The organism is Celerinatantimonas diazotrophica, assembly GCF_004339545.1.
GTDB classification, from domain to species: domain Bacteria; phylum Pseudomonadota; class Gammaproteobacteria; order Enterobacterales; family Celerinatantimonadaceae; genus Celerinatantimonas; species Celerinatantimonas diazotrophica.
In genome coordinates this window covers 634,387-692,057 of the sequence record NZ_SMGD01000011.1, presented here as the reverse complement: position 1 = coordinate 692,057, position 57,671 = coordinate 634,387, and the positions used below count along the sequence as shown (strand labels likewise).

Here is a 57,671-nt window from a genome sequence, read left to right as displayed (position 1 = left end):
CGTGGGGCTGGATCATCAGTCTAATGGTCGTTCTCGTCCTGCGTCGCGTTCTTGGAATCGCCTATATGCTGAGATGGTTTTTGAATCGGAGCATAACGTGGTCAGTATCAAACCATGGTATCGGTTTCCCGAAAGTGCTAGCAGCGATGATAATCCCAATATCGAAAAATATTATGGGTATGGTGAGTTGAATGTTGTCCATGTTTGGCATGATTTAAGTATTGATATGATGTTGCGTAATAACTTGCGTCGGGAGAATAAAGGAGCAGTTCAATTAGGCGTTAGTTTCCCATTATGGGGGCGGTTACGTGGTTATGTTCAGTATTTTAATGGCTATGGCGAATCCTTAATTGACTATAACCAAAGCACCGAGTCATTAGGGGTCGGTGTCATGCTGACAAACTGGTTATGAGTGTTTTGTGATGTATTGACTGGTATTGACTAGATTTTCATTATAAAATGATTTTTAGTGCTAAAAAATGTATATTTTTTAGCACCATTGTTTAATAGGTTTCCATTATCAGAAGTATTTTAGTTTCGTAGATGGATCATCAGGCAGATAAGTTTCATTGATCTGACTCATGAGTTTTTAATATTTGTTGGATTATTTATTTACGTTTGTATTTAACCTATCGGCTCATTAGTATGTGAGACGATTTTGAATATGGGGTATAAGACCCCGTGAAGCTAAGGATTAACAATGGTCATGCTTAAGTTGGATAGAACGGATCGTTTAATTCTGGAGGTCATGCAGCAAAATGGTCGAATTAGTAATCTGGAGCTAGCAGAACGGGTCGGATTGTCTCCGTCTCCTTGTTCTCGTCGGGTTAAACAGCTGGAAGATGCGGGTTTTATCCGCCGCCATGTCACATTACTCAATGCCAACAAATTGAATTTATCTCTGACAGCGTATATTCATATTTCGATGGATCTTCATACGCCGGAGCGTTTTGAACACTTTGAAGAAGAAGTGGCGAAATATGATGAAGTGATGGAATGTATGCTGGTGACTGGCAACGATTCAGACTATCAGCTTAAAGTAACCGTTCCTGATATGGAACATTTTCAGAATTTTCTATTAGGTAAGTTAACCCGCATCCCTGGGGTGACTGGCGTTCGTTCAAGTTTTATTTTACGCACAGTGATTGATCACACTGAGCTGCCATTAACCCACATCCAAGACTGGATGGAAGGTTAGAGCGATAAATTTCAGTACCCGCGTTTTTCTCGGGGTTCGTTTTATTCCACCTGGGCTACTAGATTATTGGTCTTATTGTAGCCCGGCAGAAACGCAGTGGATGCCGGGGAATCATCCCCATTCAACACACGTGCATCAACCCGAATCAATCCCGGGTTCCATTTCATTCCACCCGGGCTACAGTTGTTATCGCATCACCACCAAATCATGTAGCCCGGCAGGAGCGCAGCGGATGCCGGGAATCATCCCCATTCAACACACGTGCAACAACCCGAATTAACCCCAGTTTCCATTTCATTCCACCCGGGCTACGGTTGTTATCGAATTACCAAATAATGTAGCCCTGCAGTAGCGCAGCGGATGCCGGGGAATTATCCCCATTCAACACCCGTGCATCAACCCGAATTAACCCCGGGTTCCATTTCATTCCACCCGGGCTACGAATACACTTTCCTATTCATGTAGCCCGACAGGAACGTAGTGGATGCTGGGGTATCATCCCTATTCAACACACGTGCATCAACCCGAATCAACCCCGGGTTCCATTTCATGCCACCTGGGCTATGGGATTGTGGGTTTTATTGTCGCCCGGCAGGAACGCAGTGGATGCCGGGGAATCATCCCCATTCAACACCCGTGCATCAACCCGAATCAATCCCGGGTTCCATTACATTCCATCTGGGCTACGGGATTGTTGGACTTATTGTCGCCCGGCAGGAGCGCAGCGGATGCCGGGGGAATAATCGAAAGAACGATAGATGAGAGGCCGTGCTATCTATTCAGGCTCATATCATTGACTAGACTTTCGGTTGCGGCATTAAAAAACCTGACATAAAAAACCTTTTAAGTAAAACCCTTCAGGATAAGGTCCGGCAACAGGATGATCTTCAGCTTGTTCGAGGGTTTTAATAAAGACCACTTGTCGCCCAGCATCTAAGGCGGCATCAGCCACAATTTTCTGAAACAATTCTTGAGGCATTAATCCGGAACATGAAAATGTAGCCAATAATCCGCCTGATTCTAAAAGGCCCATCGCCAGACGGTTGATGTCCTGATAACCGCGACAGCCTCGTTTTAAATGCGCTTTACTGTCTACAAATTTAGGTGGATCGAGCACAATCAGATCAAAACTCTGATGGCCTTGGTAATCGCGCAGTGCTTGAAAAACATCTTGGCGAATATGACTGACTTTATTAGCATCGAGTTGATTGAGTGCGACATTTTGCTCGGCAATCGCTAAAGCACTTTGGGACACATCAAGGTTGACTACCGACTGTGCTCCCCCGGCTAAAGCATAGGTGCCAAATCCACCCGTATAGCTAAAGCAGTTCAGCACGCGTTTATCTTGAGCCAGTTTACCGATTAATTGCCGGTTATTACGTTGATCGAGGTAATATCCGGTTTTATGCCCTGTTTCGACATTAATCCACAGTTTTAAGCCATTTTCCTCAATTTGCATGGGTTGCTGGGGCAGTTTGCCATGTAGCAACGCTTTGGTTGGTTCTAGGCCTTCTTTTTTACGGATATCGACATCGGAGCGCTCATAAATACAGCATTGCGGGTACTGGGTTTTGAGTGCTTCAATCAGCATATCTTTGCAATATTGAGCACCTGCACTTAAGAGCTGAACCACCAATACATCTGCGTAGCGATCGATAGTGATCCCGGGCAGACCGTCGTTCTCGCCAGCGACTAAACGATAGGCGTTGGTTTGCGTAAACTGATTCAGTAATAACCGTGACTTGGCGGCACGTTGTAATTTTTGCGCAAAAAACTCGGTATCGACTTTCACGCGTTTGTCAAAGCTCCAAACTCTGGCGCGAATTTGTGAGTTCGGGGAGTAGCTGGCGTATGCTAACCATTGTCCAGCGGCTGAGTAAATAGAGACGGTTTCACCCAGTACCATTTCGCCATCTAGGCGATCAACTGCTTGTGAAAAAATCCAGGGATGGCGACGAAAAAGTGATTTTTCCCGTTTAGGGTGTAGATACAGAGCCGGTTTCATGACTGATTACCGTGGTGAACATTTAAGAGCGCGCAATTATATACCTTTTTATCGGTATTCACACCCGTGCGCTATGTGTCATTGAAAGGAAAAAACATAGAAAAATTGGCTTTAAAGTAGCCAAAACAGATGAGAAAAACGACGTTTTGATGGGAAAATGCGCTGTCAGATCGTTTTTGTAAAAAAAATCTTGATTTCGACACGTTTAAAACGTTTAATAGCCGCCGTTGCCCAGATAGCTCAGTCGGTAGAGCAGAGGATTGAAAATCCTCGTGTCGGTGGTTCGATTCCGCCTCTGGGCACCACAAATAATTCCTCCTTAGCTCAGTTGGTAGAGCGACGGACTGTTAATCCGCAGGTCGCTGGTTCGAGCCCAGCAGGAGGAGCCAAATTTAGAAAGTCCGCTTTTAAAGCGGGCTTTCGTCGTTTTTATCTCTAGCAAAAACTTCAACTGCAATGACATCCCAAAGAACCCCGGCATCCACTACGTTCCTACCGGGCTACATGGCTGGTGGTGATATTATTGTGACTTTTCCCCGGCATCCGCTGCGCTTCTGTCGGGCTACAATAAAACCAGCAACCGTAGCCCGGGTGGAATGCAATGGAACCCGGGATTGATTCGGGTTGATGCAGGTGTGTTGAATGGGGATGATTCCCCGGCATCCACTACGTTCCTACCGGGCTACATGGCTGGTGGTGATACTATCGTGACTTTTCCCGGCATCCACTGCGCTCCTGTCGGGCTACATGAATAGGAAGGTTTATTCGTAGCCCGGGTGGCGCGAAGCAGAACCCGGGGTAAACTCAGACTCGACTCACTCCCGGCATTTGCAACGCATCTGCCGGGATGAATAACGAGACAGACTGCCTATTTATTTGCACTCGTTTTTTCTTGGCCTTTTGCTTTGGCTTTTACCGGATGAAACAGGTTATTCGCGGTTATCTTCAGCAACTGAGTATACTGCCCTTGATTGATCACAAAGCGCTGCTTGTAGTCATTCCGACTAATCTGATAACGCTTACCCTGATGATAAAGCTGATAGCGATAATGATGCTTGCCAGAGCTAACATTCAATACTCGCTCTGGGGAAGCTTTAATCGGTATTTTCGCCACAGTTTGAACATTTAAATTAGACAACGCGTCCGCAAGTTCGGCTGCTTTGATTTGATCGACAACCTCTTTCAAATGGCTGTTCTTAGAACCATTTTGCCAAATCTGTTTATGCTTAATTAAGCTAAATGACGGACCTTTAATGGCATCACTGCTCGTTGCCAGTAAAGTTTTATCAAACCACTGCGGTGCATCAATAGGCAGCGACGAGGTTGCTAAATGAACCTGATAAATGGCTTGATCACCAGCGCGGCGCAAATTACGTTGGTGGTAATTTGGCTCACTGCCCAGATAAAAATCAGCCACTGTTTTCGTTTTCGTTTTAATGATGATGTGCCGTTTGAAGTCATCTTTGGCGACTTTAAAACGTTTTTGTGCATTCTGACTAGTCGCGATTGGCCAGTCTACTTTGATTTGATGAAGCTGACTTAATAGATTCGTTATTCGCGAACGATCAGCCGGTAAGTTATCCAGCTCTGGTAGTTGCCATTTGCCATTGACTTGAGTGAGTGTCAGCTGTTTTTTAGCCGATTGCACACTGAGACTCACCACCTTTTCATTATCAAATTTAAATAGTGAGCGGGTCTGCGCCTGTTGGCGCAGATGATTCGCGTGGATCCAAAAACCCGCACAGACGGCTCCCTGAATAACCAGCAAGGCCACCAAGGATATTGTGATTTTTCTGAACATGATTACTCCTGAATATCCAGTAACTGCTGATAACGATGCATGATAGAACGGCGACGTATTTTACGAATAATGGCAATAATAATGAGTAAAATAGCGGCTAATGCATAGTTGAGATATTCCCAGAACAGTTGTGCCTGGTGCCCCATCGGAACGAGTGTGCGATCAAAGTGCGAGCGTGAACGAATCGACAACAACGCCGTATCATCCAACGCATAATGAGCAGCATTATTAATCAGTTTCAGGCTATTGATATAACGACTGCGATTGGCGCTCCCAGTTAATTGCAGAATTTCGTCTCGTAACATTGCCGAAGAGCTAACCACAATTAACCGAGCGGATGACGGCGATTGATTGAGCTGACTTGTTACTGTTGGCTTGCTTGGATGCGCACCGGCCTTACCTGCTTTAGATTGATCTGCATGTTTCGGCGTCGTTGCTTTGCTCGATGTCAGCAGCGGCGATGGTTTCCCGGCAAAATACGATTTAAATTGCCCTTTAACGATCACCCCTAGCAATTGCGATGAGGTTTTGCCCTGCTGAGTAAATGGCAAGATCTGATTTCCCCGGATCTGTGGCATGACATCGGTATTATCGCTGAGCCAGCTCCCTTTAGAACTTTGAATGAGTTTCACCACTTTCATTCCTTTTGGTTCTTTGACCGAGATTGGCGATGCCCAAGGCACTGTGAGCTGACCGAGGTTCTCGGTAATCGGATTATGTCGATTTAATCCATGAGAACGAATGTCGGCAAAATAGGGATAATCGATCATATCGAACTGACGAATTGGAACACCACCAATATTGCGGGTGACCGGAATAGGGAGCGCGCTGTTTTGCGGATCCATCACCAATTTTTGTTGAATATTGATGCCTTGCGCTTTCAACCATTTTAATAACAGGCCTGAGTGCGGATTCATCTGAATGCCGGATTGGTCGAACTTAAGCTGATAAGGCGATACTGCAGTGATGACTGTTCCCCCTTGCATCAGATACTGATCGATAGCAAATAACTGTTTACGATTAAGTTTATTTTCACCGGCAACCACTAATAGATCGGTATCACCGCTAACATGCCCACTGTCGAGAGTTTCTTTACGCACATCAAAATCTTGGCTCAGATAACGAGTCAATTGCTCGTAACGCGGACCTCGGTAATAGGGTGAAGCCTGTCCCGGTGTAACCAGTGCAATCGTTTTGGTGAATCCATGAGCAAAGTGTTTGATTGCTGCCTGGAGGTTGCGTTTAAAATCGTGGCCTTTGATATTGCCCAACGGGATTTGTACATTGTGCTTGCCGTCGCTCAGCGTCATGTAGAAGTAGAAGTGATTTTGACTGAGCAGATTGGTGGCCATTGGTTTAAAACCAAACTTATTCGCTATTTGATGAGCCAGCTTAGTAGAGGCTGAAGGGTCTTTAAATACAACCGAGAGTTTCCCTTCGGATTGTTTCACAATGGGTTTAAGCACCTGTTGGATCGTTTGCCGATAGGTTACCAGTTGCTTAGGTAATGCACTTGAATCGGAAATATAACCGGTAAAGGTTAAATGCTTCGTGACGGTGTCAAACAGATTGCCTGAAGATTGATAGTCTTTAATCACATGATCAATGGCCGCAGTAATATCACGTTCAGGGTTGCGCAGTTGCACATTGAGTTGGCCATTTTCTCCCATACGGGCGGCAATCAGGTCTCTAAAGTTCAAAACTTTGTATTGATCGCCATAAGAGACCACCACATCAAAGTAAGAATTGACCACCGATGACTGATAGCGGTTATCAACCTGGAATGGTACCGGGCGAATCCCATATTCACTCACAGCCTGTTTTTGGGCAGCTTGATTGGTTGTCGGATCGCTAAATTTAACACGCACTTTACCATGCCCGTAGACTGCATATTCACGCAGTAAATTTTTCAATTGTGGTACTAACGGGGCCAGTAATGGGTGAGTTTTGCGGCTGAAATAGCCGTGAATTATCAGCGGTTCGCGCAGATGATCTAAAATCTGATGGGTTGGATTCGATAGCGTATAAATTTTGCCTTGGGTCGTATCGATGCGCAGGCCAGTTAACTGGCTGAGCCAGACGTTGGCTAGTAAGGCATTGATGACAACCAGTGCTGTTGCCCATTTTACCCAGCGATGGCGAGGTGTTTTGATCTCGTTAGCCCAGCGCTCTTTTTCCAGCATAAAACCATTTAGGCATAAAAAAACGATGATAATACTGATGTAGTAATACAGATCGCGCAGATCTAATACACCTCGGGTAATCGAGCTAAAACGAGAGCCACTGCCCAGCAGACGCATAAAATCAGCACTTTGGGTGCTCAATAAATTGGTGATCAGCGGTGAGCCTAATAGATAAAAAATACCGCACAATGCGCAGGCGCAGATTAAGCTGACAATTTGATTGTCACAACGTGATGAGACAAACAGACCAATGGCTAAATAACTGCCGCCCAATAAAATAGTGGCCAAATAAGCAGACCACACAGGGCCCCAATCGAGTTGTCCTAAGCAACTGACTGTAATTGGCAGTGGCAATGTGATAATGAGCGCGATAATAAGTAGGACTAAGCAACCTAAAAACTTCCCCACGACAAATTTGCTGAGTGGCACTGGCCGAGTCAGCAGATATTCTAAGGTACCGCTGCGGCGCTCTTCACTCCACATCCGCATGCTTAAGGTACTGCATAAAAATATCAGAAGGACCGGCATCCACTCAAACAGCGGTTTGACATCGGCAATGTTGCGCTCAAAGAATGCTTCGGCCCAAAAGAAAATAAATAAGGTAATGGCGGCAAATGCACCCAAAAAAAGATAAGCAATAGGGGAGGTAAAAAATAACTGAATCTCTTTGCCCGCAATTTGGCTCACCGAAGCGGAACCAGAATGGTTATGCGACATCTTTTGTTCTCTCCATCGATTGTTCATTCACCTGTTTAAATAGCGCTTCAAGGTCAAGCTGACGAGGTTCGATCGCCAGTAGTTGACCTTGTTGGCAGATGGCTTGAGCAATGGCTGGACTTACACTCTGCCAGGCGGTTTGTTCACTCAATTCAATGTGGAAATTGTTTGGGGTATGTTTATTGGCACACCGCACCTCTACAATGCCGTCGATGTTAGAGAGTGCATCATTCAGTTGGGAGAGGCTGAGCGTAGTCTGCACAATTAACTGATGGGTTTGTTTGAGCTCTTCGAGACATGAATCTACCGCCAGTTCTCCGGCGCGGATGATCAAAACTCGGTCACAGAGCGCTTCTACCTCTTGCATGATGTGAGTGGAGAGGATGACAGTGGCGTGTTTGGCGACGTCTTTAATGAGATTGCGCATCTGAAAGGTTTGGGTTGGATCCAATCCGTTAGTAGGCTCATCCAAAATCAAAAAACGAGGATCCCCGAGCAACGCTTGGGCCACGCCAACCCGTTGTTTATAGCCTCGAGAAAGGGTATCTACCCGGTTTAATGCCTTGTCCTTAATATCTGTTGCGAGGATGACTCGTTTAATCTCACTCGTTCGGTGGGCATGGTCTATGCCTTTAATCGTTGCCGCATAATTTAAGTATTCGGCAACCGACATTTCGCCGTATAAAGGTAAATTTTCTGGCAGGTAGCCGATGAGCGTTTGCGCCTGTTTAGGGGTTTGAATAACATCAATGCCATCGAGTTCGATTGAACCCTGATGAGGCTCCAAATACCCACTGAGCATCTTTAAAATAGTGGTTTTACCTGCGCCATTGTGGCCGAGTAGACCAACAATTTCGCCTTGTTCAATTGTGAATGTGGCATCCTTGACCGCGGTGAATCGTCCATATTTGCGCATCAACTTGCTGACTTTAAGCATGTTGAATCCTCCAGAGCAGTTGGGTGATTCGGGGATTGATCACTAATAATGCTGACAAACAGGCAGCGGCGAGAGGAATCCGTCCATCTCGTTTCAACAAGGAGAACGAGGCGTGTTGGATGTTGACCTGCCTGTTTTGCGGTTTTACCTTTCCAAAAGTAAGAGGAAACAACCAGAATATTTACGTAAATTTGAGTTTATATAAATTAATTGATAATTATTAAATTGTTATTAGGTTTATTCATTATGAAATAAGCATCGGTATTTATCGTCGCCCGGATGAGATGAAATGGAATCCGAGGAATGCCCGGTTTGACAATCGTGTTTTGAATTGGGGATGATTCCCGGCATCCACTACGTTCCTGCCGGGCTACATGATTTGATGGTGATGCGATAACAATCGTAGCCTGGATGAAATGAAATCCGGGGAATGCCCGGTTGGATGCGTGTGTGCTAAATTGGGGATATTCCCGGCATCCACTGCGCTCTTGCTGGGCTACACCATTTGATGGTGATGCGATAACAATCGTAGCCCGGATGGAGCGAAGCGGAATCCGGGGACTGCTTGGTTTGATGTGTGGGTGTTGAATTTGGGAAGATTCCCCGGCATCCACTGCGTTCCTGCCGGGCTACAATATTTGATGATGATGCGATAACAACCGTAGCCCGGATGGAATGAAATGGAATCCGAGGAATGCTCGGTTTGATGTGTGGGGGTTGAATTTGGGAAGATTCTCCGGCATCCACTGCGTTCCTGCCGGGCTACAATATTTGATGATGATGCGATAATAACCGTAGCCCGGATGGAATGAAATGGAATCCGAGGAATGCTCGGTTTGATGCGTGTGTGTTGAATTGGGAAGATTCCCCGGCATCCACTGCGTTCCTGCCGGGCTACATAATTTGATGGTGATGCGATACAACCGTAGCCCGGATGAAATGGAATCCGAGGAATGCTCGGTTTGATGCGTGTGTGTTGAATGGGGAAGATTCCCCGGCATCCACTGCGCTCTTGCTGGGCTACAATATTTGATGGTGATGTGATAACAACCGTAGCCCGGATGAAATGAAATCCGGGGGCAACTTGGATCGATGCGGGTGTGTTGGAACCGAACGATCAAGGTATTTATCTTTTATAGATTTTTGTTAAATTATTAAAAATAATATTTATCAATAAATTCAGAAAAGATGGTCAACTATAGGCGAGTCATTATCACGGGCGGATGCTATTTTTTCACTCTCACACTTAAAAATCGCCGACTAAAATTGTTAACAGAGCAAATAGATTTATTGAGAGACTCCTTTCATTATGCTCTGAGCCGATACCCATGCCATATTCAGGCAATATCAGTTATGCCTGATCATATACACCTGCTGGTGCAGCTGCCGAACGATACAACTTATTTCCCTAAATTGATTCAATCAATTAAAAGTCGATTTTCTCTATTGTTCCACCAGAGAATCGATAAACATCTTAGATTTATCTGGCAATCTCGCTATTGGGAACACTGCATTCGCAATGAACAAGATTGGTTAATGCATGTTAATTATATTCATCGCAATCCCTATAAACATCATTTGGTAAAATGTGTTAAAGATTGGCCATATTCAAGCTTTCACCAATATGTCCAGCGAGGAATTTTAACGGATTCTTGGCAAGGTGAAGAGTTAGATGGCTATTTCGGTGAATAGGAATATTTCTATCCCGGCATCCGCTTTGCTCCTGCCGAGCTACATGGGTTGGTGGTTATCTTCTTGTGGCTTTTCCCCGGCATCCGCCACGCTCCTGCCGGGCTACACCATTTGATGGTGATGCGATAACGACTGTAGCCCGGATGAAATGAAATGGAATCCGGGGGTTTTATGTGAACGTATTTGGCTCTCGTATGTTGAAAGGGATTTCCCGGCATCCACTGCGTTTCTGCCGGGCTACAATATTTGTGGTGATGCGATAACAACCGTAGCCCGGATGGATCGAAGCGGAATCCGGGGATAGACTCGAATCGAAGATTGAAAAAATTTATTGATTTTCCCCCCGGATAATGACCAAAATGGCCCAACGTTTATCCTTGTGCGACTTGAGATGGGCTCAAGTTATAATAACTATGATGAAACCCCAAATTCGACGGGTCACGATTAATGATCTAAACGCATTGATCGACATTGAACAGAGTTGTTTTTTTATTGGGCAAATTAAACGTCGCCAACTGCGTTACCTATTAACCAGAGCTAAAGCGCAGGTATGGGGAGCATTTTTAGATGATGTGTTAGTCGGGTATGCCATTTACTTAACGCCTAATGCTCGGCGCCGAGCAAGGTTATATGCATTAGCCGTTTTACCGGCTTTTCGTCGTCAGAAGGTTGCCTCATCACTCCTCTCGCATGGCCAGCAGTTAATCGCATCATTAGGATATCAAGCCCTTGCACTTGAAGTGCGTTGCAGTAATCGCGCTGCATTGGCTTTATACCAGCAAAATGGATTTCGTTGGACTCATCTGTTATGTGAATATTATCCTGATGGTGAAGATGGTTGGAAAATGGTTTGCCCGCTGCCTGTGCCGCTTTGGGTTGAATCGTTTAATTCGACCGCCGCATAGAAAAATATAGGGGAAAGCATGAAGAAATTGCTCATTGTATTAATGACGATGTCTGCTCTTGTTGCGCTCGTCGGTTGCAGCTCTGTACCGAGTAAACCGGTTCAATATCGAGTGATGACCATGAAATGGGGGCAAAATCAGCAAGCTGCTCCTGATCCGCGTTGCCAGAGCTTTCGTTTTTCCCCTGCCGACGTAGTGAACTTTTTCGAACATGCTCAAGGTGTTTCGCCCAAACTATTTCGTAAAGTGGCACAAAATTCATCTTGTAATTACCATGGCTTATTAATGGTTGATGGTGATATCCAACAGTGGATGGTTACCGCCGCTGGGGTAGGCTATTTAAGTCGCGGGATTAAAGGTACCGAAAATCGCCACTTTATCTGCAGCGATTCGTGCGCCAAAGTCTTTGGTAATCGGCTCCATCATTATCAGCTGCCATAAGTTTTATCTGAGTTTTGAGATGAATCTGTTTAATTATGCTCTGTATGAATTGAAGTGACATTTTTATGAGTGGTTTTAAATAGTTTGGATCACTGTTACAGGGGATATTTTCCGGCATTCGCTATGCTAAGAGGAGTGGCTTTATAATATTTTTCCAAGCTGCGGGGTTGATGGTGATGCGATAACAATCGTAGCCCGAGTGGATTGAAATGGAACCCGGGGACTGCTCGGTTTAATGTACGTGTGTTGAATTGGGATTGATTCCCGGCATCCGCTGCGCTACTGCCAGGCTACATGATTTGATGGTGATATGATAACAACTGTAGCCCGGGTGGAATGAAATGGAACCCGGGGACTGCTCGGTTTGATGTACGTGTGTTGAATGGGATTGTTCCCGGTATCCACTGCGCTACTGCCGGGCTAAATGGACGGTGGTGATGTTCTCGTGGCTTTTCCCCGGCATCCGCTACGCTTCTGCCAGGCTACATGGATGAAAATGGTGTATCTGTAGCCCGAATGCAGCGAAGCGGAATCCGGGAGTCCAATATAAACCAACCCTCGTTAGCTAATCCGTTTATATTTAATGCGATGCGGCTCAATTGCTTCAGCGCCTAAGGTTTTCTTCAACCACGCCTCATAATCGGTAAAGTTCCCCTCATAAAAGTTCACTTGCCCTTCATCGCGATAATCCAAAATATGGGTTGCGATACGGTCTAAGAACCAGCGGTCATGCGAGATCACCAACGCACAACCAGCAAAGTCGAGTAGGGCATTTTCTAACGCTCGCAGTGTTTCAACATCTAAATCGTTGGTTGGTTCATCGAGTAATAGAACATTCCCGCCGGTTTGCAATAATTTCGCTAAATGTAAGCGGCCACGTTCACCACCAGAGAGCTCGCCAACCCGTTTTTGTTGGTCCGAACCTTTAAAGTTGAAACGTCCTACATAGGCGCGGCTGGGAATATCAATATTGCCGACTTTGAGAATATCGCGGCCACCAGAGACTTCTTCCCAAACTGTTTTGTTATTGTCCATCGCATCCCGGAACTGATCGACCGCTGCAATTTGCACGGTTTCACCAAGGGTTACTTCACCGCTATCGGGTTGCTCTGCGCCTGTAAGCATTTTGAAAAGCGTTGATTTACCCGCACCGTTCGGACCGATAATCCCAACAATTGCACCTTTAGGAATGCTAAATGACAAGTCGTTAATCAATACCCGGCCATCAAATGCTTTGCTTAGATGCTCAACATCAATCACTTTATCGCCTAAGCGCTGCGCTGTGGGGATAAATAGCTCATTGGTTTCATTACGTTTGGTATAGTCTTGGTTATTAAGCTCTTCAAAGCGCGCCATACGGGCTTTGCTCTTGGCCTGCCGTCCTTTAGGGTTACTGCGCACCCAGTCTAGTTCTTTCTGAATCGATTTCATCCGGGCTTTCTCTGAAGCGGCTTCATGCTCTAAGCGCGCTTCTTTTTGTTCCAGCCATGATGAATAGTTTCCTTCCCATGGGATCCCTTCACCACGGTCGAGCTCTAAAATCCAGCCAGCAACATTATCAAGAAAATATCGATCATGGGTCACTGCAACAACGGTGCCTTCGTAATCTTTTAAGAATCGCTCCAACCAGGCGACGGACTCAGCATCTAAGTGGTTAGTTGGTTCGTCTAGCAGCAGCATATCGGGTTTTTCTAGCAATAATCGGCATAAAGCGACGCGACGACGTTCCCCACCGGAGAGATGTTTGATCTGAGCATCCCATGCTGGCAAGCGAAGTGCATCGGCAGCTCGTTCTAACTGATTATCGAGGTTGTGGCCATCGGCGGTGGCGACAATGGCTTCAAGTTCTTGTTGGCGCTGCGCGAGCTTGTCAAAATCAGCATCGGGGTTGGCATAGGCCGCATAGACTTCATCGAGTTCCTGCTGCGCATTGATAACGCCTGCAAGTGCTTCTTCAACTGTGGCGCGAACCGTTTTTTCTAAATCTAGTTGTGGCTCTTGCGGGAGATAGCCAACCCGAGTGCCGGGGTTTGCCCGTGCTTCTCCTTCGTATTCAGTATCAACCCCTGCCATGATCCGTAGCAAAGTCGATTTACCGGCACCATTAAGCCCAAGCACACCAATTTTGGCGCCAGGGAAAAAACTTAACGAAATATTTTTTAAAATGTGCCGCTTAGGTGGGACGATTTTACCGACACGGTTCATGGTGTAGATAAATTGAGCCATATGAGTCAGTCCTTCTTTATTAAGGTGAGTGGGCAAAAATACCGCCCTGGCAATTATACATAGAAATAACAGCCACATCATGCCAGCTAATGAGGCTCATTATTGATAACGCTATTTTATGTCAGAAATCATCCCGGATGAAGGTGATTGATAGCCGTATTTGTTATCAGCACGTTCTCTATCAATGTCGCTTTAGAATCAGAAGCTTCCGTCGGTACTAAGGTATTCAATTGAAGGGCAGAGTTAGCGGGTGGCTTGCTGAGGCATGATTGCTGTGTTTTTATCGTAAATTGGGGTGAGTTGGCTCTTTTTTGATTGAACTATAAATACTATACTTACATTTCTTTAAATATTGTTACATGCAAGTCCAGTAAAATCTTAAAGTGACGGAAATGACCCTAAATTGGGACTGATATGACACCTCATTAGGAATAGAGAGAAAGGCTTAGAACTAAGCAACTAAATCATTTTCAAAGAGTTTTTTTAGACTTTTCTTTACTTTAGTAACTGTGTAAGATGTTCGTCAATTATTGTATAGGTATTTGAAGTATTACAGTACTTCAGGTCGTTTTTCTTACCTAGATCAACTTTGTATACAACTATTATGGGCTATTCGGCGGTTCTTGCCGGCTTTTCTGAGCACTCTGGGAGCTATAACCTAGGGGCGGTAGCGTACCTTTTGGCCTGATGAGTAGTAGCTATTATAGCGCATTTGGATAAATGGTTATATTCCTCAGCTTTGCCTAAATTGACCCTTTGAACAAAGCTTAAAGACAATCACATTGATTGTGGAATCTTCTTAAATATGAAAAAGAATAAATTCTTGCGGGGCACTCTGACTGCTGGATTGCAGTTACTAGCCCTTTCGGCACTGACTGTTAGCTTGGCCGCAAAGTCATCGCCTTGGCTCGAACCCAATAACACTTATCTTCGCTCTGACCTTCAGGTTTTAGCCGATGCCGGGTTGATTAACTCTCCTATCAATACCTACCCTCTGCGTTGGTCGCATATTTATGATCAGTTAAATAGCATCGATGCCTCGCAACTTTCTCCTGTCCTAGCCCAAGCCTATGCTCATGTAAATTATGCCATTCAAGGGGCATTAACAGATCGTGGCAATCGCCGGTTTGAGATTGGTTATGCGAAAGATCCACGTAATGATTCAAGTTTTGCCGCTCCCATGACTGCGCATTGGCAGACGCAATCAAGCTATGAGTTAACAGCGTCGCATTATGCGTTTCGGTTAGCGGCTAATTATGAGCGCCGTCCTGATAAATCAGGAAATGAGCAGGATAAATTGACCCTCGATAATAGCTATATCGCCTTTAATGTGGATCATGCGAGTATTGAGTTCGGTTCGCGCCAGCGCTGGTGGGGGCCGACTTGGATTTATAACTTAGCGTGGGGACATACTCGCGGGACGATTCCAGGGATAGACCTTGCATACGACGGCTATAACTGGCCCGTGCTTGGCAGTTGGCATGTGGAAACGTTTATTGGTCATCTGGAAACACTGAATAATGATGCCAAGCAGTGGTCGAGCCGCTTTGAATTTAGCCCGGTGAGTTGGCTTGACTTAGGCTTTGGTTATCAGCGTTGGTATGCCAAAGATGGATTTACGGGGTATTTTACCGGGCTTAACTCCAGTGATAGCTCGGTCGATCAATACCATGGGGATGTCCGCATTAGCTTGCCAAAATTAAACCTTGGCAGTGATACGCTAACTCAAAGCATTTATGCGCAAGCCGCGACATTGACCGATGATCACTCCATTGGGGCTGTTGTATATGGTTGGCAAAGCCAGTTTAACGTGGGGCAACAATATCTGCGCTGGGTACTTGAAGCTAAAACACTCTCTAGCGATGGCAAAGCGCAATGGCAGCAGGGGATGTTGAATAAGACCACGATGGTTGGACTGAATAATAATTTAGCATTGAATAATGCCGATGTAGGCGAGTCAAAAACGGTTAAGCTACTGTGGGTAACCCCCAACGATTGGGAATGGACAATGCAATTGCAGCGTTACCAGAATACCAGTGAAGAAGATAAAGATAAGCTGACTGCATCGATTCAACTGCCGTTAGCCAATAGCCTCGTCAGATTGGGGGGGGATTATAACAAAAACCCGGATGCCGGCGTTGACCAGTGGAATTACTGGGGAAGTTGGGATTTTCGTTTTTAATTAATTTTTAGGTTTATGTCGCGAATGAGAAAACTACAAGCATATTTTATTGCCGCATCTGCGGTTTTTTTCAGTTTAACCTCTTATGCTGCGAATTTTTCAGCGGCACAAATAGCACAATTTAAGCAACTTTCTCCATCCCAACAACAAACACTGGCCAAAGAGTATGGGGTTGACTTGAGTACACTGGTGGGAGATGGCAGTGGCTCTGGTTCATCGGATGACGTACATCCGCAAACTATTACACCGCGTAATGTGAATTCACCATCGCATAAGCAAAGTGCTCAAAGAAAAAAGCCAGGTCAGCTTATTGATTTTGGTTATGACCTATTTGCCGGCCAACCCTCTAGTTATACACCCGTAGATGACTTACCTGTCCCAAATAACTATTTGATTGCCCCCGGCGATGAGATTGATATTCAACTGTTTGGTGCCAAAAACGTCAGCTATCAGCTTGATGTGCAGCGTAATGGCAGCATTCAGTTCCCTGAATTGGGACCGATTCATGTCGCGGGCTTAACCTTTAGAGAATTAAAAAATAACTTAAATAATCGCATTAAAAAGCAAATTCTTGGTGTGGATACGGCAATTTCACTTGGCTCATTGCGTACCATGCAGGTTTATGTTTCGGGGGATGTCTATCAACCGGGCGCCTATAATATTCCAAGTTTAGCTACTGTGACGCAGGCATTGATAGCCGCAGGCGGCTTTAGAAAAACCGGCTCACTGCGACATATTATAGTACGTCGTAACCATAAAATAATTGACCGACTTGATCTGTATAACCTGCTATTAAAAGGTGAAACAAAACACGATATTCGCTTGCAATCTGGGGATACGGTTTTTGTTGAAGCGAAAGGCCCAGAGGTAAGTATAAGTGGGCAGATCCGGCGTCCGGCGGTTTATGAAATCAAAGCCGGTGAAACACTCGGCGAGTTAATCAAAAGTGCCGGCGGCAGTAAAGCCGATGCTTATCTGCAACAAGTGGAGATTAAACGCTTTGCTGAAGATGGTGTGCACGTTTTAACCGCTAATGCAGAAAATGCTCAAGGGTTAGATCTAAAACTGCATCCTGGCGACAAAGTGCGGCTAAAAAAAGTGAGTGACCAGCTACAAAATGCGGTGATTGTTCGTGGGGCGGTTACACGCCAAGGCGCTTATGAGTTTCATCAAGGGATGCGGATTAGCGACCTGTTTACCAGTGGGGCTGATGATCTACTTGAAAATACCGATCAGTCATACGCATTAGTTGTACGAGAAATTGATGCCCAGCATCATATAAAAGTTTTGCAGTTTAACTTAGGCGATGCGCTTAAGGGGGCACAAAACCCTCAAGATCTGACATTGGATAATCGAGACCAGATTTTTGTCTTCTCAAATAATTTAAACACCAAGGCATGGCGAGAAACGAAAGCCTCAGCTGCCTCAGATAAACAAAATGGCTCGAACCAATCAAATCATCAAACGCATCAGATAGATCCAACAACGGGCGTACAACTTGTCAAAGATAATGGTCCACAAGCGAACTTATTTACGCCAAATGGTGATGACCAGCAAGATTCGGGTCCTTTTTCTCGCCAAGTATTACTCAAACCGATTATTCAAAGGCTAAGAGAACAAGCTGTTAACGGGCACGCGGTTCAGCTTTATGAGATTTCTGGTTCGGTACCCTATCCTGGCACCTATCCATTAGTAGAAGGAGCAACGGCACGTGATGCCATCGCCGCAGCGGGTGGGTTGCTAGAGTCGGCTGCAAAAGATCAGGCCGAATTAACTCGCGCTGTCGTGATGCCCGGTAAGGTATCGCTGAATCATGCACGATTTGATCTGGCTAAAATTATGAATGGCACAGGGAGTAATTTTGCGCTGCAGTCCAAAGATAGTATTGATATTCAGCGTAAAACGAATTGGACCATTGATAATACGGTGCAAATTCAGGGCGAAGTCAGGCATCCGGGGACGTATACGATTGGTCAAGGTGAAACCATTGCCGACTTAGTGGCGCGAGCTGGGGGCTTAACGCAATATGCTTACCCTCAGGGAGCGGTTTTTAGCCGTGCAGTATTACGCGCCCAAGAGCAGCAACATATGAAGATGTTAGCGGCTAATTTGCGCCAAGAAATTGCGTCTTTAGCACTACGTCGGCAGACCACTGATGCTCAGTATACAACTAGCCCGACGGAAGCACTTAAAGTGGTTAATGATCTCAATTCAACTTCTGCTATTGGGCGTTTGGTGATCAATCTGCCACAGATATTACGCGGGCGTGAAGATAGTGATGTTATGCTGGAAAATGGTGACAAGTTATATATTCCACCACGACGCAATACCATTTCAGTCATGGGACAAGTGCAGATGCCGAGCAATTTTACCTTTAACCCGAGTAAATCGGTACAACAGTATATTGATATGGCCGGTGGTGAGAAAAAACAAGCCGATGATGAGCGGGTTTATGTGATTCGAGCCAATGGCTCAGTGATGCTGCCGAATCAATCCTATTGGTTTATGCGCTCCAGTCACCCGCTTGAGTCAGGGGATACCATCGTTGTACCAATTGATACAGATTATCTGGATGGCTTGAGTACCTTAAGTACTGCCACACGGATTTTGTATCAAATGGGCATTGCTTGGAAAGCTGTGAACTAATATCACCTAACGCTTTGTAGCCCGGGAAAAGCGCAGCGGAACCCGGGATCTTTTTCTTCTTAGTGTAGCCTGAATGAAACAACGTTGAATCCAGGTTCCCCTTAAAACAGTGACATACCAATGACCGAAACACAGAATCAACAACAAACTCCTCAATATCCCCCGCCTCCATATTACTATCCGATGCCTCAACATAGTGATGATGAAATCGACTTAAGAGAACTATTTTCAGTCATTTGGAAAGGCAAATGGTGGATTATTGCTTGTGCCATTGTATTTGGCCTCGCTGGGGGAATTTATGCATTTTTACAACCAAATGTTTACCAGTCTAGTGTGCTGATTGCTCCGGCAGACAATAATGAAGCAGGGCAGATGGCTGGATTAGCTAGCCAATTTGGTGGTTTAGCTTCATTGGCTGGGATTAATTTAAACAGTGGGAGCAACAAAACTACTTTAGCTTTGCAAGTTTTACAATCGCGTAAATTTATCGGAGACTTTATCACTCGCCATCATCTATTAGCAGAACTGATGGCCACCAAAGGCTGGGATAAAAAAACTGAACACCTTAAGTACGATTCAAGTTTATATAATTCTAAAACTAAGCAATGGCTGATTGATGATGGTAAAAGTTTAAAACCAACTCTATTAGAAGCTATAAAATATTTTCTTAAAAAAATATTAGCTGTGAATACTGATACCAAGACAAACATGACAACAGTCAGTGTAGATTATTATTCACCTAATATAGCCCAGCAATGGGGAACTTGGCTCATTGCTGATTTGAATGAAGAGATGCGCCAACAGGACATGATGAATGCGCAAAATAGTATCCACTATCTTAATGATCAGCTAAATAAAACTAGTTTAGCAGAAAATAGAACAATGCTTTATCAGTTAATTGAGCAACAAACAAAGACGTTGATGCTGGCAAATGTTAGAAAAGAATATGCGTTTAAAACTATAGATCCAGGAATAATTCCTGAGTATGCTTATAAGCCTAATTATTTAATAATAGTAATAATATCCATTATAATTGGGTTAATTGTAGGGATTTGTTATATTTTATTTATTTCTAATAAATCGGATTAAAACTATACTACTAACTTTAAGTTAGTATTCAGCCCATTTTTTAGAATAAAACCTATAGAGATATATAATAATTTTTTCCATGTCGATATTATTAATATTCTTTAGTAAGAGTACCAATAATATAATGAAAAGAGAATTTTAATTTTGGGGAAATCAAAGGTACTAAAAAATACTTTGATGCTATATATAAGGCAAATACTTATTGTAATTGTTAATTTATATAGTATTAGAATTCTTTTAAATGTATTAAATGTTGAAGATTATGGAATATATACGGTTATTTCTGGAGTCGTTGCATTGTTTTCTTTTTTGCAAGGCACAATGATCTCAGCCACGCAGCGTTTTTTTTCTTTTGCATTAGGTACAAAAAATAATACAAAAATAAATAGTACATTTTCTGTAAATTTACTTATATATATAGTTATTGCTATTATAGCCGTAGCATTACTTGAAACTATCGGTTTGTGGTTTGTAAGCAATCATTTAAATATCCCAAGTGATCGAGTTAAGGCAGCGGTTTGGGTATATCATTTTGCTACCTTTACATTTTTTTCCTCATTGCTTTCGACCCCATTTATGGCGATTATTATTGCTCATGAAGATATGCAAATCTATGCATATACATCTATTGTTGAAGTTTGTTTAAAACTTATAGTCGTAATTATTTTGCCTTTTATTATATTAGATAAATTAATATTATATTCTTTATTACTCTTTGTTATTTCAATAATTGTAGCATTTATATATATAGTTACCTGTTTTATTAAATATGACGAATGTCAACTTAAAATAATTTACTGGGATGTGGACTTATTAAAACAAATAACAAACTTTACAAGTTGGACCTTATTTGGCCAAATTAGTGTGGTTATTCGTAGACAAGGGCTCACCATCTTACTCAATCAAAGATTTGACCCCGTAACTGTAGCAGCTAGAGGTATTGCGATGAGTGTAGCTAATCAAGTTAATATGTTTTCGAATAATTTCAATATGGGGTTATATCCGGCAATTATAAAATCATATGCATTTAAAAAATATGATGAAATGTTTGACCTGATTTTTTTAGGTTCTAAGGGAACTTTTTTCTTAATGTGGTTTTTTTTTCTACCTCTTTTCATTGAGTTAAATACTATATTAAAAATATGGCTTAATATTGTTCCAGAAAACACACTCTTATTTACCCGATTGGTGCTTATTGAAACGTTAATTAACTCTACTTGTTTACCGCTAATTTCTGCCGCTAGAGCTCCTGGGCGAATGAGACTATATGAATTAACAATGGGAACGGTTAATTTTTTAATTCTACCATGTTCATGGGGATTTCTAGTTTTAGGTTTCAAAGCATATATTGTATTTATTATCGCTATATTAGCTAATCTTATTATGTTCGTCATTCGCTTAGTGATTGTAGAAAAATTAATTAATCTTTCAGTTAGAAGTTATTTGATAAATGTAATTAAACCAACCATATTAGTAATGGTTTTTTCATCAATTTTACCAATTATATTTTACCTATCATTCAATAATAAGGTGTTATCATCGATATTGGTTTTTGTAAGCAGTGTTGTATCAGTTTTAATATCTATGTATTTTATAGGTCTCAATAATGTTGAGAGAGAGATGGTTAAAATAAAAACATCTTACTTTATTAATAAATTCAAAAAGAGTTGAACATATGCATCGAATTCTAAAAAAATTAAAAAAAATATCTTTTAGATTATATATAACAATATATAATTTGTTTAAAGTAATTAAGTACGGTGGATACTCAACTGTTAATATCTCGCAGATTAATTATGGTGGTTTGTTAAAAGGAAAAAAAATATTAATTACAGGGGGCAGTTCTGGGATAGGGTTTAGTATCGCACAGAAATGTATATCAGAAGGGGCTCAAGTTATAATTACAGGAAGAAATGAAGAATCCCTAAGAACAGCTTCTAATAAGATAAATAGCCCTCTATTAAAATATATTAATTGGGATGTTTCAGATATTTCTAAAGTGGAAAGTAGACTAGCCACCTGCAAGGAATTATTAAATGGCAAAGATATAGATATCTTAATTAATAATGCGGGGGTGGTTAATGGTGTTACTTATCCAAATGTTACAGAAGATATATGGAATGAGATTTATTCAATAAATTTAAAAGGACTATTTTTTTTAACTCAGAATTTATGTCATTATTGGGAAAAAAATAATGATAAGAATAATATAAAAAAAGTTATAAATATTTCCTCTCAAGGAGGATTTGTAGGAGCATTATATCCCTATCGCATGACTAAATGGGATATAGTCGGATTAACTCAAGGCCTAGGAATGAAATTAGCGCCGAAAGGTATAATTATAAATGGAATTGCTCCCGGGATTACAGCTACTTCAGCAGTAAATACTCAATTTTACTCGGGAGATAAAAATACTTACTGCCCTAACAATCCTCTAAAAAGAGTCGCTCTCCCGGAAGAGATTGCTGAACTGGCTGTCTTTTTAATGAATGATGCAACGAATTTTATAGTTGGCCACACTATAGTATGTGATGGTGGTTATTCATTAAAATGATCAACGTTAATATTATGGTAATGATATGAGACAATTATATACAGATGAAAAAAATGCACAAGTTGTGGTTGCGTTGCTCAAAAAACACAATATAAAACAAATTATAGCTTCTCCAGGGACAACGAATGTAGCTCTTGTTCGCTGTCTTCAAATTGACCCATTCTTCAAAATTTATTCTGCGGTGGATGAAAGGTCCGCTGCATATATGGCCTGCGGTTTAGCAGCAGAAAGTAACAACCCTGTTGTTTTAAGTTGTACCGGCGCTACTGCTTCAAGAAATTACCTTCCAGGTTTGACAGAAGCATTTTATCGAAAACTACCTATTTTAGCTATTACATCTACTCGAGATAGAGCATTATATGGGCATCACGAAGACCAAGTTATTGATAGAACTTCGATGCCAAAAGATGTTGCTAAATTATCAGTTCATCTACCAACAGTAAAAGATAGAAATGACATCTGGGAGTGCCGAATTAAAACTAACCAAGCTATTTTAGAGTTGTATCGTAATGGAGGGGGGCCTGTCCATATAAATTTAACAACGGTATATACTAGAAGTTATACTACAAAAAAATTACCAGATATTGAGCCAATTTATAGGTTCACTACTGAGGATAAATTTCCAACATTATCAGCTAATAAAATAGGGATCTTCATAGGGTCACATAAGCTTTTTACAGAAGATGAAAATAATATCATAGATAGATTCTGTGAGTCTAATAATGCCGTCGTTTTTTGCGATCACACTAGTGGGTATAGAGGAAATTATGGAGTAAAATATTTACTACCTCTAACTCAATTTGAAATGAATAATTCTCATTTACTACCAGAACTTCTAATTCATATTGGTGAAATCTCTGGCTTTTATCATCCTTTTGTATCTCGCTGTCAAGTATGGCGAATTAACGAGGATGGGGAAATACGTGATACATTTAAAAAACTAAAGTATATATTTGAGATGTCAGAGTTTTCCTTTTTTAAAAAATATACAAGTGAAAGTGGTAAAAACTTAACTTACTATAATTTATGGCAAGATACTGTAAGTGACTTATATAAAAAAATGCCTAATTTAGTGTTTTCAAATTTATGGGTTGCAGAGCAATTATCACCAAAAATACCAAAAAATTCTAATATTCATTTTGGTATATTAAATTCTTTAACTTCTTGGAATTATTTTGATGTTGATCGAACTATTAACTGTAATTCTAATGTCGGTGGTTTTGGCATAGATGGTGGAGTTTCTGCTCTTCTTGGGGCATCTCTATATGATAAAAATAAGATTTATTTTGGTATCTTTGGTGACCTAGCTTTTTTTTATGACATGAATGCAATAGGTAATAGATATTTATCTAACAACTTGAGGATATTGATTATTAATAATGGCATGGGAATAGAGTTTAAAATAAAGAATAATCCAGCTGTCCAGTTTGGCGATGAAACAGATTTATATGTGGCTGGTGCAGGGCATTTTGGAAATAAATCTCCGAACTTGATTAAGGATTATGCCATTAACCTAGGATTTGACTATATTACAGCATCTAATAAGGATGAATTTAATGATGTCTTTGAAAAATTTATCACTCCTGACGTAAGTGAAAAACCAATTTTATTTGAAGTATTCACTGACGATGTTAATGAGCAATTAGCAGAAAAGCAGATAAGACAAATAGAAAGGAATTTTAAAGGAAGCATGAAAAGTATTGTAAAACATGCAGTAGGTGATAAACAACTTGCTAGAATTAAAAAAATTGTGAAATAGGGAACTAATGAGAGTATTACTTTTAAATCAACATACGCTTAATCACGGTGACGAGTCAGCTGGTAGAGCATTAGTAAATAAATTGTATAGCACTAAGTATCATATTGATGATATCGAAATCTTATATAACTCCGTCTATGTTAAGGAAGATGAATATTTTGATTTTGAAAATAAACAAATTAAGCATAATAAAATAGATGTTCTAACAAAATTGGAAAAAATATTTATTTTTTTATCTTTTATATTACCCTTTTCTCTCGTTAAAGTTATATGTAAGTTAACTCCAGGATTAAATAAAGAGTTCGAGCTAATAAATAATTCTCAGTTAATTATTAGTGCTCCTGGAGGGGTTAATATAGGCCCTTACAAAAGATGGCGTTATTTATGGAGACTATATGTTGCTATTAAGTTACGCAAGAAGCTAGCTATATATTCCATTTCCTTTGGCCCTTTACCTGCTAATGTTGTATTTAGGCGATATAGTAAATTTGTCTTAAAAAATGCAAATTTTTTATCTTTAAGGGATGCCAAAAGTCAGCGCTTTGCTGATGAATTAAAAATTCAATATACTAAAGCAATCGATACAGCATTTTTAGCTGTACCATGTATAACTCTTCCTGATGAATTAACATATTTATATAATGAAGATTATATAGTGTTTGTCCCGAATGAGTTAACTAGATGGCATCCTTATTTCAAACGCTATAAAAAGGGCCAGTTAGATAATTTATATTTATCTATTTTAAATGAGTTCTTAGATAAAAAGATAAATGTATTGTTATTACCACAGTTATTTGGATTTGAAAATGATACAAACTACTTTGAATCACTAAAAAAACAATCAATTTGTCCAGAGCTAGTTAGTGTGATAAATACAGATTATTCTTCTGATATTCAGCAATGTATTATGAGAAATTCTAAATTTGTGGTTGGTGCTCGATATCATTCAATTATTTTTGCAATCAATAACCAAATACCATTTTTCTCTTTATCATATGAACATAAAATGGCAAATACACTAGAATTATTAGATCTTGGTTATTGCTGTCAAGATCTATTGACTATGTTAGATAATAAAAATGTTCTTTCAAAAACATTAGTTGCTATACAAGATAAATTTGATTCTAGAAACAAATTAAAGGAGTCTGTTATAAGTGCTAAAAACAAAGCATCAGAAATGGCGAATTCTACGTTTCAGCAGTTTATAAAAAAGGTATTTTAGGTTGTTATATAACAAGTTTAATGTGTGTGCAGTAATTGTCACATATTCAAATCGCTTTGGTCTTTTAAAGCAAGTAATTAAAAGTTGTATAGAAAACGAGATTTCAACTATTATTGTGGTTGATAATAATTCAACTTCTGAGAGTAAAGAGCAGTTAGTATTATTTGAACAGAAATATTCTAAAGTGTTACAAGTCATCTATCTTGATAAAAATTTTGGTTCTGCTGGAGGATACAAAATTGGGCTTCAGAGGGCTCTAGAACAGAAATGCGATTATATTTATCTGTTGGATGATGATAATAAACTAAAACATAATGCCGTTTCTAAATTAGTAGATGAATGGACTAAATTGGTAGATATAGATAATAAAGAGGAACAGCTAGCATTATTGTCATATCGTTCTGATCGAACAATTTATAAGGAGGCCATTATTAAAAATAATCCTAGCTATATTTTAGGAATGAAAAATAGTTTTTTGGGGTTTCATATTTTAGATATCCCTTTTAAGATTATAAAATTTATTAAGAAGAAGTTTATAAAAGTAGCTTATAGAAAAGATTGTGGAATTAATTCGGGAAAGGTGCTGGTAGCACCCTATGGAGGTATGTTTTTTCATAAGCAATTGATAAAAAAAATTGGACTTCCAAATGAATTATTTTTTGTTTATGCAGATGATTATGAATGGAGTTATAGAATACCTAATATTTATCTTGTTTTGGACAGTCAAATAGAAGATATAGATATATCTTGGAACTTAAAAAAAATTAGTAGCCCTTTTTATACATATCTTAATAATGGTTCTGATTTCCGGGTTTATTATAGTGTTAGGAATAGAGTTTACTTTGAGCAAAGTATTGTTAATAACAGATATAGTTATAGTATAAATAAGGCTGTATTTTTATTTTTTCTATTTTTTTATCGGAATTGTAGTAATAAATCTCGCTATGAAATATTTAAAAAGGCTGTTATAGATGGATTATCTGGTAATCTTGGTGAGACATTTGATATGGGTATATAATGTATGAAACTATCAGTTATTATGCCTACTTATAATAGAGTTGAATATCTGAAGCGCGCTATAGATAGTGTTTTTAATCAGACTTGGAAAGAAGGTGATATTGAACTAGTCATAGTTGATGATGCATCAACAGATGCAACTCAGGAATATGTTCTTTCTCTAGAAAATACTAACATAAAATATGTTAAAAATTTGGAAAACAGAGGAGGGGCAGAGTCAAGGAATATTGGCTTCAAATATTCTTCGGGCAACTATATAGCATTTATTGATAGTGACGTGATCTGGTATAGGAATAAGTTAGAAAGACAAATGCCAGTAGTTATTAGTAACCCTGATAAAATTATTTATTGTCAATATAGAAAGCAGAAGAAACGTAGCTGGACTACTCAGCCATCTTTTGTTAAAAATGGTTATATTTTTGATGACTTACTGTATCAAAACTTTGTTGATACTCCGTCAGTAATCATGAAACGGGAGTTTTTTATAAAAATTGATGGCTTTGATAAAGAACTGCCTCGTTTTCAAGATTGGGATTTATTTTTAAGGTTATCTAGAGAACATGAATTTTTGTGTATTAAGGAGCTGTTATATGATTCACTTACATTATCCAATTCTATATCGGCAGATCATATAGCTAGACTACGAGCTTTAACTATAATTTTTAAAAAAAATGAAAATTATATTATTTCTAATAAGACTCTTTTGGAACGTTTCATTGTCAAATTAGTTAATGCAAATTTGATTTGTGATAAATTTGAAAATTGTTGCTTAATTATCAATGAGTTTAATATAAGTAGTACGAAAAAAATAATTTTAAATATTTTGATTAAAATTTTTTATTTTCTACCCAAGGGGTTCTATAAACTACTTTATGGTTTAAAATGAAATATATTTATTTTACAATTAATACAACATCATTGCTAAGTTTAAACTTTATTGTTTGGGGAAGTGTTTCAATATTATATGCATTTCACTTGTCTGATTTATTGGGTAAAGTGAATGGCGAAGATGTATATTTCGCAGGTTTACTTATCCCGCTAACTTTTTTCATTGGTTATTTATCTTCTTTATTAATGTTGAATAAAACAAAAAAAATAAAGTTGAGAAAAAATATTGTGATAAATATCGATAAATTACAAAGAAAAACAAAGATGTTGTCATTTGTTTTTTTTATATCACTTATATTAGAAATAGCTTATTCTGGTTATATTCCACTTTTGTCTATGGTGCGTGGTGCAAACTTATCTCAATTTACTTTTGGTATACATGGTTTGCATGGTATGTTAATGAGCTTTGGTGCATTGCTCTCATTAACTTGGTTTCTTATTTTTTATGTAACAAAACATAAAAGTGCTTTAGTCTGGGTTTTTTTTATTTTTCTCCTATTTGCTTTAGTTGTTACTCGGAAAATGATAATTGTTTCTTTTCTCCAAATCGTTATTTTAATGTTTTTTTTAAGAAGAAATAATAAAATTGTATTGAAATTTATAATTTATGGTTTTTTGTTATTGCTAGTATTTGGTTTCATAGGAGATATTCGAACTGGACGAGAGTTATTCCTTTCATTATCTCATTTTAATGTACCATATCCAAATTGGCTCCCTACAGGGTTCGGATGGGTATATATTTATGTAACCACACCAATTGCAAATTTCATAAATGGTATAAGTATGATACATACTTGTTCATATGATCTGTCTTTCTTGAAGGGACTACTTCCAAGCTTTATTAGAATGTTTTTTTTCAAAATTGATAGTAATAAATTTGACAACGATTGGCAAATCTCTGGCGCATTTAATGTCGCAACCGGTTTTTTAGGCATTTATAAGTCATTTGGAATATCGGGGGTGATTGTATTTAATTTTCTATTAGGCTGGATATATAATATGATAATTTGCAGTGCAAAGAATTTAAATAACTTAATAACCGTCGTTGTTTTTTCAAATATTACAATTCTTCTACTTTTCACTAATAATTTTTTCAATTTAAATACTGTCTCTCAGATTGTTTTTGCTTATATGCTATTTGGGTTTAAATATAGATTTTCAAATGCTCAAAAATATTTTCAAGCTAGTGAATTTAGTGGTGTTTCAAAAGTTTTTGATAAGAGTTGATAATATTTTTATATTAATCAAGGGTTGAAAAATTATAAATTTATGAAATTTGCTATTATTATACCTACATATAATGCAGGTCAGTTTTTATCTAATTCTATTTGCACATTAACAAAACAGACAATATTTCCTTCTTGTTCCCAAGTGTATATCATTGATTCTTCTTCAAGAGATAACACTATTGATATAGCTAAAGAGGCCGGGCTAGATATATCAATAATTCCTTCTAGGGATTTCAATCATGGAGGAACTCGGAATATAGCTGTTGACTTAGTTGGGGAAGTAGATGTTATTGTGTTTTTAACTCAAGATGCATTCTTGAGTAATACTAGTTCTCTATATTCTATGATAAAGAAATTTGATGATCAGGACATAGGGGCTGTATGTGGTCGGCAAATTCCACATGATAATGCTAACCCCATAGCTGCACATGCTAGGTTTTTTAATTATCCAGATCAAAGCCGAGTTATGGGAAAAAATGATATCGCTGTTTACGGAATTAAAGCGGCATTTGTATCAAATTCCTTTACCGCATATCGTTCTTCTGTATTTAAATTCTTAGGGGGATTTCCTGAAGATGTGATTTTATCAGAAGATATGTATTTAGCTGCTCATATGATCCTATCTGGTTATAAGATCGCGTACGAAGCAGATGCTTGCGTTAAGCATTCCCATAATTATACTCCCTGGCAAGAATTTAAACGTTATTTCGATATAGGTGTTTTCCATAGCACTGAGTCTTGGATTCAAGAGAAATTTGGTGGGGCAGGGGGCGAAGGAAAGCGTTTTTTAATTTCGGAATTTAAATATTTGCTTAAACATGCGCCTATGTGGATTCCTCGAGCTTGTATTACTAATTTTTGTAAAATTCTCGGTTATAAATTGGGTAAAAATTATAAAAGGCTCCCCAAATCACTTCGGCCCAAGTTAAGTATGCATAAAGCATATTGGTCACAAAAAGAACGTTAAGAGGTTTCAGTGAAATTTTTAGTTACAGGTGGTGCAGGATTTATCGGAAGTGCTGTTGTTCGCCTTATTCTTGAACAGACAGAGCACTCTGTTTTTAATATTGATAAATTGACTTATGCGGGTAATTTGGAATCTATTCCTGATTCGCAGCGCTCAGAGCGATACTCTTTTGCTCGTGTAGATATATGCGATGGTAAGCAGTTGAAAGATATTTTTAGGGCTTTCCAACCTGATATTGTTATGCACCTAGCAGCGGAAAGTCACGTTGATCGCTCTATTGAGGGGCCGGGGGAGTTTATTCAAACTAATATCGTTGGTACTTATCAGCTTTTGGAAGTCGCTCGAGAGTATTGGTCGAGTCTTCCATCAGATCGCCAGTCGGTGTTTCGATTCCATCATATTTCAACCGATGAGGTATACGGTGATTTAGATGGACCGGATGATTATTTTACCGAACAAACTTCTTATGCGCCAAGTTCTCCGTATTCTGCGAGTAAAGCAAGCTCCGATCATTTGGTTAGGGCTTGGGGGCGAACTTATGGTTTGCCTGTTATCGTGACGAATTGCTCTAATAATTATGGCCCTTATCATTTCCCTGAGAAATTAATTCCACATATTATTCTTAACGCTTTGGCTGGTAAGCCTTTACCTATTTATGGACAAGGCAAACAAATTCGTGATTGGCTTTTCGTTGAAGATCATGCTCGTGCTTTATATAAGGTTGCAACAGAGGGAAAAGTTGGACAAACCTATAATATTGGTGGACATAACGAAAAGCAAAATATCGAAGTTGTTCATGCAATTTGTAAGTTATTAGAAGAGTTGGTTCCTGAAAAGCCTAAAGGCTTGAAGAACTATAAAGATCTGATTACTTTTGTTGCGGATAGGCCCGGCCATGATATTCGTTATGCGATTGATCCTTCAAAAATAGCCAGTGAGTTAGGGTGGATCCCACAAGAGACGTTTGAGTCAGGTCTTCGTAAGACAGTGCAATGGTATCTCGATAATAAGCAATGGTGGCAGCGAGTTCTGTCTGGGGAATATAAGTTGGCTCGCATAGGAGAACACCATGCCTAATTATAAAGGTATTATTTTAGCTGGCGGTTCAGGAACTCGCCTGCACCCTATTACGATGGGCGTTTCCAAACAGTTACTCCCTATCTACGACAAGCCAATGATCTATTATCCGCTTTCTGTGTTGATGCTTAGTGGAATTCGCGAGACCCTTATTATATCAACTCCGGATGATTTATCGAGCTTTCAGCGCCTTTTAGGCGACGGCTCTCAATTCGGTGTGCAAATTAGCTATGCTACACAACCGAAGCCTGAGGGTTTAGCTCAAGCTTTTACGATTGGGGCGGAATTTATCGGCCAAGATAATGTGTGCCTTGTCTTAGGGGACAATATTTTTTATGGGCAGCATTTTTCAGATAAGCTTGATAATGCTGTGCACCGTAGCGAGGGGGCGACTATTTTTGGGTATCATGTTAATGACCCTGAACGTTTTGGCGTCGTCGAATTTGACCAGAGAGGTAAAGCGCTCAGCATAGAAGAAAAGCCAGCTGAAGCTAAATCGCCATATGCAGTTACAGGACTATATTTTTACGATAATAATGTTGTCGATATAGCTCGTCAAATCAAACCATCCGTCCGGGATGAGTTAGAAATCACGGATGTGAATAATATATATCTCGAGCGTGGTGCTTTAAACGTGGAATTACTAGGTCGCGGCTTTGCATGGTTGGATACTGGCACTCATGATTCATTGCTTGCCGCTGGTGATTTTGTTCAGACTGTTGAAAAACGCCAAGGGCTTAAAGTCGCTTGCTTAGAAGAGATTGCGTACCGTAAAAGTTGGATAACTCAAAGGCAGCTTGAACAAAGAGCGAATCAATTTAGTAAGACAGGATATGGGCAATATTTACTTAAAGTATTAGATGGTTATAAATAATGAATGTAATTGAAACGAAGTTATCAGGCTGTGTCATTATCGAACCTAAAGTGTTTGGTGATCATCGTGGTTTCTTTTTAGAGACATTTCAGGCAAAACGATACGCTGAAGAGGCAGGAATTATGTTGCCGTTTGTTCAAGATAATCATTCGCGCTCAACTAAGGGGGTTTTACGAGGTTTGCATTTTCAAAAAACAAAGCCTCAAGGGAAGTTAGTTCGAGTGGTTCGGGGGGAAGTATTTGATGTCGCTGTTGATATTCGCCCAGAATCAAAAACATTTGGTCAGTGGGAAGGCGTGATTTTATCTGAAGAAAATAAAAAGCAGTTTTGGGTGCCGCCTAGTTTTGCCCATGGTTTTGTGGTGCTATCTGATACAGCTGATTTTGAATATAAGTGTACTGATTATTATGATCCTTCGGATGAAGGTTCAATTGCTTGGAATGATCCTGATATTTCGATTGATTGGCCTTTTCATGAGAATTTAAACCTCTCAGAGAAAGATTTATTAGCTCCTTCGTTTAAAGAGTTCTGTAACTTATGAAAGTATTGGTGACTGGTGGTAATGGGCAATTAGGGCGATGTTTACAAGATCGCTTGCAGTACACTGATTATGAATGGCAAGCGCCAGATCAAAGTAACTTAGATATTACCGACAGGTCAGCGATAGCCACTTATTTTAAAATATTTCAACCTGATATCGTCATAAATGCAGCAGCTTATACAGCTGTTGATAAAGCTGAAAGCGATCAAGAAAATGCTTATTTAGTAAATGCTACAGCTCCAGGATATTTAGCTGAATCGTGTCAAACCGCTGCTATTCCACTTATTCACATATCTACGGATTATGTGTTTGATGGAACAGCAACTGTCCCATACAAGGTTTCGGATCAGACTAATCCTCAGAGCGTTTATGGAAGTACTAAACTAGTAGGAGAGCAGATTGTACAGTCTACTTTGAGTGAACATATTATTATTCGCACTGCTTGGGTCTTCAGTGAATATGGTAATAATTTTGTAAAAACAATGTTGAGGCTAGCTAATTTTCATCCTGTTTTAAAAATTGTCGGTGACCAGTATGGATGCCCAACTTATGCAGGTGACTTAGCTGACGTCATCCTTAAGATGGTTATGCAAGTTCAGTTTGGTCAGAAACTTTGGGGACTTTACCACTATTGTGGCGATCAAATTACCAGTTGGCATGGTTTTGCTAGGGCCATTTTTGATGAAGCTAAGCGACAAGGTATTATTGATAATATTCCTCAATTAAGGGTGATTAATACAGATGAATACCCTGTGGCTGCGCAGCGTCCACAATATTCTGTATTAGATTGTCAGTTAAGTTTTGAAAATTATCACGTTGAAATTGCAAATTGGCGTAAGGCTCTAACTCGAGTTATCAACAAAATTTGAGGCATATTTAATGACTTTTTCTGTAATTATGAGTGGGAAAAATGGCAGTCGTTTATGGCCGTTATCTCAAAATGCTTTCCCAAAGCAGTTTCGATCACTCAACTATTTTCAAATCACCTGGCAGGATATGGTTCTCGTAGCATTGGATTCGCAGGGAAACCGCATGAATATCCTTGATTTTAAAGGGTTGAGCTAAGAACAGAATTCTCTATATTATCTCGATTGTTATTGACTGCGCTCTCATGTTTTTACATTGATAAAGGATTAATTTGTAGATCATTTTCATTGTTTTCTAATGGTGTCGTACTCAAAACGGAGCCATCTTATGACCAGCTTAGCGAACCCATTTATGCATTTTTCTGCGTTAACCGATTACTGACAAACGGGCAAAGTGACCCATAAATTATCAGATATTATTTTACTGACGGTTTGTGGTGTTTTATCGAGGCAAGAGGCATGGGAAGGTATCGTTGATTTTGGTGAAATGAGACGAGGTTTTCTCAATCATTATGGCGATTCCTCAGCGGGTATTCCATCGGCCGATACAGTGGCGAGAGTGGTGGGTTTACTCAATCCGAAAGAGTTCCAATCGGCGTTTATTGATTGGATGAAAGGCTGTCATGAGCTAACGAAAGGCGAGGTTGTTGCCGTTGATGGAAAGACCATGCGAGGGTCTTACAACAAAGCCAAAGGCCATCAAACAATCCATATGGTTAATGTGTTTGCGACAGCGAATGGTGTTTGCTTAGTTCAATCCAAAGTGAACGAGAAAACCAACGAGATCACTGAGATACCTAAGTTACTGGAAATGTTAGATATTACAGGATTTTTAATCACGATTGATGCGAAGGGTTGCCAACGTAAAATAGCGCAGAAAATCGTGGATAAAAGCGCGGATTACTTATTTGCCGTGAAGGGAAATCAAGGAAGTTTAGAGCAAGCTTTTAATGATTATTATCTCCCCTCGATGTTGAGCAAGTTTGATGCTGATAGTTATTTAAATCAGAATAAAAGCATGGTCGATTAGAGATTCGATGTGCGTTGGTCAATGAAGATTTGAGTGTACTAAGTGATTTTGAGTACTACGAATGGCTGAAATTAAATGCATGGGTATTATGGTCAACGTAAGACAAGAAAGCGAGCATGCCACAGAGAATGATGTATCGGTAGGCTACTCCATCAGCTCAAGAAAGTTGAGTGTAGAAGAGCTACATAATGCGAGCAAAAGTCATGGGTTAGTGGATTCAATGCACTGGCAATTGGACGTGGGCTTTAGAGAAGATAAATGTCGCATTAGAGTGGACGATCGAGCCGAAGAATTATCGAGGATCTGGCAGGCTTGTTTTAACTTCTTAAAGCAAGAAACGAGTGTGAAAGGTGGCATTCAGCGTAAAAAATGCGTTTTGCGATGGATGAAAACTACTTAAGTAAAGTAGTCCTCGAAAGCCTTGAATGACGGGAATGTTCCTGTGGTTTCCGTGGCAAACACTGGCTATATTAGATTTGTTGCGTAAACAATATGGTGTACTCAATATGATTATTTTAATAAAAGTTATGATATTTAGAGGAATATGAATAAGTTAATTTATAATTGGCGTGCTAATATAGGCGTTATCACTCGGTTGATAGATTTTGTAGTTATTCTATCCTCCACATTAGGAATAGCTCTTGAATATAATCATCTTCCTATATCTATGTATTTGCTTGGTATTGGAACTATATTGATTTTTTATTTAATATCTGAATTCCAACATTTTTATGTGTCATGGAGAACAACTCCTTTCCTCTCTGAAGCATGGCAAGTCACTATTATTTGGTTTTTAAGTGCTTTTATAAGTGTTAGTATTGTAACTGTTTTAGATCACAACTTATTCTATGGTCGTCGGCATCAAGTATCTTGGTTTGTAACGACTTGGCTCGTGTTGCTTGTTTACAGATACATAATTCGTAAATTATTACGCTCTTTTCGTATAAATGGTCATAATATTCGACATGTGGCTATTGTTGGTACGGGAGAATTAGCTGGCGAACTAGCTGAACGAATTCGAAGTAATCCTTGGATGGGATTAAAAATAGAATATTTCTATGATGACAATTTAAATGTATATAGTAATAAAGCATCGCTTGGAGATGTTTATGATTTGGAACAGTTAATTGATGATGCTCGTGCGAAGAAGTTCGAACGTGTCTATATTGCCCTACCAGTTACTCATCAAAACTGTATTAGTAATCTTTTAAAAGATTTAGCTGATACTGCTTGTACTGTTTTGTATGTCCCAGATATATTCACATTTGAGTTGCTGAACTCTAGAGTGGATAATGTTGATGGGTTACCAGTTGTCAATATTTACTCAACACCCTTAAATGGGACAAACCGTATCTTAAAAAGAATTTTTGATTTGATTGTCGCCGGAGTCATATTGTTAATTATAGCAATCCCTATGATTGCTATAGCTCTTGCCATTAAATTAAGTTCTAAAGGGCCTATATTCTTTAAACAAACTCGCTATGGGATTCAGGGTAAGCCTATTAAAGTTTGGAAGTTCCGCAGTATGACTGTTATGGAAGATGGCAATATTGTTACTCAAGCGAAGGCTGGAGATAGTCGGTTAACTCCAATTGGAGGTTTCCTAAGACGGACATCTCTAGATGAATTACCTCAATTTTTTAATGTAATTCAAGGGAGTATGTCAATTGTTGGTCCTCGTCCTCATGCGGTTGCTCATAATGAAATATATCGAAAAGTAATTAATGGATATATGCTGCGACATATGGTTAAACCAGGTATTACAGGATGGGCTCAAATTAATGGTTGGCGAGGAGAGACGGATACAGTTGAAAAAATGGAAAAGCGTGTTGAGTATGATTTGGAATATATTCGCAATTGGTCAATTTTTTTGGATATAAAAATTATATTTTTAACTATTTTTAAAGGTTTTGTCGGTCGGAATGTTTATTGAATATGTATGAATTTTGAATGCAAGATACATAGAATGTGTGAGTCTATATAAGAAGCTCCCGGGTTCCATTTCCTTCCACCCGGGCTACGGTGATTTGTGTTTATGCAGCCTAGTAGGAGTGAAGTGGATGCCGGGGATTATTGGTTGTTTAGGTAATACTCCTGGATTACGCTGCGCTTCATCCGGGCTACGGAATGATAATTAATAATGCCACTGCCCAACGACTTCATTACCCATCAATCACTTATCTTTTCAGTGTTCAAAGAATATTCACTAGTAGAGCAAGCTTTTTTGCTCTACTATTGAGTATGCTCTTAGCATACACGTGTAAAAAGGAGTGTTTATGAAAAAAAGTGCAATTGCTGCCTTGTTAGCTGCGGTTTGCATGGTAGCGACCCCTGCGTTCGCAGCGGGTGCTGCTGCTGGAGCTAGCGGTAGTGCTGGCAGTAGCGGTGCCGGAGCGGGTGCCGGAGCGGGTGCCGGAGCGGGTGGGACTGCTGGTGCTGGTGGCGCTGCTGCTGGTGTTGGTGCCGGTGTTGGTGCCGGTGTTGGTAGTATGTCTGTCGCCGTAGGGGTTGGTGCAGCCGCCGCCGCTGCGGCTGGTGTCGCTGCTGTAGCGAGCAGCAAGAACTCTACCTCAGGAACTAGCGGTACTGCAGGAACTACAGGTACTACAGGTACTAATTAATTGCTATTTCCTAAATAATAGGGCCAGTTTTGCTGGCCTTTCTTCTTTTCCTTTAATTGCTAATGGACTATGCTTAAAAACTTAATCTGCATCATTTCTCTTGGGATATTGGTTTCCGGTTGTAGCAGCGAAAGTCGGATGGCTTTTCAAACTATTCGCGATGCTATGACGACACCTTCGGATGTGACTATCTCGCCTGCGCAATTATATAAACTTCCGTATGCTGCCAGTTATGCTCGATTAGGAGACAATGCTCGTGCTTTAATTATCTTGGCCTCTGCTAAAGGTGATGAGCGTCTTTGGGTGACCAAAGAAAAGGAGGCATTAGTGACTCGTCATGGTCGAATTATTCGCACTGATGACTTAAAAAAAGCCAATTTTTCGCTGCATTTTACATCAGCTGACCCGTTAGCTGGTGGGCTTAAAGGTATTGCTGAGCATCCCAAGGCAGAAGGTTTTGTCGATTTTATGCCTGGGTATCACTATGGTCTTCCATTTAAGGCCCAATACAAAGTCGTCGGTCAACAGACTATATCGATTGCAGGTGTTCAAAAACAATTGACACAAGTTGATGAGAGTTACTCTGTACCAACACTCGATTTCCATACGGTGAATCATTATTGGCTGGATAGCCATGGGCTCGTTTGGCAGTCGCGTCAGCAATATATTCCTAAATTGCCTGCTATTCATTTGACCTTACTTAAAGCTTATCGACAGGATTTAAAATGAAAAAGTTGACTCAGCGATTGCTTCTATGTTTTTGGGTGGGACTAGTCGGTTACTCTCATGCAGGTGATTACACGTTGGATGTTTCAACAAAGGGGCAATTTGTGAAACCGCAAATGTATCATGTTGCGCCAGGGACTCGTATTGCTGCCGTATCCAGCCATTGGCAACTTAAAAAAGATGCTTATCCACTGGGGATTGCTTTAACTCGTGAACAAGATAAACGAGAGCAGAGCCGTGTGCGTTGGGCACTGCAATATCGTTTGCAAGATATGCATTTGGCTTCAAAAACCCGTACTTCTCTATATCGTCAAATCACTAGTTTTGTCGTAACCGGGCGGGTTTTGTGGCAATTTGAATGGGATATTGTCGGGGTTAAACCTCAGCAGAATCGTCCCCTTTTGCAAGGTGATACATTTATTGCGCCAAAGCGTCCTTCTAGCATCATCGTGGGTGGTGCGGCAAAAATTGCCAAATTGCCGTTTAAAGGCGGTGTGACGGTGCGTGATTATATGCAATTAGTGAATCGTTTACCTGGCGCCGATCCGAGTGATGTTTGGGTGATTACGCCGGATACTAAAATTCGTAAAATTGGGGTGAGCTATTGGAATGCCCAAAAAGCTTATTTAGCGCCGGGTAGCGTGTTATATGTTCCTTTAAGTGGACATCAAGATTTTAATGATTCAATGGCGCAGCTCTATGCGGCGCAGATCCTCCCTTATTAACTCGGTTAATTCGCGATGCAGTTATATAAAGTATGTCTGGCAGCTGGCTTGCTGCTTCCAAGTTTCTGGGCCTATGCCGGGTGGACTGACCCTGTTACCCCATCACGTAACGATTTTGGCGCGATTGGTTTAATACAGATGCCAAGCGCTCGAATGGCCCCCGATGGCGATGTGAGTTTTAATTATACGCGCATTGATCCTTACATCTTTGGTACTGTGAATTTACAACCGCTACCTTGGCTTAATGCATCCATTCGTTACGTCAATATTACTAACCGTGCTTATGGCCCTGCCTCATTGTCTGGTAATCAACACTATAAAGATAAAGGGGTCGATGTTAAATTTCGGTTATGGAAAGAGGGTTATTATACCCCGGATATTGCTTTAGGGCTGCGCGATTTAGGTGGGACTGGGTTATTTTCATCCGAGTTTATTAATGCCACCAAGCGGGTTGGACCATTTGATATCACTTTAGGCATGGCTTGGGGCTATATGGGCAGTGCTGGTGATATTTCAAATCCTTTATGTCATGAATCAGACAGATTTTGTACAAGAAGCTCCGTTAATAATATTGATGATACTGGGAACTTTAGTTTTTCTAACTTCTTTAGTGGGAAAAAAGCTGCGATTTTTGGCGGTATTGAATATCAAACCCCTTGGCAACCTTTAACGCTCAAAGTCGAATTAGATGGGAATAACTATCAGCATGAACCGAAAAATAATAATCAGCCGCAGTCTTCACGTATTAACTATGGCTTAAATTTTCGAGCCACTCCTTATATGAATTTGCAACTTGCTTATGAACGAGGTAATACCTTGTCGTTTGGGGTGACTCTACATACTAATCTCACCAAAGATGTGGTTGCGTTAAAGCATGATCCGGCACCAGAGCCACTTAAAACCGCGGCAATAAATCCAGCTGAAACAGATTGGGATAAAGTGGCCAAGGAGTTATCAAACAATGCGGGGTTGAATCCGAAGTCGATTTATAAGAGCAAACATGGTTTAACAGTGGTTGGCCAGCAGACTAAATATCGAGATCGACGTAAAGCCGATGAACGTACTGCTGCAATTGCCTATAATGCAACTAATGAGCGAACTCGGCAATTTCGGGTGATTGAGCAAAATCAGGGGCAGGATATCACCGAAACCCGGATCAGTCGCGAGCGATTTAAAAAGATTCATGATCACGATTATGACTTTAACAAGCGCCCAGAGCTTGCCTATGTTGGTAATACTGAGCCCATTCAAGGCAAACAAGTATGGCATCAAAGCTATAAACCGTTGAGTTTCTCTTTAAACCCGGGGCTTAACCAGAGTATTGGTGGGCCAGATGGATTCTACCTCTATCAGGTGATCCTTAAAGGTGGGGCTAAGCTACAATTGACCAATAATTTTAGTTTGAGTGGTTCGATTTCGGCCAATATGTTCAATAACTTTAATAAGTTTAAATACGATGCCCCTAGTAAATTACCCCGAGTGCGAACTTATATTCGTGAGTATTTAACTACATCTAAATTTGGTGTGAATGACCTGCAAGCCACCTGGTTTGGTCATCCGACTACCAATTTGTATACCGAGGTATATGGTGGGTATCTCGAATATATGTATGGTGGGATTGGCGGTGAGATGCTCTATCGGCCTTTGGGTAGTCGTTGGGCCATTGGCGCCAACGTCAATGCGGTCAAACAGCGTAATTTTGATGAGCGTTTTGGCTTTAGGGATTACCATACTGTAACTGGACATCTGAATATCTATTATCAGATGCCGTGGGATGGTATTACCGCTGAGTTAGATATTGGCCGTTATCTGGCAAAAGATAAAGGGGCTACATTAACCGTGAGCCGCGAGTTCTCGAATGGTTTTATTATGGGCGCGTATGCAACGTTAACCAATGTCAGTAGTGAAGATTACGGCGAAGGGAGCTTTACCAAAGGGGTTTATATCTCCTTCCCACTCGATCAGATCACGACCACATCTACTGTAGAACGCGGTTCAGTTGGTTGGACGCCGTTAACTCGTGATGGTGGGCAGAAATTGATTCGTAAATATCACCTGTATGATGTTACCGAACAGCGTGGTTTTAATGAGGTTCAAGCTCGAGATTATTAATCAATAATGAATGAAGAGTTGGTTTGACAAGCAAAAGGCCCGAAAGGGCCTTTTTTGTATTTACTATTTGCCATGTAGCCTAGCAGTAGCGTAGCGGATGCCGGGGTTTGTGGGGTGATTTAAGGAATTTCCCGGGTTTCATTGCATTCCACCCGGGCTACGAATGGTTTGTGTGTTGATGTAGCCCGGTAGGAGCGAAGCGGATGCCGGGGATTGTGCGTTGGTTTAAGAAATGTCCCGGGTTTCATTGCATTCCACCTGGGCTACGGAGTGGTTTTTGATTTTATGTAGCCCGGTAGGAGCGAAGTGGATGCCGGGGTTTGTGGGGTGATTTAAGGAATTTCCCGGGTTCCATTGTATTCCACCCGGGCTACGGGGTGGTTTGTGTGTTTATGTAGCCCGGCAAGAGTGAAGCGGATGCCGGGAATGTAGGAAATGTTCCCCGAGTTCCATTACATTTCACCCGGGCTACGGGATGATTTGTGTGTTGATGTAGCCCGGCAAGAGCGAAGCAGATGCCGGGACATGGACTTTATTAATCTGCCCCAAACAGATCACGGGTGTAGACTTTATCGGCCACGTCTTTAAGCTCATCGCTCATCCGGTTGCTGACGATGACATCGCTTTGTGCTTTAAATTCATCTAAATCACGGATGACTTTGGAGTTGAAAAACTCATCTTCTTGCAGAACGGGTTCATAGACAATCACTTCAATCCCTTTGGCTTTGATCCGCTTCATCACACCCTGCATGGCGGAGGCGCGGAAATTATCAGAGCCCGATTTCATAATGAGACGATAGACGCCAACAACACTTGGGTTACGTTCGATGACTGAGTCCGCGATAAAATCTTTACGTGTAGTATTGGCATCGACAATTGCTCGAATCAGATTGTTCGGGACTTCATCGTAGTTGGCCAATAATTGCTTGGTATCTTTCGGCAGACAATAGCCACCATAGCCAAATGACGGATTATTGTAATGGCTGCCGATGCGTGGATCTAAACCGACGCCTTGGATGATCTGCTTAGGATTGAGTCCTTTACTTAAGGCATAGGTATCAAGCTCATTAAAGTAGGCCACTCGCATGGCTAAATAGGTATTAGCAAATAATTTAATCGCTTCTGCTTCGGTGGCATCGGTAAACAATACAGGAATATCTTCTTTAAGCGCCCCTTCAACGAGTAAATTCGCGAATACTTGAGCTCGTTCACTTTGTTCGCCAACGACGATGCGTGAGGGATATAAGTTGTCGTAAAGCGCTTTGCCTTCACGTAAAAACTCTGGAGAAAATATAATATTATCGCAATTAAATTGCTGTTTAATCTCTTCGGTATACCCCACTGGAATGGTTGATTTGATCACCATCACGGCTTTGGGGTTAATCGCTAAAACCTGCTTGATGACTGATTCAATCGAGCTGGTATTAAAATAGTGGGTGTCGGGGTCATAATCGGTCGGAGTCGCAATGATGACATATTCAGCATCATGATAGGCTTCATTGGCATCCAATGTCGCGGTAAAATTAAGCGCTTTATTGCTTAAAAATTCTGATATTTCGTGATCGACAATGGGCGATTGGCCCCGATTTAATTGTTCGACTTTTTCTTTTATAATATCAACGGCAACAACTTGATGATGTTGTGCCAATAACATGGCATTGGATAACCCGACGTAACCGGTTCCCGCAATCGCAATTTTCATAAATAAACTCTTGTTATTAATTGTGTTAATTCTTTAATCATCACAGATGATAGCTCACATCCAAAGCACTGCAAATTATACGCTAGAGTAAAGACGTAATGTGTCATTTCTATCAAAAATACCTAGGGACTGTTGACCTTTTGTGATTAGTTTTGCAGAAATCTGAGAGAGATTTAGGCAAGGCAAACGTTGTGCCGTGTAGTTATTCTCCACAAAGAACGTTTAACGCTGGATAAATTCCTCTCAGATACTGCCCTTGGGGTTCATTTAAACGCATCCTGAACTTTGTTGCCCCCGGCTTGCTTCACTCATTAAGCGTCGCAGGGGGCGCCGCGTTCAAAATGCGTTTAATTTGAACAAAATTCAACCACCAAAGGTCAACAGTCCCTAGTCTGCTATAAGATTCAGGTGACCACTTTTGCTCCTCGAATAATTAATAGTTTGATCTAGATCACAGTAATGATATGATAAAGGCATAAACACCGGCACAGTGCACTGGCGTCTACCTGACTCCTGTGAATTGGGCCAGCATTTGGTCAAACGCGGCTACAATGCGACCTAATCCTGCGCGATTAGCCAGGGCTTAACGTTAGAGTATGTCTACGCTAACTGATTGAATATATTTAGCTTACTCATTTTAATTTAACATGCTCTAAAGATAGTATCGATACTATCGTCAGCGTTCTGCGATTGAGGGTTCTCTCCCGACTGGTGTGACATAGTTTTCCCTATACATCGATAAAGAGGATCGCAATGAAACAAAGTATTGCCGATTACATCGCCGAAGTGCTTACACAAGCAGGCATTAAACGAATTTGGGGGGTCACTGGCGACTCATTAAATGGTCTGAGTGACAGTTTACAGCGTCGTAAAGAAATCGAATGGATGCCGACCCGTCATGAGGAAGTTGCGGCATTTGCCTCGGGGGCTGAAGGGCAATTAGACGGTAATTTAGTCGTTTGTGCGGGTTCTTGCGGTCCAGGTAACATGCATTTGATTAACGGCCTGTTTGATTGCCACCGTAGCCATGTTCCGACCTTAGCAATTGCCAGCCATATTCCCTCTGCGGAAATTGGTTCCGGTTATTTTCAGGAAACCCATCCTCAAGAGCTTTTCAAAGAGTGCAGTGTGTATTGTGAGCTAATTAGCAATCCTGAGCAGATGCCATATGTTCTGGAAATTGCGATGCGCAAAGCTATCTTAGAACAAGATGTTGCTGTCGTTGTGCTGCCTGGTGATGTGGCGCTGCAACCTGTACCTGAAACTGCCAAAGTCAAATGGCGGACCCCTAAATTACCTGTTTTAACCCCATCTGATGATGCTTTAAAAGAAGTCGCAGAGGTTTTAAATGGGGGCAATAATATTACTCTATTGTGTGGTGCTGGCTGTAAAGGGGCCCATGATGAAGTGGTTAAATTTGCTGAGACGTTAAAAGCGCCGATTGTGCATGCAATGCGCGGCAAAGAGTTTATCGAATACGACAACCCATATGACGTCGGTATGACTGGGTTAATTGGCTTCTCATCGGGTTATCATGCGATGGAAAACGCTTCAACCTTAGTGATTTTAGGGAGTGCATTCCCATACCGCAATTTCTATCCCGATGACGCAACGGTTATTCAGTTAGATATTAAATCAGGGGCGCTGGGGGCACATACTCAGATCGACTATGGTCTGGTGGGTGATGTAAAAGAAACCCTCAACAAACTGACACCCATGTTGCAGGTTCGTCAAGACCGCCGTTTCTTAGATAAAGCGCTAGCGCATTATCATGAAGCACGTAAAGGTTTAGACAAACTGGCCAATGAAACCACCAAAAAAGGGGTGATTCATCCGCAGTACCTCACGCGCCTGTTAAGTGAGAAAGCTAGCGATGATGCAGTATTTACCTGTGATGTAGGGACTCCCACCGTTTGGGCGGCTCGTTACCTTGAAATGAATGGCAAACGCCGCATTCTTGGCTCATTTAACCACGGATCTATGGCTAACTCTTTGGCACAATCGATTGGTGCCCAAGGAATGGATCGCAACCGCCAAGTGATCGCGATGTGTGGTGATGGCGGATTAAGCATGTTGATGGGGGATCTGCTTACCGTCAAACAGCTGAATTTGCCCATTAAAATTGTGGTATATGATAACCACTCATTAGGTTTTGTGGCGATGGAAATGAAAGCCAGTGGTTTTTATTCGCGTCATACAGATCTTGATAACCCTGATTTTGCGGATGTTGCTAAATCATTGCATATTGAAAGTGCATCAGTCACTAACCCAAGTGACTTGCCAGCAGCAGTCGATCAGATGATGAGTAGTAAAGGTCCGTTCTTGTTAGCTGTTCGTACTGCAAAACAAGAATTGGCAATGCCACCGAAAGTGAACTTTGAGCACGCTAAAGGCTTTAGCATCTATATGATGAAAGCAGTGCTTAATGGCGATGGCAGTGAGTTGGTTGAATTGGGTAAAACGAACTGGCTGCGTTAAGCTAATGAATTTTTGATTGCAAAGGTCGCTTAGCGGCCTTTTTTGTTTTTGGCGAAAAGAGCCCCGAGTTCCATTGCATTTCACCCGGGCTACGATGGTGGTTTGTGTGTTGATGTAGCCCGGCAGGAGCGAAGCGGATGCCGGGGAATGGTAGGCGTTTGGGGAAATGTTCCCCGGGTTCCATTGCATTCCACCCGGGCTACGGGATGGTTTCGTGTGTTGATGTAGCCTGGTAGAAGCGAAGTGGATGCTGGGGAATTGCTAATTTCCCCAAGCTTATGTCGCAATCCTCGGCGGTATAAAATCCACCAACAAAAAATGCCATCAATTTCCATTAACGAACTAAATTTTTGATAAAATTATTATATTCATCGCGCAGGGATGGTACGACATGTTTAAATCAGCCTATAAAAAATTTAAAAGCTTTCCCATCTGGCTAAAAATCACATCCTATGGCGTCATCTTGTATGGGATATATCTGATTCTCCTCGGGTTAGTTGCGCCATATGTGATTCAAACTCAGCTACCGAGCGCGTTGCAAACGATGTTGGGACGAGAGGTTTCCTTGGCTAAGGTCAGTATTAACCCATTTTTGCTACGAGCCCGCATCGATGATTTAAGTGTTGCTAAGAGTGAGAGTTCAAAGAAACTCTTTGCCTTAAAGCGTTTGGAAGTAGAGGTCAATTTTTGGCAAAGTCTGTTGACTTTGAACCCTACGCTTTCCCACATTAATATCGATGCGCCCGATGTCATGTTTTCGCGGCAACAAGATGGTTCGCTAAGCTTTCAAGATATTCTCACTCGGTTCGCTCAAAGAGCAAAAAAACAACCTAAAGAAACCCATGATGATGGCAAAATCTTTGCTTTACGCATTGGTAAAATTAGCTTATTGAATGGTCAGTTTGCCTTTACTGATTCAGCTACTGGCACCCATCTGCATTATCAAAAGCTTCATTTTAATTTGAATCATTTTGATACGCGGGCTTTAATTTCCTCTCATCAAACTGACAAACCACATAATAAATTTGATTTAAAGCTCACCGGCCAGCAACAAGGTCAGATGAATTTAACCGGGCAACTGCAGTTATCACCATTTAAAGCAGTGGGGCATTTAAGCGTGCAACGCGTGGCGTTAACACCCTATTGGCAGCTGATTCAGCCTTATATCAGAGCTCAGTTCGCCCACGGGACGTTAACTACGAAGTTGCTGTTTGCTGTTAATGTTCAAAAAAATGGTCTGCAATGGCAACTCAATGATGGCTCGTTAGCCCTGAATAATTTGCAGTGGCAAGATAAAACCCAGCCCAAGGTTTCGTTAGCGCATATAAAACTGTCACATATCAATGCCTCAAGTGCCGATAAAAGCGCGAGTATTGGGCAAGTTGTGTTAAGCAAGCCTCAGGTTGAGGCCGTACTTAAGAATAACAGCTTAGATTTGGTGCGTTTGTTTACGCCAAAATGGCCAGCTTCGTCATCGACTAAAAGCGCTCCCTCTCAAGGTCAATCAGCAGCACCTTGGCAGGCATCGCTTGACCAAGTTTCGCTAGAAGATGGCTCAGTGAGTTTGGTCGATGATGATTTTGGTCAGGGGACGCGTTGGGATATCAAGAAAATCTCCTTGAAAACTGGGCAGTTATCGAGTGATCTGAGTCGAGCTATTAAATACCAGCTGAGTTTAGCGCTAATGTCGCCATCTCATCAAAATGCCGGGCAATTATCGAGTTCTGGCGAGATTGTCCCCCAGACGCAAAGTGTTCGCGCCAAGTTAAAATTAAGCGATTTCGATCTCACGACACTAGGTGCGTATATTACCCCTTATGTGAATATTCAGCTTCACAGCGGTCAGTTATCAAGCGTTGCCCAGTTGCGCTTTAGTCCGAAACAACAATTTGATTATCAGGGGAACTTGGCTCTGACGCAACTGAGTATCGACGATAATGTCACTGACAAACCTCTTTTAAAATGGCAGAAAATGGCGATTAATTCGGTACATTTTTCCCAAGCGAAAAATATACTGGATATTAAGCAAATCCAATTGACCAAGCCGTTTTTGCGTGTTGTTGTGACCCCTAAACGGCAAACTAATTTGAGCCATTTGTTGGTCAGCCATCAAGCTGCCAAACCATCTTCTCACCAAGCTAAAGAACCACCGCAAACTGCTGCAACGAAATCGGCGGCAAATCCACTGAAAATTAATATTGGAAAAATTAGCTTAAGCCAGGGGCGTGCTTTTTTTGCGGATCGGTCAATTACGCCAAACTTTGCGTCGGGAATTGATTCACTCAATGGTGATATTTCACATTTATCATCGAAACCTGGAACTGTTGCTAAGGTTCATCTCAAAGGTGCCATTGATCAATATGCACCCGTGACGCTCAGTGGGGAGATCAACCCACTGCTCAAACAGCCTTATTTGAATTTGGATCTGAACTTTAAAAATGTCGAGCTGGTGTCGGTGAGTCCCTATTCGGGGACGTATGCCGGATATTACATCGATAAAGGACAGCTGGATTTAGGCCTGAATTATCAGCTCAAAGATAATCAGTTATTGGGTAAAAACCACATTGTGATCAACCAGCTACAGCTTGGTAAAGCGAGCAATTCTTCGAAGGCAATGAATTTGCCGATAAAGCTAGCGATAGCGTTGTTGCAAGACCGCCATGGTGTGATTGATTTAGGAGTACAGGTTTCTGGGGATGTGAATGATCCATCTTTTGGCGTCGGGAGTATTATCTGGGCAGCAATAAAAAATGTGATTACCAAGGCGGTGATGTCACCCTTCTCGCTATTGGCCAAATTGGTTGGTAGCGATCAGCAGCTAAATTATGTGGCTTTTGCACCCGGGCGAGCCATGCTTGATAAAAGCGAGCAACAACGTCTCGATAAGTTGGCCGAGGCATTGAAAAAACGGCCTAAATTAAAAGTGAATGTCCGTGGTAGCGTTAATTTGGCACAAGATGCGCTAGCGATTAGCGAGTTTAAACTGAAACAGCAATTGTTAAAAGTTAGTGGCCTGGCAAAACTACCTAAAGATTTAAGTGCCAGCCAATTTCCTATGCAAGGGCCATTAGTGGACGGATTGGATAAGCTCTATACCTCGCAATTAAAAAAATCGGTTAAAGCAACGCGTAAAAAAATTGTGGCACAGATAAAAGCTCAACAAGGTGGCAAAGAGCCATCTGCAGAGCAAGTTACGACAGCCGTGCACATCAGTATGTATAATCAGTTGATTAAAGTGCAGAAAGTGCCGAAAAGTCAGTTGCAGAATCTGGCGCAAATTCGAGCCCAGCAGGTTAAATCATATTTAGTTAATCACGACAAAATCGATCCTGACCGGATATTTTTGCGCAATAGTAAAGCTGAGCTGAAAACAGACAGTACGAAAGTTAAATTGCAGATCACTGAATAAACGGAAGCTTCCGGATGTTTTTTGAATTTATGTAGCCCGGCAGAAGCGAAGTGGATGCCGGGGATTGTTGGTTGTTTAGGAAATGTTCCCCGGGGTTCATTGCATTGCACCCGGGCTACAGAATGGTTTGTGTGTTTATGTAGCCCGGTAGAAGCGAAGCGGATGCCGGGATTGTGCGTTGGTTTAAAAATTCCCCGGGTTCTATTTCATTCCACCCGTGCTACGATATTGTTGGTGTTTATGTAGCCCGGTAGAAGCGAAGCGGATGCCGGGGATTGTTGGTTGTTTAGGAAATGTTCCCCGGGTTCCATTTTATTCCACCCGGGCTACGAGATGTTTTTTGAATTTATGTAGCCCGGTAGAAGCGAAGCGGATGCCGGGATTGTGCGTTGTTTTAAGAATTCCCCGGGTTCTATTGCATTGCACCCGGGCTACGAGATTGTTGGTGTAATGTAGCCCTGCAGAAACGTAGTGGATGCTGGGAAAGGTGGTAGATTTAAGGATGTCCCGGGTTCCATTGCATTGCACCTGTGCTACGAGGTTGTTTGTGTTTATGTATCCCGGCCCATCGGCCGGGGTTTGTTAATGAGCTCTAAAAAATGGTGGTTTGGTAAACCAAATGATCGTGAGTAGCGCAATAAACAACCAGCCTAAAAAGTAAAAATAGTCGATCGTCGACATCATCATGGCCTGCTGCTCAATCAAGTGACTGACCTGTGCCAGTGCACTTTGGGTAAAACCGCCAAGGCGATCTAAATAGCTCTGGGCATTTGGGTTATATGCATTGATATGTTCATTAAGCTGCGCATAGTGGAATACTTCGCGGCGATCCCAAATCCAGACACTTAATGAGGAGGCAAAGCCACTTCCCAAGACCCTGAGAAACGTTGCCAATCCAGCCCCTTCAGCTAAATCTTTTGTTTCTAAGTTAGACAGCAGAATAGTTGTCAGAGGCATAAAAAATAACACCACACCAAGCCCCATATATCCTTGCACTAACGCCACATAGAAGAAGCTCACATCGGTATTAAAATTCGCCCGTAGGAAGCACGATGAGCTAATCGCAATAAATGAGATCGTCACTAAAACGCGCATATCAAATTTAGGTGCATATTTGCCCACAGCCGCAGAGGTTAACAGCGGAATAATTCCCATGGGGGCTGAGGCGAGTCCTGCCCAAACCGCTGTATAGCCTAAATTTTGTTCGAGCCATTGCGGCAAAATTAGGTTGATGGCAAAAAATGCTGAATAACCAAATACGAGCGCGATGGTTCCCACGGCAAAGTTTCTATCTTTAAATAGCCCTAAATTGACGATGGGATGCTCGGCAGTAATTTCCCAGATCACAAATGCGCAGAGGGCGAGCGTTGCGATAGCGGTTAAGGCTACAATAAAGTGTGACGAAAACCAGTCGAGATTATTGCCTTTATCTAGCATCACCTGCAAGGCGCCTACGCCGACGACTAATAGGCCAAGGCCTACATAGTCTACTGGTGTTCTCACTTTTTCTTCTGGACGGTCTTTGAGCTGCGTATAAACCACTAGGGTGGCGATGACCGCAATGGGGACATTGATGTAAAAAATCCAGCGCCAAGAGTAGCTATCGGTGATCCAGCCACCGGTAATTGGCCCAACAATGGGCGCAACCACTGTCACCATTGAGATGACAGCCAGAGCAAGTGTGCGCTTGTCTCTTGGAAAAATAGCCATCATTAGTGTTTGCGCCATAGGGAATAACGGCCCGGAGCAAAATCCCTGTACAGCGCGATAAAAGATAAGTTCACTCATCGAGTGCGCGGTCCCACACATAAATGAGCTGGCCGCGAACAATACAACTGAGACTAAAAATAGCTTGGTTTCGCCGATCGTTCTTGCCACCCATCCGGTTAAGGGTAGGGCGATAGCGTTACAGACAGCAAATGAGGTGATAACCCAGTTACCTTTATCGGCTGAAACCCCCATGTTCCCGGCAATCGTTGGTAGGGCAACATTCGCAATGGTGGTGTCCAATACTTGCATGAATGTTGCCAAACATAGACCAATTGCCGCCAGAACCAGGTTCTGTGGGCGAAATTGGTCATTACTCATGATGGTTGGTTTCCTTAACTGCTTTCAGCGCTTTTTCAGCATTGATACCATTGGCGGTCAGAATTTTAGCAATCAAATGATTGGCTGATTCTAATTGATTGTTATAAATATTGGTGCTGAAACGCGGTTTGGTTAATGGCTGTTTTGAAAGTAATGGGCCACTATTTTTAGTTAAATGGACTGTAACGTAACTTGACAGACCAATTCGCAGTGGATATTTATCCAGGTTCTTGCTGTTTAATGCAATGCGCACCGGCAATCGCTGGACAATTTTAATCCAGTTGCCAGTGGCATTTTGTGCTGGCAGTAAGGCAAAGGCACTCCCGGTACCAATACCCAAACTTTCAACATGGCCGCTGTAGTGAACATCGTCACCATAGAGGTCCGTGGTGATATCAACACTTTGGCCAATGCGCATATCTCGTAGTTGGTTTTCTTTAAAGTTAGCGTCAATCCAGACTTGGTGTAAGGGGACAATAACCATTAATTTGGTAGCAGGTGTAACCTGTTCACCAACCTGTGCTTGGCGTTGCGCGATATAACCATCAACAGGGGCTTTAATGGAAGTGTAGAGCTGATTCAAATAGGCTTGTTGTAACTTGGTAATCGCACTTTTGATGGCTGGATGCTTTTCAATGGGAACCCCTTCTGTCAGGGCTAATTTTGCTTTTAAAGTCTGTTTGACTGAGATCAGTTCATTTTTTGCTGATGTCAGCGCATCACGATAATGATTGAGCTCTTCAACTGAAATGGCACCTTTATGGGCCAGTTTTTGTCGCCGCTTGTAATCGGCTAATGCCTGGCGGTAATTCACTTCTTTGATTTCTACCTGAGCTCGATAATTGTCGACATCACTATATAAACCGCGGGTCTGGCGAACGACATTGGCCAAATTTGCCTCAGCATTATCTAAGGCAATCGACGTTTGATTGTCATCTAGCGTCACCAGAGGTTGACCTTTTTTCACAAAGTCACCATCTTCGGCATATACCTGAGTAATGGTGCCGTTGATTTGGGATGAAATATCATTGAGATTACCATTGACGTAAGCATCGTCAGTGGACTCATAGTAACGCCCATAAAGTTCGTAATAGCCAAATATACCGGCTGCAATCAAAATAGCCACTGTTAATAACATCAGTAGCAGTCGTCTGCGTTTTTTGATACGATTAGGGGTATGTGGTGCAACTGTATTTTCTTCTAGCTCAGTTGAGTTAGCCATAATTTGTAACCATTCAAAAAATTTTAAAGAGATAACAAAGCGTTGCTCAGCTATGTGGGTAACGCACCATTGGCCTTAAGTAATTTAGTCATTAGCTCCATCAGCATGGTTATTTCGTCTTCACTCAGTCCTTGTGTAAACTCATTTAATGCATTAATGATAAGCTGTGGGGATTTCTGACAAAGGTTGACCCCTTCATCTGTCATTTTGAGTTGAACTCGACGGCGATCTTGTTCATCTCTTTCGCGAACTAGTAATCCTTTTTTTTCCAATCGATCACAGATCCGACTTGTAGCCCCAGCATCAATACATAAGGCCTGGCTTAGGTCTTTGCATAGCTGGGTTTTCTCCCGATAGACCAGTAGCATGACTTTAAATTGTTGTGCGGTAAGATCTAGAGGGACTAAATGTTCGTTTAAAAGTCTATCTTTAAGTTGGTTTAATAGATGAACTAAAAGTCCAATCGAACGATATTCTCCAGTGATAATATCATCTAACGTAAAATGTGTCATAGCAATATTTGCCTAGGCAATCATATTGTTGACAAATATACTGATCTTGAAGGTAAAAAGCAACTAGTTGCCTAAGCAATCTTTATTTAAATAATGAATATGGCGATTAATTGCCGTTTAACTATTTGATTTAATAATAAATTTTTATAATTAATTATTCTGCTTTTGCTAAAGCAGATAAACTTACAAGAAGCAAATGAGAGAGGATACAGCTAGTTGTCGTTAGATGAATTATGATCTTCACACTGGCATTTACCAAATAATGCCAAGTCTTTAGTGGTGAGTTTCAGATGGTATTCTTTGGCTATCTCTTCAAGGCGAGTGTCAATAACCGGGTCATTAAACTCAATGATTTTACCGCAGCTTTGGCAGATTAAATGGTCGTGATGGCCTGAGGCTCGCTCAAAAATAGCACTGTTGCCTTCAAAGTTATGTCGCGTGACTAATCCTGTATCGGCAAACTGATTGAGTACACGATAAACCGTTGCTAATCCAAGTGTTTCGCCCTCATCTAATAACTGTTTATAGATATCTTCTGCACTTAAATGACGAGGGTTCGCAAACTCGAGCATGGTTAAAATTTTCACCCGAGCCGATGTGACTTTTAGCCCAACTTTTTTAATTAGCAATTCTGTTTCAGTCAAGGGTTACTCCTTCGATGATGAATTGTCATCATCTTGGTTGGCTTTTGCTTTCGCGTCAAATTCAGCCAATTCCTTGGCGCGTCGTTTTGCATAAGCGTCGGTACTGCGGCGCATGTCTTTGATGGTATTTAAAAATGCCCCAATCACGAAGACAATGATGACTATAATCAACCAAAATTTCATCCTTGACTCCCGAAGCTCATCTAATAAAGCATTGTACGTTATTGCAATAGAAACTGTAATTCGGTTACGGCAATTCCGGCAATGATCAAACTCAAACTTGTGGCTCCCAATTGGCCCGCTGTGGGTTCCATATCTTTTAATAATGGGAGTAACCAGATCAGCATACCAGCTAAGGAAAAACCAACCAAATGAATAAATTTATGAGTAAGTGCCGCCAGCAATGGTTGTTCACCATACTGGTAAATTTGCAACGCGCACAAGCAGACCGTCAATGCTAACACGGCGATAGCACAGATTGGCAGTATTCGGTCAAAGGCGCTTAAGCGGTGCTTGGCTTTCACCATAATCCAATGGGTTACTGCCAGAGCGGCTAACAACATTGCCAGAATGCTATAGCGATGATGCGCACTGATGATGAGCGCTGCGGCAATCAGTGGGGCGCCACTGAGCCACCAGATACGAGTATCGAGTGTTCGTTTGTTTGCTAAGCGAAGTTGTTTGATACTTAAAATCCAGCCGCAGAGGACACTCACCGTTAATAGTATGATGATGAGCCAAGCGTGGCGTTGGGCCACAATCGTGCTGACTAATCCAAGCGAAGATAAACTCCATAAGGTGCCAAACTGTTGACTGAGTCGGCTCCGTTGGCCTGCACAGATTTGTCCTCTGTAGTGCACGAGCATCAGTAATAAAAAACTGTAGGCGGCCGTTGGGGCCAGAATGATAGCAAGTGATTGATATAAAGTGCTCATAACTGATTGATGTGGTTAAAGTAATTTTGATAAATTTCGGCTAAATGATTCATTATAGTCGTTTTACCGGCGATATCAGAGTTTTGAATAATATGAGTCAATTCGTGAAGCTGGTGTTCACGGTGGTATTGTTCGGACAATGGGTGATAGCTAATATGCCAAGGTTCTGGCGCTGTTGCACCTACGTCGTCGTGATAGGGAAAGAAAAAGCCAAATTGTGCTGCGTTTTCAAAGACCCATTGATAAACGTGAAAGTGGCTGCCTCCGGGTAAATAGGTGGCGGGTATCAACTCAAAGTCTGCGTTTTTATGAATCAGTGCGGGCGAGAAAAAATCCAGATCACTCCCCCAATGATGGCGGCTGGCTCCGGGCAATGCGCTCCAGCGTAAAATAGCCCAGAGCTTTTGCTCGTTATTAAGTTGGCCACTCTCTAGGGGCTGGCTGAATGAATCTAAAATTGTTCGCTTGCCATGCCATTTGTCATTCCAGATCACTGATTGAGTCTGAAAACTACGAAAACTACTATAGGCCGCCAGCGTGATGCCATCTTGTTGGGCGGCCGCACACATTTTTAAAAATGCATCCGCAGCTTTTGGGTGCAAGCGTTGCCCTGGGCTGATTTGCTCAAGTTCAAAATAACCTTGTCCGTATAACAACGGGTATGGGCTCATGCCAGCAGCTCTTTGAGAGTGTGATAGTACATTTGTTCAAGCTGTTGCAGGTCGTGCACTTTAACACACTCATTTATTTTATGAATGGTGGCATTGACCGGGCCAAGTTCAATGACTTCTCCTCCCATTTTGGCGATAAAGCGGCCATCGGATGTGCCCCCAGTGGTTAATAGCGCTGGTTCAATCCCGGCTACAGTAGCGATCGCTTTAGTTACCGCGCTCACGAGCGAACCGCTGTCGGTTAAAAATGGCTGCCCATTATAAGTCCAGTCTAATTGATAATTTAAACCATGGGCATCCAATAGGTGATGAACCCGTTTAACCAGCTCTTCGGCGGTGACTTGTGTTGAATAGCGAAAGTTAAACTGCACATACAGCTCGCCAGGGATCACATTGGATGCCCCGGTGCCGGCTTGGATATTAGCAATCTGAAAGCTTGTGGGCGGAAAAAATTCATTGCCTTTATCCCATTCAATTTGAGTGAGTTCCGCCAATGCTGGTGCGGCCTTATGCACGGGATTTTCACCTAAGTGCGGATAGGCGACATGGCCCTGAATCCCTTGAACTCGAAGTTCGCCGGTTAAGGATCCGCGTCGACCATTTTTAACGACATCTCCAACGCTTTGAGTGGATGATGGTTCTCCTACCAAGCAATAATCAATTCGTTCATTACGAGCCATTAAGGTATCTACTACTTTGGTGGTGCCATTGATAAACGGGCCTTCTTCATCGGAAGTTAATAAAAAGGCGATAGACCCTCGGTGATTTGGATAATCCGAGATGAATCGCTCAGTGGCACTGAGCATTGCGGCCAGTGAGCCTTTCATATCAGCAGCTCCGCGACCATGGAGGTAACCATCAATGATGGTCGGTTCAAATGGTGGTGTATGCCAAGCCTCTTCTGGGCCACTTGGCACAACATCGGTGTGCCCAGCAAAACAAAATAACGGTCCTTCACTACCGCGACGAGCCCATAAATTGGTGGTATCGGCGAAGATCATCGGCTCGATATGAAAGTCATGTGCTTGGAGTCGCTCAGCTATCATGGTTTGACAGCCACAATCTTCGGGTGTGACTGATGGCCGACCAATAAGATCCAATGCCAATTCAATCACGGTGGGGTTTGTCATGCGGTAATCCTTAATTTTCAGAAAAAAACTCTGTGTAACTTGTATCTTTAAAGCCTAGTAAGTACTGACCATCACGAGCTAATAATGGCCGTTTGATCATCGCTGGTTGTTCAAGCATGAGTGTGATGGCTGACTCTTTATCCAGCGCATTTTTTTGCTCATCAGGGAGTTTTCGGTAGGTGGTTCCCCGTTTATTGAGCAGCGCCTGCCAACCGAGTTGGGCCTCAAATTGTTCAAGTAGGTCTCGACTTAGACCATCTTTGCGATAGTCGTGAAACTGATAGTTTATCTGTTGCTCACTTAGCCAGTGGCGCGCTTTTTTTATCGTATCGCAGTTCGGGATACCGTACATGATGACATCTGATGGATTCATAACCGCTCCTATAAATAGTTCTAAGCATACCAGCGACGATTGTGAACGGATAGTCTTGACATGACGTCAAAAAATTTTAATTGCAAATTTATAACCAATGAAAGTTTTCAAACTGCCAATGTGAGCTATATTGTATCTTGAGCCTATTATACTGCTCTTTCAAAGTGCTGAGAGTCGCGTTTGTTGTCTAAAAAATGTATGATCAGTTTCGAATTAAGCTAAAAAGGCTAGTCATTTTAGGCTATTTTATGTTAATGACTAAATTGTTAATATAAATGGCTATATATCGGGCGCTTTTATCTACTTTGTTATAATTTTGATTCATTCGATATGCTCGTAAGGTCTGTTATAAAAGAACAAGGACAGTTGTTATGTTTTCTTATCGGCGCGCTTATCAGCCTAATGGCTGCTATTTATTATCTTTAAGGCAAGTCGATTGTAGTTGTAGTTATTTTTTAGATAATATTAAATTGCTCAAAAAGTCAGTAACGGATTCGTTATGTCGTCATCCAGGGATCATGCAAGCGATGGTTGTTTTGCCGAATCAATTACAGATGATGATTTTGTTTCCCTTTGAGGATGAGCGCTATAGTTTATTTGTGCGAATGCTCAAACGTCAGTTTAGTAACCATTTGAGTAATATTTGCGCGATACACAGCTTTAATCCCCAACAGTTGCAAAGTGTTTGGCAGGATGGTTTTGAATGCACTTTAATGGCAGATTCCAGCCAGTGGCAGTACTGTGTTGATCAACTCCATTATGCCCCGGTGCGTATGGGGTTAGTTAATGAGGTGAAAAGCTGGCAATATTCGAGCTTTCATCAATATGTGCAAGAAGGGATATTGGAACGGGACTGGCCGAAAAATGCTCGAGCTGGGCTACGCCATGTAGAGAATATGTCTGATTTTTCTTGGTGGCAGTTTAACCCTAATTATTAACTACTTTTTGTCAAAATAAGCCTCAGTGTCATGCTCTGACGACCGAGGCTATGTAGGTGCTAGAGTTGAAAACGGTTGACGAGTTCGCGTTGCTGGTGAGCTTGTTGACTCAGTGAATGACTCGTCTGAGCATTATCTTCAGCGCCTTTAGCGGTCTGCTCGGCTGCATCACTAATATTGACAACGCTGGCACTGATATCTTTGGTGGTGGTGCTTTGTTCCTCGGTTGCTGTGGCAATCTGAATATTCATCTCAACAATCTGACGAATGGAGTCATTCATCAGGTTCAGTCCTTGATCGGCGGATTCAGCAACCTCAATATTTGAGGTGTTTTTACTGACGTTGAGTTCAATGACATCCACAACGGCTTGAATGAGTTTTTGCATAAGCTCAATCATATTTTGGATCTCTTCCGTCGAGTTTTTAGTTCGACTGGCCAGCGAGCGAACTTCGTCTGCTACGACCGCAAACCCACGGCCTTGTTCACCGGCTCGCGCAGCTTCAATAGCGGCGTTAAGAGCAAGTAGATTCGTTTGTTCGGCAATATTCTGAATCGTTTCAATAATCGAGTCGATTTTTTTACCATAATCATTGAGTTCCAACGTTGTTTTCGAGGCATTTTCAATATCTTCGGCCTGAGCGCGAATGTTGTTAACAGCTTGTTTGATGCGTTGACTGACATCTTCCATCTGATTACCCGCTTGTTCGGCAGCCATCATGGTGTCTTGAGCTCGTTGTGCCACTTCGGCAACTGAGCTTTCCATCTCGGTCATTGCCGATGCGGTTGACGATAGGAGATGGCGTTGATGGTCAACCGCTTGTGTCGTTTGCTCACTAATGCTGGCATTACGGTTGGATACTTCACTCAGTTTATCTGAACCACGGCTTAGCTCTGTAAAGGTTTGGCGGAGGTTCTCTGTTAATTGATTGAGATAGCCACCTAGTTCAGCAAATTCATCGCGCCCAGATTGGTCAAACTGGATGCGCAGATCGCCCTCAGTCATGGTCAATAATGCTTGGCGGAATTTTTTAATAGAGCGGCGAATGGTGCCAGAGATCCATAGCGGCACAATGATGACGATCACCAGCGATATTGCACTAATCATAATGATGGACTGTTTTATCAGGTGAATTCGGGCAGTTGTGTTTTCTTGCGCACTCATGACCATCTGATTAGCTTGTTTCACAAAGGCATCTGCATCTGCTAGAAGTTCTGTCACTAAGCGATTGGAGTCATTTAAAAGTTGCTCTTCTTGTTCGGTGAGCATGTTATTAGTCAGGTAAAGGTGATAGAGCCCATCTTTAGCACTTAGTTGTTCAATTAGCGGGTTAAGCACT

46 protein-coding genes, 2 tRNA genes and 1 pseudogene (2 of these 49 only partly in view) are annotated in these 57,671 nt (G+C 41.5%); 33 read left to right on the top strand and 16 right to left on the bottom strand.

Annotated features, from left to right (window positions below):
- The 3 genes from EV690_RS06165 to EV690_RS06155 all read left to right on the top strand — a co-directional run.
- On the top strand, positions 1–412 hold the 3' end of the coding sequence (locus EV690_RS06165; protein WP_131912048.1) for a phospholipase A. Its footprint begins 554 nt before the window's first position; 412 of the gene's 966 nt are visible here — the last part of the coding sequence; the start codon falls outside the window, past its left edge; it ends in the stop codon at positions 410–412.
- A gap of 294 nt (positions 413–706) precedes the next feature.
- Entirely contained in the window at positions 707–1,198 is a 492-nt protein-coding gene (locus tag EV690_RS06160) for an Lrp/AsnC family transcriptional regulator (RefSeq protein WP_131912164.1), read from the top strand.
- A gap of 549 nt (positions 1,199–1,747) precedes the next feature.
- Positions 1,748–1,960 carry a hypothetical protein gene (locus EV690_RS06155; protein ID WP_131912047.1) on the top strand — a complete coding sequence of 71 codons (213 nt, stop codon included), beginning with the start codon at positions 1,748–1,750 and terminating at the stop codon, positions 1,958–1,960.
- A 55-nt stretch (positions 1,961–2,015) separates the two neighbouring features.
- Here EV690_RS06155 and EV690_RS06150 read toward each other — a convergent pair whose 3' ends face one another.
- Entirely contained in the window at positions 2,016–3,203 is a 1,188-nt protein-coding gene (locus tag EV690_RS06150) for a class I SAM-dependent rRNA methyltransferase (protein ID WP_131912045.1), read from the bottom strand.
- 229 nt (positions 3,204–3,432) lie between these two features.
- Between EV690_RS06150 and EV690_RS06145 the strand changes: the two genes are divergently transcribed.
- Both EV690_RS06145 and EV690_RS06140 read left to right on the top strand, forming a co-directional pair.
- Positions 3,433–3,508: transfer RNA gene (locus EV690_RS06145), tRNA-Phe, on the top strand.
- A gap of 8 nt (positions 3,509–3,516) precedes the next feature.
- Positions 3,517–3,592: transfer RNA gene (locus EV690_RS06140), tRNA-Asn, on the top strand.
- 479 nt (positions 3,593–4,071) lie between these two features.
- Here EV690_RS06140 and EV690_RS06135 read toward each other — a convergent pair.
- Genes EV690_RS06135 through EV690_RS06125 form a run of 3 tightly spaced genes read right to left on the bottom strand, consistent with a single transcriptional unit; the run spans position 4,072 to position 8,841 of the window.
- Positions 4,072–5,004, bottom strand: a complete 933-nt coding sequence (locus tag EV690_RS06135; protein WP_131912043.1) for a DUF4340 domain-containing protein — start codon at positions 5,002–5,004, stop codon at positions 4,072–4,074.
- A 2-nt stretch (positions 5,005–5,006) separates the two neighbouring features.
- Entirely contained in the window at positions 5,007–7,904 is a 2,898-nt protein-coding gene (locus tag EV690_RS06130) for a Gldg family protein (RefSeq protein ID WP_131912041.1), read from the bottom strand.
- On the bottom strand, positions 7,894–8,841 hold the full coding sequence (locus tag EV690_RS06125; RefSeq protein WP_131912040.1) for an ABC transporter ATP-binding protein: 948 nt from the start codon (positions 8,839–8,841) through the stop codon (positions 7,894–7,896). Before EV690_RS06125 ends, EV690_RS06130 begins: the two co-directional genes overlap by 11 nt.
- Positions 8,842–10,029: 1,188 nt before the next feature.
- Here EV690_RS06125 and EV690_RS06115 point away from each other — a divergent pair.
- The 3 genes from EV690_RS06115 to EV690_RS06105 all read left to right on the top strand — a co-directional run bounded on the left by EV690_RS06115 (position 10,030) and on the right by EV690_RS06105 (position 11,879).
- Complete coding sequence (locus EV690_RS06115; protein ID WP_131912037.1) at positions 10,030–10,533, top strand: REP-associated tyrosine transposase; 504 nt, start codon at positions 10,030–10,032, stop codon at positions 10,531–10,533.
- Between the two features lie 413 nt (positions 10,534–10,946).
- Positions 10,947–11,438, top strand: a complete 492-nt coding sequence (locus EV690_RS06110; RefSeq protein ID WP_165872677.1) for a GNAT family N-acetyltransferase — start codon at positions 10,947–10,949, stop codon at positions 11,436–11,438.
- An 18-nt stretch (positions 11,439–11,456) separates the two neighbouring features.
- Complete coding sequence (locus EV690_RS06105; protein ID WP_131912035.1) at positions 11,457–11,879, top strand: hypothetical protein; 423 nt, start codon at positions 11,457–11,459, stop codon at positions 11,877–11,879.
- Positions 11,880–12,440: 561 nt separating this feature from the next.
- On the opposite strand, the gene ettA is transcribed toward EV690_RS06105, so the two are convergent.
- Positions 12,441–14,105, bottom strand: coding sequence for an energy-dependent translational throttle protein EttA (gene ettA / locus EV690_RS06100; RefSeq protein WP_131912034.1), 1,665 nt, complete (start codon positions 14,103–14,105; stop codon positions 12,441–12,443).
- 805 nt (positions 14,106–14,910) lie between these two features.
- Between ettA and EV690_RS06095 the strand changes: the two genes are divergently transcribed.
- The 22 genes and pseudogenes from EV690_RS06095 (at position 14,911) to EV690_RS05990 (ending at position 40,231) form a co-directional block, all read left to right on the top strand.
- Positions 14,911–16,287: a capsule assembly Wzi family protein gene (locus EV690_RS06095; RefSeq protein ID WP_131912033.1), complete on the top strand. Its 1,377-nt coding sequence runs from the start codon at positions 14,911–14,913 to the stop codon at positions 16,285–16,287.
- Positions 16,288–16,311: 24 nt separating this feature from the next.
- Positions 16,312–18,933, top strand: coding sequence for an SLBB domain-containing protein (locus EV690_RS06090; RefSeq protein WP_165872676.1), 2,622 nt, complete (start codon positions 16,312–16,314; stop codon positions 18,931–18,933).
- 120 nt (positions 18,934–19,053) lie between these two features.
- Positions 19,054–20,022, top strand: a complete 969-nt coding sequence (locus tag EV690_RS06085; RefSeq protein ID WP_224054911.1) for a Wzz/FepE/Etk N-terminal domain-containing protein — start codon at positions 19,054–19,056, stop codon at positions 20,020–20,022.
- 144 nt (positions 20,023–20,166) lie between these two features.
- Entirely contained in the window at positions 20,167–21,693 is a 1,527-nt protein-coding gene (locus tag EV690_RS06080) for a lipopolysaccharide biosynthesis protein (RefSeq protein WP_224054910.1), read from the top strand.
- Between the two features lie 4 nt (positions 21,694–21,697).
- Positions 21,698–22,576, top strand: a complete 879-nt coding sequence (locus EV690_RS06075) for an SDR family NAD(P)-dependent oxidoreductase (RefSeq protein WP_131912031.1) — start codon at positions 21,698–21,700, stop codon at positions 22,574–22,576.
- A gap of 25 nt (positions 22,577–22,601) precedes the next feature.
- Positions 22,602–24,335 carry a thiamine pyrophosphate-binding protein gene (locus tag EV690_RS06070; protein ID WP_131912029.1) on the top strand — a complete coding sequence of 578 codons (1,734 nt, stop codon included), beginning with the start codon at positions 22,602–22,604 and terminating at the stop codon, positions 24,333–24,335.
- Positions 24,336–24,342: 7 nt separating this feature from the next.
- On the top strand, positions 24,343–25,557 hold the full coding sequence (locus tag EV690_RS06065) for a polysaccharide pyruvyl transferase family protein (RefSeq protein WP_131912027.1): 1,215 nt from the start codon (positions 24,343–24,345) through the stop codon (positions 25,555–25,557).
- A gap of 22 nt (positions 25,558–25,579) precedes the next feature.
- A complete protein-coding gene (locus EV690_RS06060) occupies positions 25,580–26,575 on the top strand; it encodes a glycosyltransferase (protein WP_131912025.1) in 996 nt (331 codons plus the stop codon).
- A gap of 3 nt (positions 26,576–26,578) precedes the next feature.
- Positions 26,579–27,460 (top strand): glycosyltransferase family 2 protein, encoded by an 882-nt coding sequence (locus tag EV690_RS06055; RefSeq protein ID WP_131912023.1) that lies wholly within the window; start codon positions 26,579–26,581, stop codon positions 27,458–27,460.
- Positions 27,457–28,689, top strand: coding sequence for an O-antigen polymerase (locus tag EV690_RS06050; protein WP_131912022.1), 1,233 nt, complete (start codon positions 27,457–27,459; stop codon positions 28,687–28,689). The genes EV690_RS06055 and EV690_RS06050 overlap by 4 nt, the downstream gene beginning before the upstream one ends.
- A 42-nt stretch (positions 28,690–28,731) precedes the next feature.
- Positions 28,732–29,658: a glycosyltransferase family 2 protein gene (locus EV690_RS06045; protein ID WP_131912020.1), complete on the top strand. Its 927-nt coding sequence runs from the start codon at positions 28,732–28,734 to the stop codon at positions 29,656–29,658.
- A 9-nt stretch (positions 29,659–29,667) separates the two neighbouring features.
- On the top strand, positions 29,668–30,735 hold the full coding sequence (gene rfbB, locus EV690_RS06040) for a dTDP-glucose 4,6-dehydratase (protein WP_131912019.1): 1,068 nt from the start codon (positions 29,668–29,670) through the stop codon (positions 30,733–30,735).
- On the top strand, positions 30,728–31,609 hold the full coding sequence (gene rfbA / locus EV690_RS06035) for a glucose-1-phosphate thymidylyltransferase RfbA (RefSeq protein ID WP_131912017.1): 882 nt from the start codon (positions 30,728–30,730) through the stop codon (positions 31,607–31,609). The genes rfbB and rfbA overlap by 8 nt, the downstream gene beginning before the upstream one ends.
- Positions 31,609–32,151, top strand: a complete 543-nt coding sequence (gene rfbC / locus EV690_RS06030) for a dTDP-4-dehydrorhamnose 3,5-epimerase (RefSeq protein ID WP_131912015.1) — start codon at positions 31,609–31,611, stop codon at positions 32,149–32,151. The genes rfbA and rfbC overlap by 1 nt, the downstream gene beginning before the upstream one ends.
- Entirely contained in the window at positions 32,148–33,020 is an 873-nt protein-coding gene (gene rfbD, locus EV690_RS06025) for a dTDP-4-dehydrorhamnose reductase (protein ID WP_131912014.1), read from the top strand. Before rfbC ends, rfbD begins: the two co-directional genes overlap by 4 nt.
- A 10-nt stretch (positions 33,021–33,030) precedes the next feature.
- Complete coding sequence (locus EV690_RS06020; protein ID WP_131912012.1) at positions 33,031–33,216, top strand: sugar phosphate nucleotidyltransferase; 186 nt, start codon at positions 33,031–33,033, stop codon at positions 33,214–33,216.
- A 129-nt stretch (positions 33,217–33,345) separates the two neighbouring features.
- Positions 33,346–34,476 (top strand): annotated as a pseudogene (locus tag EV690_RS06015) (ISAs1 family transposase).
- A gap of 115 nt (positions 34,477–34,591) precedes the next feature.
- The gene (locus EV690_RS06010; protein WP_131912010.1) at positions 34,592–35,980 is read left to right on the top strand and encodes an undecaprenyl-phosphate glucose phosphotransferase; all 1,389 of its coding nucleotides are present in this window, start codon (positions 34,592–34,594) and stop codon (positions 35,978–35,980) included.
- Positions 35,981–36,323: 343 nt separating this feature from the next.
- Complete coding sequence (locus EV690_RS18340) at positions 36,324–36,668, top strand: hypothetical protein (RefSeq protein ID WP_224054907.1); 345 nt, start codon at positions 36,324–36,326, stop codon at positions 36,666–36,668.
- 138 nt (positions 36,669–36,806) lie between these two features.
- A complete protein-coding gene (locus tag EV690_RS06000) occupies positions 36,807–37,397 on the top strand; it encodes a YjbF family lipoprotein (RefSeq protein WP_165872675.1) in 591 nt (196 codons plus the stop codon).
- Positions 37,394–38,119, top strand: coding sequence for a capsule biosynthesis GfcC family protein (locus tag EV690_RS05995; RefSeq protein ID WP_131912007.1), 726 nt, complete (start codon positions 37,394–37,396; stop codon positions 38,117–38,119). Before EV690_RS06000 ends, EV690_RS05995 begins: the two co-directional genes overlap by 4 nt.
- A 15-nt stretch (positions 38,120–38,134) precedes the next feature.
- The gene (locus tag EV690_RS05990) at positions 38,135–40,231 is read left to right on the top strand and encodes a YjbH domain-containing protein (RefSeq protein ID WP_131912005.1); all 2,097 of its coding nucleotides are present in this window, start codon (positions 38,135–38,137) and stop codon (positions 40,229–40,231) included.
- A gap of 535 nt (positions 40,232–40,766) precedes the next feature.
- Here EV690_RS05990 and EV690_RS05985 read toward each other — a convergent pair.
- Positions 40,767–41,933 carry a nucleotide sugar dehydrogenase gene (locus EV690_RS05985; RefSeq protein WP_131912003.1) on the bottom strand — a complete coding sequence of 389 codons (1,167 nt, stop codon included), beginning with the start codon at positions 41,931–41,933 and terminating at the stop codon, positions 40,767–40,769.
- A gap of 753 nt (positions 41,934–42,686) precedes the next feature.
- Here EV690_RS05985 and poxB point away from each other — a divergent pair.
- Together poxB and EV690_RS05975 are read left to right on the top strand one after the other, a co-directional pair.
- The gene (gene poxB, locus EV690_RS05980) at positions 42,687–44,411 is read left to right on the top strand and encodes a ubiquinone-dependent pyruvate dehydrogenase (protein ID WP_131912001.1); all 1,725 of its coding nucleotides are present in this window, start codon (positions 42,687–42,689) and stop codon (positions 44,409–44,411) included.
- A 391-nt stretch (positions 44,412–44,802) separates the two neighbouring features.
- Positions 44,803–47,820 (top strand): DUF748 domain-containing protein, encoded by a 3,018-nt coding sequence (locus EV690_RS05975; protein WP_131912000.1) that lies wholly within the window; start codon positions 44,803–44,805, stop codon positions 47,818–47,820.
- 582 nt (positions 47,821–48,402) lie between these two features.
- Here the strand turns inward: EV690_RS05975 and EV690_RS05970 are convergent.
- The 9 genes from EV690_RS05970 to EV690_RS05930 form a co-directional block, all read right to left on the bottom strand.
- Positions 48,403–49,908 (bottom strand): DHA2 family efflux MFS transporter permease subunit, encoded by a 1,506-nt coding sequence (locus EV690_RS05970; protein WP_131911998.1) that lies wholly within the window; start codon positions 49,906–49,908, stop codon positions 48,403–48,405.
- Positions 49,901–51,130, bottom strand: coding sequence for an efflux RND transporter periplasmic adaptor subunit (locus tag EV690_RS05965; protein ID WP_131911997.1), 1,230 nt, complete (start codon positions 51,128–51,130; stop codon positions 49,901–49,903). Before EV690_RS05965 ends, EV690_RS05970 begins: the two co-directional genes overlap by 8 nt.
- Positions 51,131–51,180: 50 nt before the next feature.
- Positions 51,181–51,642 carry a MarR family transcriptional regulator gene (locus EV690_RS05960; protein WP_131911995.1) on the bottom strand — a complete coding sequence of 154 codons (462 nt, stop codon included), beginning with the start codon at positions 51,640–51,642 and terminating at the stop codon, positions 51,181–51,183.
- 212 nt (positions 51,643–51,854) lie between these two features.
- Positions 51,855–52,286: a ferric iron uptake transcriptional regulator gene (fur, locus tag EV690_RS05955; RefSeq protein WP_131911993.1), complete on the bottom strand. Its 432-nt coding sequence runs from the start codon at positions 52,284–52,286 to the stop codon at positions 51,855–51,857.
- A gap of 3 nt (positions 52,287–52,289) precedes the next feature.
- Entirely contained in the window at positions 52,290–52,469 is a 180-nt protein-coding gene (locus EV690_RS05950) for a hypothetical protein (RefSeq protein WP_131911992.1), read from the bottom strand.
- Between the two features lie 38 nt (positions 52,470–52,507).
- A complete protein-coding gene (locus EV690_RS05945) occupies positions 52,508–53,221 on the bottom strand; it encodes a hypothetical protein (RefSeq protein WP_131911991.1) in 714 nt (237 codons plus the stop codon).
- Entirely contained in the window at positions 53,218–53,892 is a 675-nt protein-coding gene (locus tag EV690_RS05940; protein ID WP_131911990.1) for a M15 family metallopeptidase, read from the bottom strand. The genes EV690_RS05945 and EV690_RS05940 overlap by 4 nt, the downstream gene beginning before the upstream one ends.
- The gene (gene dapE / locus EV690_RS05935; protein ID WP_131911989.1) at positions 53,889–55,022 is read right to left on the bottom strand and encodes a succinyl-diaminopimelate desuccinylase; all 1,134 of its coding nucleotides are present in this window, start codon (positions 55,020–55,022) and stop codon (positions 53,889–53,891) included. Before dapE ends, EV690_RS05940 begins: the two co-directional genes overlap by 4 nt.
- A gap of 10 nt (positions 55,023–55,032) precedes the next feature.
- Positions 55,033–55,395 carry an ArsC family reductase gene (locus EV690_RS05930; RefSeq protein WP_131911988.1) on the bottom strand — a complete coding sequence of 121 codons (363 nt, stop codon included), beginning with the start codon at positions 55,393–55,395 and terminating at the stop codon, positions 55,033–55,035.
- A 371-nt stretch (positions 55,396–55,766) separates the two neighbouring features.
- Between EV690_RS05930 and EV690_RS05925 the strand changes: the two genes are divergently transcribed.
- Positions 55,767–56,333, top strand: a complete 567-nt coding sequence (locus tag EV690_RS05925) for an REP-associated tyrosine transposase (protein ID WP_131911987.1) — start codon at positions 55,767–55,769, stop codon at positions 56,331–56,333.
- 59 nt (positions 56,334–56,392) lie between these two features.
- On the opposite strand, the gene EV690_RS05920 is transcribed toward EV690_RS05925, so the two are convergent.
- Positions 56,393–57,671 carry the 3' portion of a methyl-accepting chemotaxis protein gene (locus EV690_RS05920; RefSeq protein WP_131911985.1) on the bottom strand. 710 nt of this gene lie beyond the right edge of the window, so the window shows 1,279 of its 1,989 coding nt (coding positions 711–1,989); its start codon lies beyond the right edge, outside the window — the gene reads right to left on this strand; the stop codon is at positions 56,393–56,395.

What these genes read in the sequence shown, in the direction of transcription:
- EV690_RS06160 (WP_131912164.1), top strand. Translation starts at nt 707, where the DNA reads ATGCTTAAGTTGGATAGAACGGATCGTTTAATTCTGGAGGTCATGCAG.
- EV690_RS06155 (WP_131912047.1), top strand. Translation starts at nt 1,748, where the DNA reads ATGCCACCTGGGCTATGGGATTGTGGGTTTTATTGTCGCCCGGCAGGA.
- EV690_RS06150 (WP_131912045.1), bottom strand. Translation starts at nt 3,203, where the DNA reads ATGAAACCGGCTCTGTATCTACACCCTAAACGGGAAAAATCACTTTTT.
- EV690_RS06135 (WP_131912043.1), bottom strand. Translation starts at nt 5,004, where the DNA reads ATGTTCAGAAAAATCACAATATCCTTGGTGGCCTTGCTGGTTATTCAG.
- EV690_RS06130 (WP_131912041.1), bottom strand. Translation starts at nt 7,904, where the DNA reads ATGTCGCATAACCATTCTGGTTCCGCTTCGGTGAGCCAAATTGCGGGC.
- EV690_RS06125 (WP_131912040.1), bottom strand. Translation starts at nt 8,841, where the DNA reads ATGCTTAAAGTCAGCAAGTTGATGCGCAAATATGGACGATTCACCGCG.
- EV690_RS06115 (WP_131912037.1), top strand. Translation starts at nt 10,030, where the DNA reads ATGGTCAACTATAGGCGAGTCATTATCACGGGCGGATGCTATTTTTTC.
- EV690_RS06110 (WP_165872677.1), top strand. Translation starts at nt 10,947, where the DNA reads ATGATGAAACCCCAAATTCGACGGGTCACGATTAATGATCTAAACGCA.
- EV690_RS06105 (WP_131912035.1), top strand. Translation starts at nt 11,457, where the DNA reads ATGAAGAAATTGCTCATTGTATTAATGACGATGTCTGCTCTTGTTGCG.
- ettA (WP_131912034.1), bottom strand. Translation starts at nt 14,105, where the DNA reads ATGGCTCAATTTATCTACACCATGAACCGTGTCGGTAAAATCGTCCCA.
- EV690_RS06095 (WP_131912033.1), top strand. Translation starts at nt 14,911, where the DNA reads ATGAAAAAGAATAAATTCTTGCGGGGCACTCTGACTGCTGGATTGCAG.
- EV690_RS06090 (WP_165872676.1), top strand. Translation starts at nt 16,312, where the DNA reads ATGAGAAAACTACAAGCATATTTTATTGCCGCATCTGCGGTTTTTTTC.
- EV690_RS06085 (WP_224054911.1), top strand. Translation starts at nt 19,054, where the DNA reads ATGACCGAAACACAGAATCAACAACAAACTCCTCAATATCCCCCGCCT.
- EV690_RS06075 (WP_131912031.1), top strand. Translation starts at nt 21,698, where the DNA reads ATGCATCGAATTCTAAAAAAATTAAAAAAAATATCTTTTAGATTATAT.
- EV690_RS06070 (WP_131912029.1), top strand. Translation starts at nt 22,602, where the DNA reads ATGAGACAATTATATACAGATGAAAAAAATGCACAAGTTGTGGTTGCG.
- EV690_RS06065 (WP_131912027.1), top strand. Translation starts at nt 24,343, where the DNA reads ATGAGAGTATTACTTTTAAATCAACATACGCTTAATCACGGTGACGAG.
- EV690_RS06055 (WP_131912023.1), top strand. Translation starts at nt 26,579, where the DNA reads ATGAAACTATCAGTTATTATGCCTACTTATAATAGAGTTGAATATCTG.
- EV690_RS06050 (WP_131912022.1), top strand. Translation starts at nt 27,457, where the DNA reads ATGAAATATATTTATTTTACAATTAATACAACATCATTGCTAAGTTTA.
- EV690_RS06045 (WP_131912020.1), top strand. Translation starts at nt 28,732, where the DNA reads ATGAAATTTGCTATTATTATACCTACATATAATGCAGGTCAGTTTTTA.
- rfbA (WP_131912017.1), top strand. Translation starts at nt 30,728, where the DNA reads ATGCCTAATTATAAAGGTATTATTTTAGCTGGCGGTTCAGGAACTCGC.
- rfbC (WP_131912015.1), top strand. Translation starts at nt 31,609, where the DNA reads ATGAATGTAATTGAAACGAAGTTATCAGGCTGTGTCATTATCGAACCT.
- rfbD (WP_131912014.1), top strand. Translation starts at nt 32,148, where the DNA reads ATGAAAGTATTGGTGACTGGTGGTAATGGGCAATTAGGGCGATGTTTA.
- EV690_RS06020 (WP_131912012.1), top strand. Translation starts at nt 33,031, where the DNA reads ATGACTTTTTCTGTAATTATGAGTGGGAAAAATGGCAGTCGTTTATGG.
- EV690_RS06010 (WP_131912010.1), top strand. Translation starts at nt 34,592, where the DNA reads ATGAATAAGTTAATTTATAATTGGCGTGCTAATATAGGCGTTATCACT.
- EV690_RS18340 (WP_224054907.1), top strand. Translation starts at nt 36,324, where the DNA reads ATGAAAAAAAGTGCAATTGCTGCCTTGTTAGCTGCGGTTTGCATGGTA.
- EV690_RS06000 (WP_165872675.1), top strand. Translation starts at nt 36,807, where the DNA reads ATGGCTTTTCAAACTATTCGCGATGCTATGACGACACCTTCGGATGTG.
- EV690_RS05995 (WP_131912007.1), top strand. Translation starts at nt 37,394, where the DNA reads ATGAAAAAGTTGACTCAGCGATTGCTTCTATGTTTTTGGGTGGGACTA.
- EV690_RS05990 (WP_131912005.1), top strand. Translation starts at nt 38,135, where the DNA reads ATGCAGTTATATAAAGTATGTCTGGCAGCTGGCTTGCTGCTTCCAAGT.
- EV690_RS05985 (WP_131912003.1), bottom strand. Translation starts at nt 41,933, where the DNA reads ATGAAAATTGCGATTGCGGGAACCGGTTACGTCGGGTTATCCAATGCC.
- poxB (WP_131912001.1), top strand. Translation starts at nt 42,687, where the DNA reads ATGAAACAAAGTATTGCCGATTACATCGCCGAAGTGCTTACACAAGCA.
- EV690_RS05975 (WP_131912000.1), top strand. Translation starts at nt 44,803, where the DNA reads ATGTTTAAATCAGCCTATAAAAAATTTAAAAGCTTTCCCATCTGGCTA.
- EV690_RS05970 (WP_131911998.1), bottom strand. Translation starts at nt 49,908, where the DNA reads ATGAGTAATGACCAATTTCGCCCACAGAACCTGGTTCTGGCGGCAATT.
- EV690_RS05965 (WP_131911997.1), bottom strand. Translation starts at nt 51,130, where the DNA reads ATGGCTAACTCAACTGAGCTAGAAGAAAATACAGTTGCACCACATACC.
- EV690_RS05960 (WP_131911995.1), bottom strand. Translation starts at nt 51,642, where the DNA reads ATGACACATTTTACGTTAGATGATATTATCACTGGAGAATATCGTTCG.
- EV690_RS05950 (WP_131911992.1), bottom strand. Translation starts at nt 52,469, where the DNA reads ATGAAATTTTGGTTGATTATAGTCATCATTGTCTTCGTGATTGGGGCA.
- EV690_RS05945 (WP_131911991.1), bottom strand. Translation starts at nt 53,221, where the DNA reads ATGAGCACTTTATATCAATCACTTGCTATCATTCTGGCCCCAACGGCC.
- EV690_RS05940 (WP_131911990.1), bottom strand. Translation starts at nt 53,892, where the DNA reads ATGAGCCCATACCCGTTGTTATACGGACAAGGTTATTTTGAACTTGAG.
- dapE (WP_131911989.1), bottom strand. Translation starts at nt 55,022, where the DNA reads ATGACAAACCCCACCGTGATTGAATTGGCATTGGATCTTATTGGTCGG.
- EV690_RS05930 (WP_131911988.1), bottom strand. Translation starts at nt 55,395, where the DNA reads ATGAATCCATCAGATGTCATCATGTACGGTATCCCGAACTGCGATACG.
- EV690_RS05925 (WP_131911987.1), top strand. Translation starts at nt 55,767, where the DNA reads ATGTTTTCTTATCGGCGCGCTTATCAGCCTAATGGCTGCTATTTATTA.